The organism is Paraliobacillus sp. JSM ZJ581 (assembly GCF_044383835.1).
Classification (GTDB): domain Bacteria; phylum Bacillota; class Bacilli; order Bacillales; family Amphibacillaceae; genus Paraliobacillus.
On sequence record NZ_JBISEP010000006.1, the window covers coordinates 1 to 57,225 of the forward strand.

65 protein-coding genes, 1 tRNA gene, 2 pseudogenes and 1 riboswitch (1 of these 69 only partly in view) are annotated in these 57,225 nt (G+C 33.8%); of the genes and pseudogenes, 50 read left to right on the plus strand and 18 right to left on the minus strand.

Features of this window, described 5'->3' with window-relative positions; genetic code table 11:
* Positions 1-141: 141 nt before the first annotated feature.
* Positions 142-1,005, minus strand: a pseudogene (locus ACH6CY_RS05205) (IS4 family transposase); the annotation flags it as partial.
* A 244-nt stretch (positions 1,006-1,249) separates the two neighbouring features.
* Between ACH6CY_RS05205 and ACH6CY_RS05210 the strand changes: the two are divergent.
* The 7 genes from ACH6CY_RS05210 (at position 1,250) to phoU (ending at position 9,321) form a co-directional block, all read left to right on the plus strand.
* Entirely contained in the window at positions 1,250-2,527 is a 1,278-nt protein-coding gene (locus ACH6CY_RS05210; protein ID WP_374066220.1) for an MFS transporter, read from the plus strand.
* Positions 2,528-2,577: 50 nt separating this feature from the next.
* On the plus strand, positions 2,578-4,695 hold the full coding sequence (locus ACH6CY_RS05215; protein ID WP_374066221.1) for a peptidoglycan D,D-transpeptidase FtsI family protein: 2,118 nt from the start codon (positions 2,578-2,580) through the stop codon (positions 4,693-4,695).
* 168 nt (positions 4,696-4,863) lie between these two features.
* Positions 4,864-5,847, plus strand: a complete 984-nt coding sequence (locus tag ACH6CY_RS05220) for a PstS family phosphate ABC transporter substrate-binding protein (RefSeq protein WP_374066222.1) — start codon at positions 4,864-4,866, stop codon at positions 5,845-5,847.
* Positions 5,848-5,925: 78 nt separating this feature from the next.
* Positions 5,926-6,882, plus strand: a complete 957-nt coding sequence (pstC, locus tag ACH6CY_RS05225) for a phosphate ABC transporter permease subunit PstC (RefSeq protein WP_374066223.1) — start codon at positions 5,926-5,928, stop codon at positions 6,880-6,882.
* Complete coding sequence (gene pstA, locus ACH6CY_RS05230) at positions 6,883-7,767, plus strand: phosphate ABC transporter permease PstA (protein WP_374066224.1); 885 nt, start codon at positions 6,883-6,885, stop codon at positions 7,765-7,767. It begins immediately after the preceding gene.
* A 15-nt stretch (positions 7,768-7,782) separates the two neighbouring features.
* A complete protein-coding gene (pstB, locus tag ACH6CY_RS05235; protein WP_374066225.1) occupies positions 7,783-8,592 on the plus strand; it encodes a phosphate ABC transporter ATP-binding protein PstB in 810 nt (269 codons plus the stop codon).
* 69 nt (positions 8,593-8,661) lie between these two features.
* A complete protein-coding gene (gene phoU, locus ACH6CY_RS05240; protein ID WP_374066226.1) occupies positions 8,662-9,321 on the plus strand; it encodes a phosphate signaling complex protein PhoU in 660 nt (219 codons plus the stop codon).
* A gap of 73 nt (positions 9,322-9,394) precedes the next feature.
* Here phoU and ACH6CY_RS05245 read toward each other — a convergent pair whose 3' ends face one another.
* A complete protein-coding gene (locus tag ACH6CY_RS05245) occupies positions 9,395-9,871 on the minus strand; it encodes an endolytic transglycosylase MltG (RefSeq protein WP_374066227.1) in 477 nt (158 codons plus the stop codon).
* Positions 9,868-10,227, minus strand: coding sequence for a hypothetical protein (locus ACH6CY_RS05250; RefSeq protein WP_374066228.1), 360 nt, complete (start codon positions 10,225-10,227; stop codon positions 9,868-9,870). The genes ACH6CY_RS05245 and ACH6CY_RS05250 overlap by 4 nt, the downstream gene beginning before the upstream one ends.
* 191 nt (positions 10,228-10,418) lie before the next feature.
* On the opposite strand from ACH6CY_RS05250, the gene rpmG reads away from it, so the two are divergent.
* From rpmG to ACH6CY_RS05270, 4 genes are all read left to right on the plus strand, one after another.
* Entirely contained in the window at positions 10,419-10,568 is a 150-nt protein-coding gene (gene rpmG / locus ACH6CY_RS05255; RefSeq protein WP_182199635.1) for a 50S ribosomal protein L33, read from the plus strand.
* A 79-nt stretch (positions 10,569-10,647) separates the two neighbouring features.
* Positions 10,648-11,199: a 5-formyltetrahydrofolate cyclo-ligase gene (locus tag ACH6CY_RS05260; RefSeq protein WP_374066229.1), complete on the plus strand. Its 552-nt coding sequence runs from the start codon at positions 10,648-10,650 to the stop codon at positions 11,197-11,199.
* Positions 11,200-11,257: 58 nt separating this feature from the next.
* Positions 11,258-11,443, plus strand: a complete 186-nt coding sequence (locus ACH6CY_RS05265) for a hypothetical protein (RefSeq protein WP_374066230.1) — start codon at positions 11,258-11,260, stop codon at positions 11,441-11,443.
* Between the two features lie 84 nt (positions 11,444-11,527).
* Positions 11,528-12,778, plus strand: a complete 1,251-nt coding sequence (locus tag ACH6CY_RS05270; RefSeq protein ID WP_374066231.1) for a rhomboid family intramembrane serine protease — start codon at positions 11,528-11,530, stop codon at positions 12,776-12,778.
* 293 nt (positions 12,779-13,071) lie between these two features.
* On the opposite strand, the gene ACH6CY_RS05275 is transcribed toward ACH6CY_RS05270, so the two are convergent.
* On the minus strand, positions 13,072-13,938 hold the full coding sequence (locus tag ACH6CY_RS05275; protein ID WP_374066232.1) for a hypothetical protein: 867 nt from the start codon (positions 13,936-13,938) through the stop codon (positions 13,072-13,074).
* Positions 13,939-14,119: 181 nt separating this feature from the next.
* Between ACH6CY_RS05275 and ACH6CY_RS05280 the strand changes: the two genes are divergently transcribed.
* From ACH6CY_RS05280 to ACH6CY_RS05295, 4 genes are all read left to right on the plus strand, one after another.
* Positions 14,120-15,571, plus strand: a complete 1,452-nt coding sequence (locus tag ACH6CY_RS05280; protein WP_374066233.1) for a spore germination protein — start codon at positions 14,120-14,122, stop codon at positions 15,569-15,571.
* A 141-nt stretch (positions 15,572-15,712) separates the two neighbouring features.
* Positions 15,713-15,919, plus strand: coding sequence for a YqgQ family protein (locus tag ACH6CY_RS05285; RefSeq protein ID WP_374066370.1), 207 nt, complete (start codon positions 15,713-15,715; stop codon positions 15,917-15,919).
* A gap of 1 nt (position 15,920) precedes the next feature.
* On the plus strand, positions 15,921-16,883 hold the full coding sequence (locus ACH6CY_RS05290; RefSeq protein WP_374066234.1) for an ROK family glucokinase: 963 nt from the start codon (positions 15,921-15,923) through the stop codon (positions 16,881-16,883).
* Between the two features lie 239 nt (positions 16,884-17,122).
* Positions 17,123-19,057, plus strand: coding sequence for an LTA synthase family protein (locus ACH6CY_RS05295; protein ID WP_374066235.1), 1,935 nt, complete (start codon positions 17,123-17,125; stop codon positions 19,055-19,057).
* 83 nt (positions 19,058-19,140) lie between these two features.
* Here ACH6CY_RS05295 and ACH6CY_RS05300 read toward each other — a convergent pair whose 3' ends face one another.
* The gene (locus tag ACH6CY_RS05300; protein WP_374066236.1) at positions 19,141-19,302 is read right to left on the minus strand and encodes a DUF2759 family protein; all 162 of its coding nucleotides are present in this window, start codon (positions 19,300-19,302) and stop codon (positions 19,141-19,143) included.
* Positions 19,303-19,442: 140 nt separating this feature from the next.
* Between ACH6CY_RS05300 and ACH6CY_RS05305 the strand changes: the two genes are divergently transcribed.
* Positions 19,443-20,060 carry an MBL fold metallo-hydrolase gene (locus ACH6CY_RS05305; RefSeq protein WP_374066237.1) on the plus strand — a complete coding sequence of 206 codons (618 nt, stop codon included), beginning with the start codon at positions 19,443-19,445 and terminating at the stop codon, positions 20,058-20,060.
* A 40-nt stretch (positions 20,061-20,100) separates the two neighbouring features.
* Here the strand turns inward: ACH6CY_RS05305 and ACH6CY_RS05310 are convergent.
* The 7 genes from ACH6CY_RS05310 to comGA form a co-directional block, all read right to left on the minus strand.
* Positions 20,101-20,172 (minus strand) — tRNA-Gln (locus ACH6CY_RS05310).
* An 84-nt stretch (positions 20,173-20,256) separates the two neighbouring features.
* Positions 20,257-20,658: a hypothetical protein gene (locus ACH6CY_RS05315; RefSeq protein ID WP_374066238.1), complete on the minus strand. Its 402-nt coding sequence runs from the start codon at positions 20,656-20,658 to the stop codon at positions 20,257-20,259.
* Positions 20,633-21,079, minus strand: a complete 447-nt coding sequence (locus ACH6CY_RS05320; protein ID WP_374066239.1) for a competence type IV pilus minor pilin ComGF — start codon at positions 21,077-21,079, stop codon at positions 20,633-20,635. Before ACH6CY_RS05320 ends, ACH6CY_RS05315 begins: the two co-directional genes overlap by 26 nt.
* 281 nt (positions 21,080-21,360) lie before the next feature.
* Entirely contained in the window at positions 21,361-21,798 is a 438-nt protein-coding gene (comGD, locus tag ACH6CY_RS05325; RefSeq protein WP_374066240.1) for a competence type IV pilus minor pilin ComGD, read from the minus strand.
* Positions 21,795-22,112, minus strand: coding sequence for a competence type IV pilus major pilin ComGC (gene comGC / locus ACH6CY_RS05330; RefSeq protein ID WP_374066241.1), 318 nt, complete (start codon positions 22,110-22,112; stop codon positions 21,795-21,797). Before comGC ends, comGD begins: the two co-directional genes overlap by 4 nt.
* Before the next feature lie 11 nt (positions 22,113-22,123).
* Positions 22,124-23,164: a competence type IV pilus assembly protein ComGB gene (gene comGB, locus ACH6CY_RS05335; protein ID WP_374066242.1), complete on the minus strand. Its 1,041-nt coding sequence runs from the start codon at positions 23,162-23,164 to the stop codon at positions 22,124-22,126.
* The gene (gene comGA, locus ACH6CY_RS05340) at positions 23,142-24,131 is read right to left on the minus strand and encodes a competence type IV pilus ATPase ComGA (RefSeq protein ID WP_374066243.1); all 990 of its coding nucleotides are present in this window, start codon (positions 24,129-24,131) and stop codon (positions 23,142-23,144) included. The genes comGB and comGA overlap by 23 nt, the downstream gene beginning before the upstream one ends.
* Positions 24,132-24,447: 316 nt before the next feature.
* On the opposite strand from comGA, the gene ACH6CY_RS05345 reads away from it, so the two are divergent.
* A complete protein-coding gene (locus tag ACH6CY_RS05345) occupies positions 24,448-24,948 on the plus strand; it encodes a shikimate kinase (protein WP_374066244.1) in 501 nt (166 codons plus the stop codon).
* Between the two features lie 30 nt (positions 24,949-24,978).
* The gene (locus tag ACH6CY_RS05350; protein WP_374066245.1) at positions 24,979-25,179 is read left to right on the plus strand and encodes a YqzE family protein; all 201 of its coding nucleotides are present in this window, start codon (positions 24,979-24,981) and stop codon (positions 25,177-25,179) included.
* 16 nt (positions 25,180-25,195) lie between these two features.
* On the opposite strand, the gene ACH6CY_RS05355 is transcribed toward ACH6CY_RS05350, so the two are convergent.
* Positions 25,196-26,011 (minus strand): YqhG family protein, encoded by an 816-nt coding sequence (locus ACH6CY_RS05355; RefSeq protein WP_374066246.1) that lies wholly within the window; start codon positions 26,009-26,011, stop codon positions 25,196-25,198.
* On the minus strand, positions 25,989-27,653 hold the full coding sequence (locus ACH6CY_RS05360) for a DEAD/DEAH box helicase (protein ID WP_374066247.1): 1,665 nt from the start codon (positions 27,651-27,653) through the stop codon (positions 25,989-25,991). Before ACH6CY_RS05360 ends, ACH6CY_RS05355 begins: the two co-directional genes overlap by 23 nt.
* Positions 27,654-27,810: 157 nt before the next feature.
* Positions 27,811-27,902, plus strand: a riboswitch (glycine riboswitch).
* Between the two features lie 220 nt (positions 27,903-28,122).
* Between ACH6CY_RS05360 and gcvT the strand changes: the two genes are divergently transcribed.
* From gcvT to gcvPB, 3 genes are read left to right on the plus strand one after another with little or no spacing between them, the layout of a single operon-like run.
* Positions 28,123-29,226 (plus strand): glycine cleavage system aminomethyltransferase GcvT, encoded by a 1,104-nt coding sequence (gene gcvT / locus ACH6CY_RS05365; protein ID WP_374066248.1) that lies wholly within the window; start codon positions 28,123-28,125, stop codon positions 29,224-29,226.
* Between the two features lie 17 nt (positions 29,227-29,243).
* Complete coding sequence (gene gcvPA, locus ACH6CY_RS05370) at positions 29,244-30,596, plus strand: aminomethyl-transferring glycine dehydrogenase subunit GcvPA (protein ID WP_374066371.1); 1,353 nt, start codon at positions 29,244-29,246, stop codon at positions 30,594-30,596.
* Positions 30,583-32,046 carry an aminomethyl-transferring glycine dehydrogenase subunit GcvPB gene (gene gcvPB, locus ACH6CY_RS05375; RefSeq protein WP_374066249.1) on the plus strand — a complete coding sequence of 488 codons (1,464 nt, stop codon included), beginning with the start codon at positions 30,583-30,585 and terminating at the stop codon, positions 32,044-32,046. The genes gcvPA and gcvPB overlap by 14 nt, the downstream gene beginning before the upstream one ends.
* A 47-nt stretch (positions 32,047-32,093) precedes the next feature.
* Here the strand turns inward: gcvPB and ACH6CY_RS05380 are convergent, their stop codons facing one another.
* Positions 32,094-32,489, minus strand: coding sequence for a rhodanese-like domain-containing protein (locus tag ACH6CY_RS05380; RefSeq protein ID WP_374066250.1), 396 nt, complete (start codon positions 32,487-32,489; stop codon positions 32,094-32,096).
* Between the two features lie 377 nt (positions 32,490-32,866).
* Between ACH6CY_RS05380 and mntR the strand changes: the two genes are divergently transcribed.
* The 4 genes and pseudogenes from mntR to ACH6CY_RS05400 all read left to right on the plus strand — a co-directional run.
* The gene (gene mntR, locus ACH6CY_RS05385; protein WP_374066251.1) at positions 32,867-33,289 is read left to right on the plus strand and encodes a transcriptional regulator MntR; all 423 of its coding nucleotides are present in this window, start codon (positions 32,867-32,869) and stop codon (positions 33,287-33,289) included.
* 121 nt (positions 33,290-33,410) lie between these two features.
* Entirely contained in the window at positions 33,411-35,120 is a 1,710-nt protein-coding gene (locus ACH6CY_RS05390; protein ID WP_374066252.1) for a DNA-binding protein, read from the plus strand.
* A 158-nt stretch (positions 35,121-35,278) separates the two neighbouring features.
* A complete protein-coding gene (locus tag ACH6CY_RS05395; protein ID WP_374066253.1) occupies positions 35,279-35,800 on the plus strand; it encodes a GrpB family protein in 522 nt (173 codons plus the stop codon).
* 77 nt (positions 35,801-35,877) lie between these two features.
* Positions 35,878-36,503: pseudogene (locus tag ACH6CY_RS05400) on the plus strand (IS3 family transposase); the annotation flags it as partial.
* A gap of 55 nt (positions 36,504-36,558) precedes the next feature.
* Here ACH6CY_RS05400 and ACH6CY_RS05405 read toward each other — a convergent pair.
* On the minus strand, positions 36,559-36,954 hold the full coding sequence (locus ACH6CY_RS05405) for a helix-turn-helix domain-containing protein (protein WP_374066254.1): 396 nt from the start codon (positions 36,952-36,954) through the stop codon (positions 36,559-36,561).
* Positions 36,955-37,264: 310 nt separating this feature from the next.
* Between ACH6CY_RS05405 and ACH6CY_RS05410 the strand changes: the two genes are divergently transcribed.
* From ACH6CY_RS05410 to ACH6CY_RS05425, 4 genes are all read left to right on the plus strand, one after another.
* Positions 37,265-37,732 (plus strand): GNAT family N-acetyltransferase, encoded by a 468-nt coding sequence (locus ACH6CY_RS05410; RefSeq protein ID WP_374066255.1) that lies wholly within the window; start codon positions 37,265-37,267, stop codon positions 37,730-37,732.
* Between the two features lie 88 nt (positions 37,733-37,820).
* A complete protein-coding gene (locus tag ACH6CY_RS05415) occupies positions 37,821-37,994 on the plus strand; it encodes a Fe3+ hydroxamate ABC transporter substrate-binding protein (protein WP_374066256.1) in 174 nt (57 codons plus the stop codon).
* 403 nt (positions 37,995-38,397) lie between these two features.
* A complete protein-coding gene (locus ACH6CY_RS05420) occupies positions 38,398-38,895 on the plus strand; it encodes an LURP-one-related/scramblase family protein (RefSeq protein ID WP_374066257.1) in 498 nt (165 codons plus the stop codon).
* A 268-nt stretch (positions 38,896-39,163) separates the two neighbouring features.
* On the plus strand, positions 39,164-40,054 hold the full coding sequence (locus ACH6CY_RS05425; RefSeq protein WP_374066258.1) for a patatin-like phospholipase family protein: 891 nt from the start codon (positions 39,164-39,166) through the stop codon (positions 40,052-40,054).
* 23 nt (positions 40,055-40,077) lie between these two features.
* Here ACH6CY_RS05425 and ACH6CY_RS05430 read toward each other — a convergent pair whose 3' ends face one another.
* Positions 40,078-40,449, minus strand: coding sequence for an SA1362 family protein (locus ACH6CY_RS05430; protein ID WP_374066259.1), 372 nt, complete (start codon positions 40,447-40,449; stop codon positions 40,078-40,080).
* A 201-nt stretch (positions 40,450-40,650) separates the two neighbouring features.
* Here ACH6CY_RS05430 and ACH6CY_RS05435 point away from each other — a divergent pair, with 201 nt between their 5' ends.
* The 3 genes from ACH6CY_RS05435 (at position 40,651) to efp (ending at position 42,932) form a co-directional block, all read left to right on the plus strand.
* Positions 40,651-41,148 carry a YqhR family membrane protein gene (locus tag ACH6CY_RS05435; protein ID WP_374066260.1) on the plus strand — a complete coding sequence of 166 codons (498 nt, stop codon included), beginning with the start codon at positions 40,651-40,653 and terminating at the stop codon, positions 41,146-41,148.
* Between the two features lie 113 nt (positions 41,149-41,261).
* Positions 41,262-42,323, plus strand: a complete 1,062-nt coding sequence (locus tag ACH6CY_RS05440) for a M24 family metallopeptidase (RefSeq protein WP_374066261.1) — start codon at positions 41,262-41,264, stop codon at positions 42,321-42,323.
* 51 nt (positions 42,324-42,374) lie between these two features.
* Positions 42,375-42,932, plus strand: coding sequence for an elongation factor P (gene efp, locus ACH6CY_RS05445; protein ID WP_374066262.1), 558 nt, complete (start codon positions 42,375-42,377; stop codon positions 42,930-42,932).
* Between the two features lie 55 nt (positions 42,933-42,987).
* Here efp and ACH6CY_RS05450 read toward each other — a convergent pair whose 3' ends face one another.
* Positions 42,988-43,674, minus strand: a complete 687-nt coding sequence (locus tag ACH6CY_RS05450; protein WP_374066263.1) for a CPBP family intramembrane glutamic endopeptidase — start codon at positions 43,672-43,674, stop codon at positions 42,988-42,990.
* A gap of 497 nt (positions 43,675-44,171) precedes the next feature.
* On the opposite strand from ACH6CY_RS05450, the gene spoIIIAA reads away from it, so the two are divergent.
* The 18 genes from spoIIIAA to ACH6CY_RS05540 form a co-directional block, all read left to right on the plus strand.
* The gene (gene spoIIIAA, locus ACH6CY_RS05455; RefSeq protein WP_374066372.1) at positions 44,172-45,146 is read left to right on the plus strand and encodes a stage III sporulation protein AA; all 975 of its coding nucleotides are present in this window, start codon (positions 44,172-44,174) and stop codon (positions 45,144-45,146) included.
* The gene (gene spoIIIAB, locus ACH6CY_RS05460) at positions 45,091-45,603 is read left to right on the plus strand and encodes a stage III sporulation protein SpoIIIAB (protein ID WP_374066264.1); all 513 of its coding nucleotides are present in this window, start codon (positions 45,091-45,093) and stop codon (positions 45,601-45,603) included. Before spoIIIAA ends, spoIIIAB begins: the two co-directional genes overlap by 56 nt.
* Positions 45,604-45,617: 14 nt before the next feature.
* Positions 45,618-45,824 carry a stage III sporulation protein AC gene (gene spoIIIAC, locus ACH6CY_RS05465; protein ID WP_374066265.1) on the plus strand — a complete coding sequence of 69 codons (207 nt, stop codon included), beginning with the start codon at positions 45,618-45,620 and terminating at the stop codon, positions 45,822-45,824.
* A gap of 7 nt (positions 45,825-45,831) precedes the next feature.
* Complete coding sequence (gene spoIIIAD, locus ACH6CY_RS05470) at positions 45,832-46,221, plus strand: stage III sporulation protein AD (protein WP_374066266.1); 390 nt, start codon at positions 45,832-45,834, stop codon at positions 46,219-46,221.
* An 80-nt stretch (positions 46,222-46,301) separates the two neighbouring features.
* The gene (spoIIIAE, locus tag ACH6CY_RS05475) at positions 46,302-47,441 is read left to right on the plus strand and encodes a stage III sporulation protein AE (RefSeq protein ID WP_374066267.1); all 1,140 of its coding nucleotides are present in this window, start codon (positions 46,302-46,304) and stop codon (positions 47,439-47,441) included.
* 17 nt (positions 47,442-47,458) lie between these two features.
* Positions 47,459-48,073, plus strand: coding sequence for a stage III sporulation protein AF (spoIIIAF, locus tag ACH6CY_RS05480; RefSeq protein WP_374066268.1), 615 nt, complete (start codon positions 47,459-47,461; stop codon positions 48,071-48,073).
* Positions 48,066-48,722 (plus strand): stage III sporulation protein AG, encoded by a 657-nt coding sequence (spoIIIAG, locus tag ACH6CY_RS05485; RefSeq protein WP_374066269.1) that lies wholly within the window; start codon positions 48,066-48,068, stop codon positions 48,720-48,722. Before spoIIIAF ends, spoIIIAG begins: the two co-directional genes overlap by 8 nt.
* The gene (locus ACH6CY_RS05490; RefSeq protein WP_374066270.1) at positions 48,722-49,282 is read left to right on the plus strand and encodes a SpoIIIAH-like family protein; all 561 of its coding nucleotides are present in this window, start codon (positions 48,722-48,724) and stop codon (positions 49,280-49,282) included. Before spoIIIAG ends, ACH6CY_RS05490 begins: the two co-directional genes overlap by 1 nt.
* Positions 49,283-49,533: 251 nt before the next feature.
* A complete protein-coding gene (accB, locus tag ACH6CY_RS05495; RefSeq protein WP_374066271.1) occupies positions 49,534-50,013 on the plus strand; it encodes an acetyl-CoA carboxylase biotin carboxyl carrier protein in 480 nt (159 codons plus the stop codon).
* Between the two features lie 11 nt (positions 50,014-50,024).
* Positions 50,025-51,380, plus strand: coding sequence for an acetyl-CoA carboxylase biotin carboxylase subunit (accC, locus tag ACH6CY_RS05500; RefSeq protein WP_374066272.1), 1,356 nt, complete (start codon positions 50,025-50,027; stop codon positions 51,378-51,380).
* 45 nt (positions 51,381-51,425) lie between these two features.
* A complete protein-coding gene (locus ACH6CY_RS05505) occupies positions 51,426-51,815 on the plus strand; it encodes an Asp23/Gls24 family envelope stress response protein (protein ID WP_374066273.1) in 390 nt (129 codons plus the stop codon).
* Positions 51,816-52,051: 236 nt separating this feature from the next.
* Positions 52,052-52,432 (plus strand): transcription antitermination factor NusB, encoded by a 381-nt coding sequence (gene nusB, locus ACH6CY_RS05510; protein ID WP_374066274.1) that lies wholly within the window; start codon positions 52,052-52,054, stop codon positions 52,430-52,432.
* A gap of 12 nt (positions 52,433-52,444) precedes the next feature.
* Positions 52,445-53,302, plus strand: a complete 858-nt coding sequence (gene folD, locus ACH6CY_RS05515; RefSeq protein ID WP_374066275.1) for a bifunctional methylenetetrahydrofolate dehydrogenase/methenyltetrahydrofolate cyclohydrolase FolD — start codon at positions 52,445-52,447, stop codon at positions 53,300-53,302.
* Positions 53,303-53,311: 9 nt separating this feature from the next.
* The gene (xseA, locus tag ACH6CY_RS05520) at positions 53,312-54,670 is read left to right on the plus strand and encodes an exodeoxyribonuclease VII large subunit (protein ID WP_374066373.1); all 1,359 of its coding nucleotides are present in this window, start codon (positions 53,312-53,314) and stop codon (positions 54,668-54,670) included.
* Positions 54,660-54,890, plus strand: a complete 231-nt coding sequence (locus ACH6CY_RS05525; protein ID WP_374066276.1) for an exodeoxyribonuclease VII small subunit — start codon at positions 54,660-54,662, stop codon at positions 54,888-54,890. Before xseA ends, ACH6CY_RS05525 begins: the two co-directional genes overlap by 11 nt.
* A complete protein-coding gene (locus ACH6CY_RS05530) occupies positions 54,891-55,775 on the plus strand; it encodes a polyprenyl synthetase family protein (RefSeq protein ID WP_374066277.1) in 885 nt (294 codons plus the stop codon).
* 682 nt (positions 55,776-56,457) lie between these two features.
* Complete coding sequence (locus tag ACH6CY_RS05535) at positions 56,458-57,042, plus strand: hypothetical protein (protein ID WP_374066278.1); 585 nt, start codon at positions 56,458-56,460, stop codon at positions 57,040-57,042.
* Positions 57,043-57,161: 119 nt separating this feature from the next.
* A protein-coding gene (locus ACH6CY_RS05540; RefSeq protein WP_374066279.1) for a TlyA family RNA methyltransferase crosses the window boundary here: on the plus strand, positions 57,162-57,225 show its 5' end (the start). It continues 761 nt past the right edge of the window; only the first 64 of its 825 coding nucleotides appear in the window; the start codon lies at positions 57,162-57,164; the stop codon falls past the right edge of the window.

Sequence of the window (57,225 nt, forward strand, 5' to 3'; positions counted from 1 at the left end):
TTTCCTACATGTCGGCGCGATTTCTGTTGAGGTACGAACTGGAGCCAATATGAGTCTATTATCGGATGTTGTTCGTGCGCTACAGAGCCAATGCTGATCAATAATCAGTTTGATCGTGTCTACCTAGCTCGTGGAAATACGGATATCGGCTATTTCATCAGCGTCTAAATCAAAGCGATTGGTGAGTAAAGTTAGCTCATTTCCTATTGTATCTAATAGTTTCAATCTGCGAAATACGTTTTCTGAACGATTTTGCGATGTTCCGATGACAACCATTTCGTCTGATAATACGTTAGATACTGATGGAAGTCGAGAAGTCTCAAGCACTCTTACTACCTCGTTCTTTCGCAAGCGTGAAACAAAAAAGCAACCATCATCTGTCATACGATCGAATCGTTCATAATCCAGATAGCCCCGATCAAAAACATACATGCAGGCTTTGTCGTCGATCAAAACCTCTAGTTGTCCACGGTCATGTTCAATTGCATTGGTAAGAATCGCTTGATCTGGATAGGAAAGGCGCCTTTCCATAAACACAAGTCGTCAATGTAGCTTTACACCTGACTTTGTTTTACGAAATTCATCCCATTTATGGTTCGTTAAATTTAATGACAATGTACTAGAGTCAATGATCTTTAAGGGTGTTGTTCCTTTTCTTCGTTTTTGAAAATTTGTTTTTTCATGGATCTTAGCAACTAAATCCAGAAAAATCGTTTGAAAGAAAGCAGTTGGCATCTGATTTAGCTTTCTTCCTAGCTGTGAAAAACTAATGGATTCTAACCCAATTGCTTGTTGTAAATCATCTGAGAAAACAGCATCACTGAGTGCTCGTAAGCTTTCAGTTTCATGAAGTGGAGCATAAAGCAGTAATGACATAAATGAATCCATATGTAGCTTTTTTGTATAGTGATTCAGTTGATATGTTTTCACCTGTTCTTCAAATAAAGTTTGATTAATAGGCGTTAACCATTGTGTAAATGATGTTTTTCGTGTAGACTTATCCATGACTTTTGTCCTTTATATTGGATTTGGATAGGTTACTACCACCAACCATTATAAAGGATTTTTTTATGGGAATATACTAAATACAGAAAATTCTGTATTTAGTATCACACGAAAATATTTTAATGCGACGCTAGTGAATTAACATGAGTAACAAATCTTTAAAAGTTGATGCTTATATAAACTGTCGTTGTATATCTTGTTTGCTTTTGTTCAAAATAACAGTAGAACATAAAGGAGATAGGATATGAAGAAAAAATATATAACTATTTTGCTTGGAGATATGGAAGTGAATAGAGATCTAAAGCTATTACTTACAATTGGCGGTCTTTATGCACTTGCAATTTTTTTATCTAATACATTTGTAAATATATATTTGTGGAAACAGTCTAATGATTATGTTTCTATTGCGATTTATAATATGTTTGTTTATATTCTACAGCCCATTACCTTTATTGTTGCAGGGAAAATGGCAAAAAAAATAGACCGTGTATTAGTATTGCGAATCGGCGTTAGCACACTAGCTATATTTTTTTTAACGGTACTTTTTGTAGGGGAGAAGGCTGCAACTTACAATATGTTACTTGGAAGCTTGCTAGGTATTGGCTATGGATTTTATTGGTTAGCATTTAATGTACTTACTTTTGAAATTACAGAACCGGAAACAAGGGATTTTTTTAACGGGTTCTTAGGTTTAATGCAATCTTTCGGTGGAATGATTGGTCCAGTTCTGGCTGGGTATATTATTTCGCAATGGGACAACAGTCAAGGTTACACCGTGATATTCACTATTTCTTTTTTGTTATTCATCGGAGCCGTAACATGTAGCTTCTTTATTCAGCGTCGATCGGCAGAGGGAAAATTTAATTTTCTGAGGATAATAAAAGAAAGAAGGTATAATCAAGATTGGTCTAAAATTTTATATGCACACATATTACAGGGACTTAGAGAAGGGATTTTTGTTTTTGTTATTTCTATATGGGTATTTATTTCAACAAATAGTGAGTTAGCGTTAGGTACATTTAATTTGGTTTTTTCTGGCTGCTCGTTTTTATGTTATTATGCAGCTACTCGTTTCGTTAAACCGCATATGAGAAAACGCTCTATTTTTTTTGGAGGTATGACATTATTTTTGGCAATCTTTTTAATTATTTTTAAGTTGAATTATACAATTTTATTGCTGTATGGCGCTATTATTGGTATTGCCTATCCTTTATTTACTGTTCCATATGTTTCTCTTACCTATGATGTGATCGGCAAGGGTTGGAGAGCCGGAGAAATGCGGATTGAATATATTGTTGTTAGGGAGGTTTTTCTTAATATAGGGAGAGTGAGTTCAATAATCATTTTTCTAATAAGTATTCAACTTGTAACACCTGTAACAAGTATTCCTATTGTATTACTTATATTAGGTTGTGGGCATTTTCTCGTCTATTTTCTAATTAAAGATATTACATTGCCACTTTTACCTGAAAACGAATTGACAAGGGTGAAAGAAGATATAATAAATCATGAAAATAGATGAGTGACATGTTATACTATTTCTAGTGAAAAATGATTAGGGGGAAGTATGTAATGGGGAAAAGTAACAAAAAAAAGAACAAGTCACAAATTCCCTTTCGCTTAAATATATTATTTGTTTTTATTTTTGGTTTGTTTTCGGTATTAATTTTACAATTAGGGGTTGTTCAGATCTTAAACGGGGAAGAAGCCCAAAAGAAAATTGATGAAACGGAGAGTACAAAAGCATATCTTTCTGTTCCAAGAGGTCTGATGTATGATCGATATCATAACCTGATGTTAGAAAATGAATCTACACTTTCAATTACTTATACGCCACCAAAAAATGGCCATAAACCTGAAAAACGTTTAACATTAGCCAAAAAGCTAGCTCAATATATTACAATGGCGAAGGATAAAGAAGATTTATCATCAATTGTTAGGGAAAGAGACAAGAAAGAATATTGGTATCTCTTTCATGCTAAAGAAGCAGAAGATCGTTTGACAGAAAAAGAAAATGAAATGAATGCTAGTGACAAATATCAAGCTATGTTAGATAAAATAACCGAAGAGGATTATAACAAGTATGATTGGTCAGATTCTAACCTGTTAAATGTGGTTGCAATTAAAAAAGAATTAGATGCAGCTAAAGAGTTTACACCTCATATTATAAAAAATGAAAATGTAACAGAGAAAGAATACGCCTTAGTATCTGAGCATTTATATGAATTAGAAGGTATTGACGCGAAGATTGATTGGAATAGAGTGTCAAAAGTGGAAGATACCTTTTCAACGTTTATAGGGAATATTACGACAACAGATCAAGGGATCCCACAAGAAAATGAAGCATATTATTTAGCTCGGGGCTATAGTCGAAATGATCGCGTAGGAACAAGTGGTTTGGAAAAAGAATATGAAAGTGTGTTACGTGGGCAAAAAGAAGTCATTGAATTCACTACAAACAATAATGATGAAATTGTTGGTCAAAAGACAGTTGTCGAAGGAAAAAGTGGAGACGATTTAGTTTTAACAGTTGATATTGAATTACAACAAGCTGTTGATAAGATCACACAAGAAGAGTTACAGCGTTTTATTAAATCCAATCCTTCTGAAAATCGCTACATGGAAGATGCACTCGTTGTAATGATGGATCCACAAACAGGAGAAGTCTTGGCAATGTCAGGTGCGCATCGAGATAGGAAAACAAATGAATATCGTGATGAAGGCCATCGAACAATTTATAATAATAATATGCCGGGGTCAACGATTAAAGGCGCAACAGTTTTAGCTGGATTAGATTCTGGTGTCATTCGCCCAGGAGAAAGAATTTATGATAAGCCAATGAAAATAGCAGGAACACCATTAATGAGTTCTTGGAAGAATATGCAGTCTATTAATGACATTCAAGCGATTGAAGATTCTTCCAACATTTATATGGCTGAAATAGCAGTAAGATTAGCAGGTGCGAACTATCAATACAATCAGCCACTACGTAGTTTTAATTATGAAGCATTTCAAACTTTACGTAATTATTATAGTCAGTTTGGTTTAGGAGTAGAAACAGGAATAGATTTACCGTATGAAGCGCCAGGTATTATTGGGAAAGATCCAGAAGCGGGTAATTTGCTGTATTTATCTTTTGGACAGTATGATGCCTATACAACATTGCAATTAGCGCAATATGTATCGACAATAGCTAACGATGGTTATCGTGTTCAACCACATTTAGTGAAAGAAATTCATCAAGCGAATGGATCAAAAGAGTCGTTGGGCCCTGTAGCTGAATCATTTGATACAAATGTGTTAAATAGAGTATCTATGAAACAAGATTATATTGATCGTGTTAAAGAAGGTTTTAGGCGTGTAGTAACTCACGGAACCGCTAGAAGACATTGGAGTAATAATCCTTATAAAGTAGCGACTAAGACTGGTACAGCACAAAATGATGTATATGAGGATGATGTATTAAAAGAACAAACCTACAATTTAACATTAGTAGGATATGCACCGTATGACGAGCCAGAAATCGCTTTTTCTATTGTCGTTCCTAGAGCTGGGACGGGAAATGACCAAAATGGTATTCATCATAATATTGGTAATCGAATTATTAATAAATATTTCGAATTAAAAGAACAACGTGCAATAGAGGGTAAAACAGAAACTGAAAAAGATATAGAAGGCGTAAATGAATAACGATGTGAAGAGAGGGAAAGCTGATAAGGCTTTTCCTCTTTTTTTGACAAAATGATTATTTACAGATTCTTTACACTCAATTAACTATAGCTTAAAAATTAATCGTTATGATAAGAATATAGCAAAAAAATAGATTTTGCTTTCAAAAAACTAAGGGGGACTATTAATATGAAACAAATTAAAATGATCGGATTTGTACTGTTAACTATACTGACAATTGGATTCCTTGCTGCGTGTGGATCAGGTGATAGTAAAAATTCAGAAGACACAAAAAATACAGATGAAAAAGCTTCGTCAGAAAAATTAGAAGGCAGTGTTGTTGTCGATGGATCAGGTACTGTATATCCTTTAATGGCGCGCGTTGCTGAAGAATATATGCTCACAGAGCAAGATAATGTTTCAGTAGAAGTAGGACGTTCAGGAACAAGTGCAGGTTTTGAAAAATTTTTAGCGGAAGATGGTACAGATTTCAATGATGCTTCTAGACAAATCAAAGATAAAGAGACAAAGACAGCAGAAGAACTAGGAATTGAGGTAGAGGAATTAAAAGTGGCACTTGATGGGTTAACCATTGTTACGCATCCTGATAATGATTGGGCTACTGAAATGACTGCCGAAGAAGTAATGAACATTTTTAAAGCTGACGCTGGCGTAACTAATTGGTCTGATATTAACCCTGAATGGCCTAGTGAAAAGATAAATACCTATGGACCAAATGAAAATCATGGAACATATGAGTTTTTCTATGAAAGCATTTTAGAAGAACAAGATCTAGTGTCGGATATCGATTTGCAACAAGAGTATTCTACGTTAGTTACATTAATATCTCAAGACCCAAATGCAATTGGATTCTTTGGATTTGGCTACTATGTGAATAATCAAGATAGCTTACAAGCTGTAAGTATTGATTTCGGTGAAGGAGCCGTTGAACCATCTTTAGAAACGATTGATGAAAACGGACCATATAAAGCATTTACTCGACCAGTATTCACTTACTTAAATGTAAATAATGCGAAGGAAAAGCCGCAAGTATTAGATTATGCATTATTTGTTATGAACAATGTAAATACATTTGCAGGTGAAACAGGATTTGCTCCTATACCAGAAGAAGAGGTACAAGCACATTTAGATTTCTTAGAAGGGTTACAATAAAAAAAGCGTAAGGTACTAGTGAGAGAAGAAGAGAGTGTTAGCTCTCTTCTTATTGCTAGTGTTGAAAGGGTGTAAGACATGAAAGCTAATAACCAAACAAATATAGAAAATTCAGTTCAAGTAAGAAAATTATTAGCGAAAAATAAAAACGCAAAAAATTTATTTGCAATTGGTGAAAAGGTCATACCTAAATTGCTATTGCTAATCGCGCTACTATCTGTCTTGACTACAATTGGAATCATTGTAACTTTAGTAACTGAGACAGTTGAATTTTTTCAACGTATTTCCATTATTGAATTTTTTACTGGAACAATACTGAAACCTTTAAGTCAAAATCCCGAGTTTGGTATTTTACCACTCATAAACGGAACGATCATTTCTTCTATTATCGCAATGTTAGTTGCTGGACCAATCGGGATCATGACAGCCATTTATTTAAGCGAGTATGCAACAGATCGCGTGCGAAGAATGTTGAAGCCAATGTTGGAGTTATTAGCAGGTATACCTACGATTGTATATGGTTTCTTTGCGTTTACGTTTGTTACACCACTGTTACGACAAATCATTCCTGGATTAGAAGCTACCAATATCTTAAGCCCAGGAATTGTAATGGGTATTATGATTATTCCAATGATTGCATCATTGTCGGAAGATGCGATGAGTTCTGTTCCTAATGCAATGAGAGAAGGGGCATTAGCATTAGGGGCAACCAAATTAGAAGTAACTTTTCGGGTTATTATTCCAGCTGCTTTGTCGGGGATTATATCTTCATTTGTACTTGGGATATCACGAGCTATTGGCGAAACGATGATTGTAACGATAGCAAGTGGTAGTTCAAAAAACTTTACTTTTGACATTACCGAATCCATGCAAACAATGACTGCTTATATTGTTGAAGTATCAGGTGGAGATGCGCCAGCAGGTTCAACGATTTACTACAGTCTGTATGCAGTGGCAATGACGCTATTTGTCTTTACTTTAATTATGAACATTATCGCTCGATATATCTCCAAGCGTTTCAAGGAGGAATATTAGATGAAATATATAGATGCAGAAAAAGTGAAAAACAACATGGGGACAAGATTAATTCTAAATAAAACATTAAAGTCGATATTCCTTTTAGCTACATTGTTCGGACTTATTGTTCTTGCCGTTTTAATTATCCGTGTACTAACAGAAGGGTTGAGTTATATTGACTTACATTTTTTAAGCAGTAAACTTTCTACCAATCCAGAGAGAGCAGGGATTATGGGAGCAATATTAGGAACATTATGGTTAATGGCTGTTGTTGTACCTGTTACTATGTTTCTTGGTATAGGTACAGCTATTTACAATGAGTTATATGCATCAAAAGGTCGTTTTCAACAGCTTATTCAAACAAATATAGCTAATTTGGCGGGTGTTCCTTCTATTGTTTATGGCATTTTGGGCATGACGATTTTCGTTCGTGCACTGGACTTTGGAAATATTGTATTAGCTGGTGGATTAACGATGTCATTGTTAATATTACCAATTGTAATTGTTTCAAGTCAGGAAGCTATTCGTTCAGTACCACAACATTTAAGTGAAGCTTCCTATGGTTTAGGAGCTACAAAATGGCAAACGGTTAAAAACATTATTTTACCAGCTGCTTTACCCGGTATATTAACTGGAACCATTCTTGCACTATCCCGTGCTATCGGTGAAACAGCACCTCTGGTTGTGCTAGGAATTCCTGCACTACTTTTACCATTTCCGGGGGGGATCTTTGATAAATTTACTGTTTTGCCAATGCAAATATATTACTGGACAATTGATTCTTCTTTAGTTGATGAATATGCTTATTTGGCTTCAGCGACAATAATTGTCTTACTTATTATGCTGTTTCTACTAAATTCAGTAGCAATCATCATTCGTAATAAATTTCAACACAGATATTAATAGAAGGGTGAGGGAATGAACGTGCTAATAGAGAAAACGCAACATTCGAATGAAATAAAAAAAGAATGCGACAATGTAGTGTTTCATACGAAAGATTTAAATTTATGGTATAACACATCCCATGCACTTAAAAGTATAAATTTACCAATATATGAAAAGAAAGTAACAGCGATTATTGGACCTTCCGGTTGTGGAAAATCAACCTATTTGAAGACATTAAATCGTATGGTTGAATTAGTGCAAGGGGTTAGAACTTCAGGAACCATTACGTATCGTGACCAAAATATATTAGATCGATCATTTAAAGTGGAAGAGTTAAGAACAAATGTAGGAATGGTCTTTCAAAAGCCAAATCCCTTTCCGAAATCGATTTATGAAAATATTGCTTATGGACCGAAAATTCACGGTATTAAAAACAAGAAAATATTGGACCAAATTGTAGAGAAAAGTTTACGTGGTGCATATATCTGGGATGAAGTAAAGGATCGTTTAAAAGAAAATGCGTATGGATTATCAGGAGGGCAACAACAACGATTATGTATCGCCAGGTCTCTTGCTATTGAACCAGATGTATTATTGATGGACGAACCAACTTCTGCGCTTGATCCAAAATCAACATTGAAAGTGGAAGAGTTAATTCAAGAATTGAAAAAAGACTATTCTATTGTCATTGTTACACATAACATGCAACAAGCAGCTCGTATATCTGATCATACAGCATTTCTGTTGAATGGAGAGCTTGTTGAATTTTCAGATACCGATACGTTATTTTCAACACCAAAGGATAAACGAACAGAAGATTATATTACTGGTCGTTTTGGTTAATAGGAGTATAGCCTTTGAGTTTGTGAATCGAGTTGAATGACAATGTAATAAAAGGAGGAGCATGATCCAATGGTCGTTCGAGAACAATTTGAAATAGAATTAAAAGAGGTAAAGGATAAAGTTATTTTGTTAGCTGAAAAGGCAAAAAAGCAACTGAATGAATCTGTGACTGCTTTATATCAGGCAGATATCAAAGCTGCTGAACGTGTCATTGATGCAGATGCAGCATTAGATAAGATGGACTTAGATATTAATGAAACGTCAATTCTTTTAATTGCGCGCCAGCAGCCAGTTGCGTCTGATTTGCGTAAATTAATTGTAGCTATTCGTACGGCCTCTGATTTAGAAAGGATGGCTGACAACGCGAAAAACATTGCACGGTCTACGTTGCATTTAGGTGAGAATCATGAATTAACCATTCACCCGGCATTAGATGACATGCGCGAAGTAGCTATTCGTATGATAGACTTAGCGATATTATCTTATCGTGAAGAGGATATTACCTTAGCAAAAAAATTGTCTGAATTAGATGATTTGATTGATGGGATGTATGCAAATGTATTAAAGGAATTATTAGAAGAAACTGCAACTAACCCACAAAAAATTCAGTTGATTATGCAAATGGCGTTTAGTGGACGATACATTGAGCGATTTGGAGATCATTTAACAAATATTGCAGAAAATATTATGTATTTAGTAAAAGGCCAATCGTTAGATTTAAATGAATAAGAAAACAGAACGATAGAAAATGAGCTACCCGCTGTCTACTTGAAAGGGGTGACTTCATTTCTAACGTTCTGTTTTAATTTTTGTTTGCAATAGTACGGGATATCTGTTCTAAAGTCATTTGATCCGTTAACTCAAATTGACCGACTTGGATATTTGTTCCGTATTCATGATCTTGCAAATAGGATATGAATGAACGAGTGCTTTTTATAATTTTTGCATCAGCTAGTATCTCGGCTATTTCTGAAATAGTCATACCTGATTCAATGGTAAGTGTATAAATACGGACTTCTTTTGGTTTACTATTTTGTTCATTTGGCTGATCCGCTTGATTTGAATCGTTTGGCTCAGGGGTTACTTGTTCCTGTTCATCTTTATTTGTTTCCAAGGAGATGGTATAACCTTGAGATTCTAGGGCTTGTTTCATTTGCTTTGTTGTTAAATTAACCGCTTTATTATCTTCTGTATCATCTTTTTCGATAAAGTAAATTACAGCTATAATAAGCGTTGCTGTAAGTAATCCGGTTGCGAAGGCGCGTAATGTTTGTTTCATTGTTTAACGCCTCTATCTTTAGAATATTGTTTAACTAACGAATAAACATCATACTCACTTAAATTAGTGGTTTTAGCGATAGTTGGTATGGAGTTACCAGATTCGTACATTTGTGTTACTTTTTTCATTGTCGGTGTTAACTTTGGTTTTTGAAAATCTATACTGGTTAGTTCATCTGTCAAAAGTTCTTCTTCTAAAATTTTAATTTTCTTTTTTATTTGATAAGTATCTTGTAATGTAGCTATTGAAAGTTGTTCTACTTGATTTTCTATTTGTTTCAATCGATCATTAGCAAAAAAAGATAAAATAAATAAAACAATAGCAATGATGCCAATACTAATTAATGTTAATAACACAAATATTCCCCTCCTGCTTCTGTACAATCATAGTTATAACACATTTTGGTCGATTAGAACAATATCTGATAAAAAAATATTTGAATACATGACAGATTTACTTGAATTATATGAATAGATTTGATAATATAAATAAGTCTGAAGATGATAGTTTAACATTGAAGATAGTTGAACAGTTTGGAGGGATAATGATGCGCGTAAATATTACACTTGCTTGCACTGAAACTGGTGAACGCAATTATATTACTACAAAAAATAAACGTACAAACCCGGAACGTTTGGAATTAAAAAAATATTGTCCACGTTTGAAAAAACATACGCTTCATCGTGAAACAAAATAGTACGATAACAAAACTCTTACCAATCCAGGTGAGGGTTTTTTGCTTATTATTTAACATACGTGGGGAAAGGGTGGGATAAGTGGACAATCAGAAGACTTTATTACGTAATGAAATAAAGCAAAAACTTATAAAATTAACTGACGAGCAGCGAAAAAATATACAAACAGCGCTTCAAGATGAATTATGGAAGTCACCAGCTTGGAATCAAGCTACAGTAATCGGCACAACTATTTCTCAACGTTATGAATGGAATACCAAACCCATTATAAGAGAAGCCTGGAACCAAGGTAAAACGGTAGTTGTTCCAAAATGTAACCCAAAACAAAAAAGCCTTACTTTTTATCAATTAGAAGATTTTGAGCAGCTTGAAACCGTGTATTACCAATTGCAAGAACCAAAACCTGATAAAACAAAAGAAGTTACTTCAGATACAATTGATTTGTTAATAGTGCCAGGTCTTGTCTTTGATCTTGAGCATTATCGAATTGGGCACGGTGGAGGTTATTATGATCGCTTTCTAAGCAATTTTAACGGAACAACACTTTCAATAGCTTGGTCTGGTCAAGTTGTGCATTCCATTCCTATTGAACCATTTGATATTCCTGTAACTGATTTAATCGTTTGCTCATAATTTGATTGAATCGTGGAAAGATATATATGAATAACATATATGGAAGGAAGCGATTAGTATGCGTAATGTTTGGTTAGTTATTGGTCTAGTTATTGGTGGCTCATTAATTATTAAGAAAAGGTACAAAATCATTAATTCACTGTTAGCCATCACCCTTATCCGAAAAATGATCGTAACCATTGGTATGCGATTACCTTTAGTACGTAATCAAATCGTTGATGACCTTTTTCAATCAACAAAATAAAGCGAGTTGGAGGAGGTGTGTTCATGCATTTCCTTCTTTAATTAACTTCTTTGATGGTACAATAGTGACAAAGGGGGGGAATAGATGCAAATAGATACGATGTTGTATTTTTATAAACTAATTAATTATTTGATTGATCATGAAAAATTTGAACTAGTGTTTATACATAAAAGTCAATCTGAAGTTTGGTTACAACGAAAAAACAAATACAATAATCAAGTGCTTCGCTTGGCACAGTCTGGATTTGACTGGAGAAATCAATTAGAGGCAGATTATAAGCAGACTATTTATCAAAGTGAAAAACTGGCTCAACTTTTTTTAGGGCGCAAGATTGACCTATTTAATATCTATATTTCTGAATATGCACCTGTAGATGATTGGGAAAGATTTAAACAACGACTAAAATTGAAGCACCATAAATTTGAGCAAATGGAAACATTCTATATCGATAAAGAAAATCGCCAACTTGAGCAGAGTAGATTATTTAATGCACTAAATTCAGAACAAGTACAAATGGAATTACCAGAAAGTATATGGGAGAAAGAACAATTAACACAGCAGTTACGCACCCAAATCATAACGAAATATAATAGACAGCAGAGAGATAGGCAGAAGGTGTTTCAATACGGAAAACCTTTTTTCATCTATGTTATTCTGGGGATAAATGTACTCATGTTCTTATGGCTAGAGCTTCAGGGTGGCAGTACAGAGACAGAAATATTAATAGAATATGGTGCGAAATATAATCCTGCTATTATAAATGGAGAATGGTGGCGAATTATCTCTTCCATGTTTCTTCATATTGGCATGTTGCATGTTTTTATGAACATGTTGGCACTTCATGTTGTCGGTAACGTAGTTGAACGCATTTATGGTAATATGCGTTTCTTAATTATATACTTTGTCTCCGGTATAATTGGAGGAGTGACGAGTTTTGCACTTAGTCCACAAGTAGCAGCAGGTGCTTCTGGAGCAATATTTGGTTTGTTTGGTGCTTTATTGTATTTTGGAATGAACCATAAAAGAATATTCTTCCAAACAATGGGTTGGAATGTTATTGGTGTAATTGGGTTTAATATCGTATTTGGACTTGCTGTTCCACAAATTGATAATGGTGCACATATCGGTGGTTTATTAGGTGGCTTTCTTGCTGCTGCTATGGTGTATTTTCCAAAAAAGAAACAACTACTGAAGCAAATCGGTGCAAGTATTGTTGTTATAATTGTAGCAATTTTGATTATTTTTTATGGTTTATCTAATGAAGCTGTGCAACAAGAGGCAAATCAATACGAACTCTACCGCCAACTACAGTATATTAATGAATCAGTGAACTAAGAAGATTGTAAGTTAATCATTGATACAACTACAACCGTTTTAGATCAACAACCTAGTCACTATCGCCCAGCATTATTATTTTATCGATCGTATGCTCACCTTTACTTAAGCCCAAGCTCGAAAGCGTTAATTGATTTACAAGAATTAGTGAAAATTGTTCCAAATAAAATTCCTGAAACGAATTATAATATAACGCTGATTTACCTTGATAGAAACGAAAGGACAAAAGCCAAAGCTTCCTTAGAAAAAGCGATTAAATTAAACCCAAATAATAAAATTTTTTCTTCGTTGTATCAGGACACATTTAAATTATCATAATTTTGAATCAATTGTTTTTTTTCTCCAGTTTGATCTTGATATAGCACCCGCAATTGTTTACCTTGTTTATCAAACAAGACTAATGGAACAAAACTATTCACTGTTGATTTATTTTGATTGAAAGGAAGGATGTAGTTACTATACAGTCCTTCCCACAGCTGTGCGATTACTTTCTGGGTTTGTTCCATCGTTAAGTTAGGAAGAGGCTTTGTTTCATATTGGCTAATAGCAGTAAGTGGAACATAATGATAGGCATTCATTGGTATGTGATAATAGTCAATTAATTCTTTCCAGTGTAGATGCAATTGTTGTGTAGTTGCATGATCTAAGGCTTCTTTCCATTCTTTTTGTTTTTTATTTTCTGGGATACGAAATGATTCTAATGCCGTATACGCAGAGTCGATTACATATAATTCATCTGCTGACATGGTTTGCACGCTTTTAATTACATCTTCAGGATAATGTACCTCTGCATGATGATAGGAAATCGCTTGGTAATGACTACTTCCTTCCCCGTCTATTTTTGTTCGTAATTTTATCTGTGGCATTTCTTCTTGCCATTTACTTTTCATCCCTTTCAAAACGCCATCAACATATAACAGTGACACATCTTGTCTTAAATAAACAGGTTGATCTACTTCAGACGTTGCTTCCCAATCTATTTGATATACATGCTCCTTCGACTCAGTCAAAAAATGGAGTTTCGTTTCTGCTTGAATAAATTTCACCTTTGAATCAAAAGGAAAATACTTCAATGTTGTATCGATTTGCTCTTTATGAATTATCCAATAAGTAAATGCTATAGCGATGCATGATGTTACTATGATTGAAAGATATCGCATTTTATCACCCTCAGCTCGTTAAATAGTATATATATATGACCGAGCTATCTTACTTATGAAGTATGGATTTAATTAATATGTACATGCTATGGATAGACTTACAATTGAGCTTAATCCCTTTAGCTTATAATTGCTGGATGATAAGAGGAAAATATTGTGAACAAAAAGGGGTTGTCTGTTAATGGTGACAAATAAGTTAAATAAATCCTATGATAAAAATGTGGCTTTTCTGAATGATTATTTAGGCGTAGACCAAAGCTTTGATATCATTCAATTGGATCTACACTATGCAGGTAGAAATATGTCAATGTTCTTAATTGATGGGTTTGCTAAAGATGATATATTACACTATCTTATGCGATTTTTAGCAGAACTAAAAGAAGAGCAGCTCGAACCAGATACATTGATCAAATTATTACGAACCTATATTCCTTATGTTGAATTAGATACGGTCGATGATTTGATTGAAGCAGGTGATAACATATTAGCTGGTCCTACTGCTTTAGTTGTTGAAGGTTTAGATAAGATCATTATGATTGATGCACGTACATACCCTGTTCGCGGTCCAGAAGAACCAGATCTAGAAAGGGTAGTAAGAGGATCCAGAGATGGTTATGTGGAAACGATTATTTTTAATACAGCACTAACAAGAAGACGAATAAGAGATCGATCTTTAAGAATGGAGTATACTAGCATTGGAAGAAGATCGAAGTCAGATATTTGCATTTGTTATATTGAGGATATTGCCGATACGGGTAAAGTAAAATTGTTAAGAGATCATCTAAAAAAGATTGATACAGATGGGCTACCAATGGCAGAAAAAACTATTGAAGAATATTTAAGTGGGAGACATTGGAATCCCTATCCGACCATTCGGTATACAGAAAGGCCAGATACGGCTGCAGCCCATTTGTATGAAGGACACATTATTTTAATTATTGATGGCTCTCCTAGCGTGATGATCCTGCCAGCTACATTTTGGCACCATCTGCAGCATGCAGAAGAATATAGACAAAAGCCGTTAGTTGGTGCATATTTAAGATTAGTCAGGTTTATAGCAGTCATTGCTTCCATTTTTATTTTGCCATTTTACTTTTTGATGTCTTCACAACCGAATTTATTACCTGATACTTTGGCGTTTTTAGGCCCTGAGGAATTAGGAGTGATTCCGTTGTTAATGCAATTCTTAATCGCCGAAGTTGGAATAGATATGTTACGAATGGCTGCGATTCATACACCAACAGCACTTGCTACTGCCTTAGGTCTAGTTGCTGCTATAATGATAGGTCAAGTTGCGGTAGAAGTAGGGTTATTCTCAAATGAAGTAGTGCTTTATTTATCTGTTGCAGCCATGGGCACATTTGCAACTCCGAGTTATGAATTAAGTTTAGCTAATCGGATTGTTCGAATCATATTATTGTGTTCGACAGCAATTTTTGGTGTAAAAGGTTACGTTATTGGGATAACTGGCTGGTTAATATACCTCATACAAATGAATACATTTAAAACAGGCTATTTCTGGCCATTCATTCCTTTTTCAGGAAAGGCTTTGTTTGATGTGATGATTCGAACGCCTATTCCTTTGAAAAGCAAGCGCCCCGCGTTTTTAGATCCTAAAGATCCTGATCGTTAACTCGATATAGGATTTTTTTTTGACACTTTTAATGATTACTCGAAAGTGCATGAATAAAAATGAAAAACAATCAAAAAATGCTATTGTATAAAAAATGTTATTATTCCCATATAAATTTGATATAATGGAGTAGGTGATATGATGAAAACAATTTATGATGTACAACAGTTATTGAAAAAGTTTGGGACTATTATTTACATAGGAGAACGTTTAGCTGACCTTCAACTGATGGAAGCAGAAATAAAAGAGTTATATCAATCACAATGTTTGTCAGTAGAAGAGTACCAAATGGCTATCTTATTATTAAGGCAAGAAATGTCTCAAGTTGAAAATAAGGAAGGGGAATAAAATGAACAAAAATCTAGTTGGAGTAGACATTGGTGGCACCACAATTAAAATAGGATTGTTTAAAAATGAAGGTGAAGTTATTGATAAGTGGGAAATACCAACAGATAAAACAAGTAAGGGAGATCAAATCCCAATTGACATATGGAAATCAATAGAACAAAAAATGATTGATTATGACTTGGATATTTCAACTATAGCTGGTATTGGTGTTGGTGCACCTGGCTTTATAGATGCTAAAAAAGGAGTTATATTAATCGGGGTTAATATTGGTTGGAATGATTTTGAATTAGGTAAAAAGTTATCTGACTTATCTAGTTTGCCAGTATATATGGACAATGATGCTAATGTAGCGGCGATAGGAGAAAACTGGAGAGGTTCTGGCGATTTAGTAGATAATTTAATAGTAGTTACTTTAGGTACTGGTGTTGGTGGTGGAATTATCGCTAATGGAAAGATAGTCAGTGGATCAAATGGAACAGCTGGCGAGATCGGTCATATTACAGTAGAAAAAGAAGGAGGAGCACCATGTAATTGCGGTCGTTCTGGATGTTTAGAAACTGTTACATCCGCTACAGGTATAGCGCGTCAAGCATTGGAAGCTGTTAATGAAGGGAAAGATACGAAATTAGCAGAACGCTATAAAATGAAGAACAAGTTAACAGCAAAGGATGTATTTGATTTAGCTAATGAAGGAGATCTAGTTTCTCAAGAAATTGTTAACCATGTAACCGATGTATTGGGATATAGTATTGCAAGCGTAGCGACAGTAATTAACCCATCTAAAATCATTATAGGCGGGGGTGTTTCAAAAGCAGGAGAAAATTTATTACGCCCTTTACGTCGTGCATTTGAACAATATGCTTTACCTAGAATAATAGAAGGTAGTGAGTTTGAAGTGGCTACATTAGGTAACGATGCAGGAATATACGGAGGAGCTTATTTGGTAAAACAAAATATAGGATAAAATAACTATCTTTTAGTTGCGTAGAATGGTATATCCATAATTTAAAATGACCCTTTTTTATAAAAAGGGTTTATTTTTTTGGAAACTTTGAATAAAATAGAGTATTATTAAAATAAAGTAAAAAAAGGTGAAACTTTTTTACAATTCAATCCGTCTAATAGAATAGATCGATAGATTACACCAAAATCAACATAAATGTAAAAAAAGTTAACATTTAAAACTAGGAGGAAATAGCTTTTATGTTTCAGAGAGTAAATAAAGTTCCCTTATATGTGGTAGCTAGCTTATTATTTGGGATCAAAACATATATTGTTTATCGATTTTTGTTTAATATTGAATTAGATAATATGATGCAAGAAATAATTTTGTTTATTAATCCATTCGTTTCTGCTTTTTTAGTATTTGCAATTAGTGTGTGGTTAAAAGAAGAAAGACAAATGAAATTTATCCGATATGCAACTTTATTGGGTTCTTTCATTATATATTTTAATCTAATATTCTATCGTAACTTCACTGATTTTCTTACAATACCAGTACTGTTTCAAGGTAGTAATGCTGCTGACTTAGGTTCTAGTATACTAGCACTGATTTACCCTGGTGATATTCTATTGTTCTTAGACGTAGTTATTATTTGGTATCTAAGTAAAAAATATAAAAATACATTTATTGTTTCTTATCAAAAACGAAAAAAAGCCTTGGCTTTTAGCTTATCTATTGCGTTTTTATTAGGGAACTATATCTTAGCTGAAATTGAACGTCCACAATTATTACAGCGTACATTTGACCGTGAATATTTGGTGAAGAATATAGGTATCTTTAATTACCATGTTTATGATGTTGTGCAACAATCAAAATCAAAAGCACAACGTGTATTTGCAGATGGAAATGAGTTAACAGAAATTAAAGCGTATATGAAGGATAATACAACCGATCAATCGGAAACAGATTTGGCTGGAGTGGCTAAGGATAAAAATTTAATATTTATTTCATTGGAATCGTTGCAAAGTTTTGTAATTAATAATACATTGCATGACGAGGAAGTTACACCATTTTTGAATGACTTAATTGATGAAAGTTATTATTTTGAAAACTTTTATCATCAAACAGAGCAAGGAAAAACTTCTGATTCTGAATTCTTAGTAGAAACAGGATTATATCCTTTACCTAGTGGTGCAGTGTTCTTTACTCATGGACAAAACGAGTACAATTCGACTTCTGAGCTGTTAAAAGATAACGGATATACCTCGTCTGTCTTACATGCGAATAACAAAAGTTTTTGGAATAGAGACGTTATGTACGATAATTTAGGTATCGATCAATTTTATGATATTGATGCTTATGAAGTAACAGATGAAAACTCAATTGGCTGGGGCTTAAAAGACAAACCATTCTTTGAGCAGTCGATAAAATATTTACAGTCACTACCTGAACCTTATTATAGTCGTTTCATTACGTTGACGAATCATTATCCATTTGACCTAGCGGAAGAAGATGCAACGATTGATAAATTTGATTCAAATTCAAAAACATTAAATCAATATTTCCAAACAGTAAGATACATGGATGAATCGATTAAAGACTTTTTTGATCAATTAAAAGAATCAGGTGAATATGAAAATTCAATTATTGTGATGATGGGTGACCACTATGGTATTAGTGATTTTCATGACAAAGCGATGGCACAATATTTAGATAAAGAAAAAATTACACCTTATGATCATATTCAACTTCAACGCGTACCGTTTATCGTCCACATACCTGGGGAAAAAGGAAAAACAATTTCTGAAATTGGTGGACAAATTGATGTGAAGCCAACATTAATGCACATACTAGGAATAGACGACAGCAATGATTTAAGTTTTGGTACCAATCTATTCAGTGAAAAGCGTAAAGAGTTTGTAGCATTAAGAGATGGAAGCTTTATAAGTAATGACTATATTTATACAAAAGATCAGTGCTTTAATCGAGAAACAGGAGAATTGATTGTTTCAGATCAAGAAGACTCTGAAGATAATGGTGAGAAAACAATAGACAGTCATTGTGAACCAATAAAAGAAAAAGTACAACAAGAGCTTACCTATTCTGACCAAATTATTTATGGCGATTTATTTAGATTCCATGATTTTCAAAATAAAAATCTTGAAAGTGAAGAAAATGAGAAAGAACAACAATAACAAAATGAGGACCATTTAGGGGGTCCTCATTTTCTTTTTAATATATTGAACCAATACAAATGATTTCTATAGTAGTGATGTGTTTAGAAAAAAGAAGTCATAATTGTTGAAATAGAGAAGAAACCAAATATCAATACGGAAGAGCCAGTAACTAACAGTGCAGTTAAATTTTTAGATTTCATTTCTTTACAGAACGCTGCACTAGATAGACAAGTAATCATCATTAATGTAAGTGCTAATGGCATGTGAAAACCTCAATTCTCATTAATAATAAGTATAATATAAAAAATAATATGATATAATTGCGAAATATCACATCACATTTTAAAATAAAAGTTAGTCATTGTCGAGCTATTTTTAAAAAATAAAAAAGGATGAGCAAATTTTGAACATTAAAGGATTGACTTTAGGTCGGATGGGAACAAATGGATATGTCGTTTATAAAAACGGTAAAGGTTTGATGATTGATCCTGGTGGCGATGTAGAAATTATCGTTCACTGGTTAGAAAAAAATCAAGTGGCACTGTTAGCTATTTTATTAACACACGCTCACTTTGATCATATTGGTGCTGTGGATGTGCTTAGAGATAAATACAACATACCAGTTTATGTTCATGAACAGGAAAAAAACTGGTTAGGTTCACCAGAATGGAATGGATCAGGACTGTTTCCTGTGGATAATATAAGCTGTCGACCAGCAGATCATTTTATTAGTGAAGGAACGATGGAAATAGGTGAATTCAGTTTTGATGTGTTACATACTCCAGGACATTCTCCAGGTGGAGTTAGTTTTATATTCAATAATGAGAAATATGTGATTTCAGGTGATTGTTTGTTTCAAAATGGAATAGGTAGAACAGATTTACCTGGTGGAGACCATGCTACTTTGATCGATAGTATTAGAGAAAAACTGTTCACATTAGCAGGTGACTTTACTATTTTTCCTGGGCATGGGCCAACAACTACCATTGAGCAGGAGAAGAAATCAAACCCATTTCTATAATGATAAGGAGCCGCAGACTTGTGTTGCAGCTCCTTTTTTACTGGGCTAGCTGGATTCGAACCAACGAATAACGGAATCAAAATCCGCTGCCTTACCACTTGGCTATAGCCCATTATGATAATTGTAGTTTATGCAAACTGTTAGATTATATACACGTCACTAATCACGCCTCATGTTGACTCAACATGGTCACGCTTTAGTTTGGAGTTGTATTAGGGATTAGTGGAATACTAATTGACCATAATTGCTCTGAATCATTTGTAGTAATCGTTTTAATTGTAATGTACAACATCTCCTCAGTATGTGATTTATAATAAATGATCGCTTCTCCATTTGGAAGTAGATAGCTTTGTGATAAGAACGGTAAAGTCATTGCTTGATTTTTTAAATCTTTTTGAAGCGAGGAGCTAGCCATTTGTCGCAAAGTTTCCATCTCAATCTGCTCTATTTGGTAATCAGTCATTTTTCGATTATTTTCTAATAGCGTAATCGATGTGACAGTTGCTAATAACAAAAGGGTTGCGATAAAAGCAATGTAAGGGAATAAAAAACCTTTCTCATTAAAATTTTTTTTACTGAAATAATATTGTTTTTGCATAGTGATCTCCAGATAGTGAAGTGATTGTTACATGAATGCCGTTTTTTACTGTCTTTATTGAAAATTTCTTAATATCTCTTACAAGTATTTCATGCCCTTTTCGATTAACTTGTCTTCGTACAACACTTCCATACAAAGATATAGTCACATTCTCCTCTTTATTATTTATTAGATGAACTGTATGTTCTGTATGATAGTCAAAAGTTTGTGTTTGTATTTCGTTATTTAATATATGAAAAAATTGCCTAATTGAAAATTCACTTGTATAACTGCTTGTATGAAATAGTTGATAGATAGAAGGAATAAACAATAAAATTGAACTAATGATTAATAACGAAAACAAAGTATTTACTAGAGAAAAGCCATTCTTAGTCTGGTGGATAATAAAACAAACAGATTTTTTCACTTTTGTTCTTCGCATTGATCCAATCTGCACATCCTTTCCAATAAGGTGTATCTAACGAATACTGAATGTTCACTTTTGTTTGCTTGACGGTTATGGTCTCGTTGTTTGGAATTATATTATTACTCGAGCGGGTTATTAATTGATCGTGGAGATAAGAGTGGATTTCTCTTTTGTAATATAAATTTATTTGTTCAGTTGTTAATTGGTAAAATATAGGTATAACTGTAAAGGATATTATAATAATTAAACTGAATGACACGATTACTTCTGTAAGAACAAATCCATTATGAGTGTTGTTATCGTTCATTTACATAACTTCTTCCTTTTCCAAGCGGAAAAACAATTTCCCACTTGGTGTATTTAGAAATAATTTTAAATCTGCCAGGTCTTTTAATTGTGCCGTGTTTGGAAAAAGATAATGGATTATCGAGAGAATAGAGTTTAACCTGCCACTTCTTCGGGATCGAACGTTTAATAATAGGTTTTTCAAATGTACCTTTACGAATTTCGTAGCTGTTACTGTTAGGTTTAATTAATAAATATAAACTATTTTTTGTAGTCATCGTATCTTGTTGCATTCGCAGTAAGTCATTTTCAAATAAAGCGTACCATTGCTTAAATTGATACGTATCATACGTCCGAAGTTGGATTGATCCTCCTATAACTAAAAGTGTTGATAATAGACTTAGCACGATTAACAATTCCACTAATGAATAGCCATTCTTTTTTATCATCCGTCATTATCTACAATAATAATTTCGTTATTTCCGGCTTGATCAAAAGCAAGTCTTTTTTTACCGTTAGAACAAGTATCTGATTGAATATACTGCTTTTCTACTAAAGTGCTCACTTTGTTAGGATACGTTCCATAATCCATAACATAAGCTTGTAATTGATTTTCCGTTAATTTCTTTAATGCATTACAACCTTTTGATTGAACTTCCTGATTTTTGCTAGCTAAGTTTGGGATTAACAAAATTAATAATGTTGTTATGATTGCTAATACGATTAGCATTTCAATTAAAGTAAATCCTTTTTGATTTTTCATCTTATCATCTCCTAAATAGTTTGTATAAGTTGGAACATTGGATACAAAAGCGAAATGTATATAAAAATGATGCTGACACCGATAATAATAAAAAAGACTGGTTGAATCCATGCAATCGTTTTTTTAACCTTATTTTCTAGACGCTCTAATAGAAAATCAGCATAACCATGCAAATCTACAGCAACATCTTCTGTATTACTATTTTTTTGAAAAACTATATCGATATCTTTATGAAGTAAATGGAGCGTAGGTAAAATAGTTGCCATTTGTTGACCTGTGGCATAATGATTAAGAATTTGTTGGCAATAATAGCTTACTATTTGATGATGCATTTGTTTTGCTAGTATGTGGAAGCTGTCTTTAAGCGATAATCCAGCGTGTAGCAATGAACTTAAATGAAGGGAAAATAGAAATGTGTTGTACAGTTGAATCATTGTTTTAATGAAAGGAACATGTTGGTAAATCGTTATCTTTGTTTTTATGGTACACTTTGTTTGAATTATGAACCAGCAGATAGAAGCAATGATACATAGTAATATCACAAAAATAAGCGTGTTGAAAAAGAAATGAATAGATTTTAAAGAGCTCATTGTGAAAGTTGAGACATACGTGGTAGATTGAAACAATTGGATAAAAGCAGGATATACCGATGTCTTAATAAAATATAATAAACAAATAAACATTAAGAATAGTGCGATGGGATAACGTATAGCTTGTTTGAATTTTAAAAATAACAAGCTGTTTTTTTCTAATAACAATACACTTTGTTTTAAAGCCTTTGTCATATCTCCATGTGCACTTGCAAAATAAAGAAATGAAATGATTTTCGTATCAAAATTTGCCTCTTCTAAGGCTGTATCTAATGTTTTTCCATCTTTCAAAGTATGAATCATCTGGGTAATCGGTTGCTTCCATTTATGGTTCCATTGCATTGCATACAATGCGTCTATGAGAGGATAATCTTGTTCTAATAGCCTTGTAAGTCGAATCAAAAAATGGTTCTGTTCAGACGATGTTAATCTCTTTTGTTTATGTTTTATTAGTAAATCCATACGCGTAAGCTTTCCTCCTTAATTGCTTAAAAGTATGAAACGTGTGATCGGCTGTTTTTTGACTACCAATCGCTTCATGAAGTAAGTTCCCTTCCAGTAACTCCGATATAGCTGCGCGTGAAGGTGTGTTGTTGATTAAAATAGGTAGTAACTCTAAGGATGCTACAGCAATTAAACTTTGTCTAAGGTCTGTTTGACTAATGCCCATTTCTTTTAATCGGTAGATTGTGCCAAAAGCATCTTTAGCATGTAAAGTTGATAAAACTAAATGGCCAGTATATGCAGCGTGAAAAACAAATTGTGCTGTTTTTTCATCCCTTATTTCACCTACCATAATAATATCAGGGTCATGTCTAAGTGCTGCTTTAAGACCAACGTGGTAACTCACACCACTTTTTTCGTTAACTTGAACTTGTAATAAATTTTCTATTTCTTTTTCGATTGGATCTTCTAATGTAATCGTTTGGTAGGAATGTTCTTTTAACAGTGTTTGAAGTAGGGCATATAACGTTGTTGTTTTTCCGCTTCCTGTTGGTCCAGTAAATAAAATAACTCCTGAACGGTGGCTGACCCATTTTTTGATTTGTTTTAATTGATACGGGAATAGAAACAGTTGATTTAGTGAGGTAGCTTCATTTTGTGGCAATAAACGAATGGCAAGACTTTCAGATTGATGGACTGGTAATGAAGAAATGCGTAATGCTATTGATCTTTTTTGGTAGTTTATAATGATTGCCCCGTTTTGAGGTTTTCTTTTTTCACCAATATCCATACCGGCTGTGAATTTAAAATAACTTATCAATCTATTATACTGGTTTAAACTTATTTCATTATGGAGCACTCTTTCACCATGAATTCTAAGATAGATTTTGACCATCGATGAGAATGGACAAAAATGTATGTCGGATGCGTCGTTGTCTAGTGCATCATACAAAATTTTTTTTGAAAAAACAGAAGTCGTACTCATAGCTTTTCCTCCCTTGTAAACTATACTATACAAACAGGAATTTTAAAAAGCAACTTACAATATCATTATCTAATTGGAGCTAATCTGTTTTTATAGGTGAACTTCATAACCAGTTATGAAGTTTCACTAGATTAATACTTGATTTCGCAGAAAAAAACAGTGTAGTAAAAATATTTTAAACTTTCGAAGGAATAAAAGATTCATGCTATAATAAATAAAATTATCAATCATTATTTAACAATCGTGAGATAATGCGTTGCTTAGATACATCAAGTATAATAATCAATTATGTAGAATGATATTGGGGTGAAAGACATTGAAAAGTATTTATTTAATAGGATTTATGGGTAGTGGAAAAACAACTGTTGCTAAACTGCTCGCCCAAAAACTTGAGTTAGCTGTTCAAGATACAGATCAAATGGTAGAAAATTATTATCAATTGCCGATCAAGAAGGTGTTTGCTAATTATGGTGAAGAAGTATTTCGAAAGTATGAACATCACATGTTAACAAAGACCAATCAAAATAATACTATAATAGCTACTGGTGGTGGCATAATAGAATTATCTGCTAATATCGAGTGGTTATCAAATAAAGAAGTAATTTATTTGAAGACTAGCTGGGCTGAAATTGTTAATCGATTAAAATTTGATCGAAATCGACCGATTTGGAATGATCAATCTAGGGATAAAGAAAACTTATTAACTCGTAGAGATAGCAAATACAAACAGGCAAGTAAACATGTCGTATATACAGATGATAAGGACACGAATGAAATCGCGGAAGAAATTATCACACTTATAAAAGAGGTAGGTTAGGGCATCCTAGACATAAAGGAGATGGTCTTTATGTCTGGGAATGATATAGTAAAATATGTTACAACAGAAATTGTAAAATATGCTGGAATGTCAAAAGAAAAAAGGGAACAATACAAGCAAGAAAAGAAAGATAAAAAGAAAGAATCACAATTTTTTCTATCAAGTAATTGGTTTGGTTTGGTCCCTTTTTCTTTACATGTTTGGTTAAAAAGAAACAAAAATCGTCGATAACAGCCGAATCATGATTTTAACTATGCAGTAATTTGAAACTAGTTTGTTGCGTGATGAAAAATAAACCACCATTTACAGCAGAAACATCAATCTTAGGTTGATACATCGCTTCAATGGCCGCTAATTCCTCTTGATAATGATTTTGGTAACTATCGTCTTCAGATTGGTAAAATTGCTTTAATAAGTTTTTTTCTTTCTCCATTTGATTCCATGAGATAGTTGCCCATTCATGCTCTTCTTGCTGCAACATTTGTTCCACTAATTGCATAATCCTTTGGTAACTATGTTTTACTTGAATTAGTGGAGTTACTGTATAGCAAAAATCAGCACTTTTCACATCCCACTCTATATGTTTTATAGCGTGAATAAATTGATTTATTATTGCTCCGTTAACCATATTAATACCAATTGATTTTAATACTTCTTTCTTATCCTTCCCTATATAACTAATTTTCAGATTTAACACAAGCCATGGAATGAGTGGTGTGTGTTCCGTTGTCGCAATTGATTGATATAATTTAACGTATTTCCCCTTTGATGAGAGTATTTGAAATATTTGCTGCAAACGAGGACTACCGAAATGAACGAATTCATAGTTGTTTTTATCCTCTTCCTCCTTATTGTTAGGATCAACCGTAAGATAAAGACTAGAAGGCTCTCCCTTTAGGCCCATCTTTTTAACATATTGCCAGTAGAATGGTCGATTCATTAACTGTTCATCTAGCTCATTTGAAAGTTGAATAATCAAATCTTGATCGTTTTGGTGCACAATCTCACATTCATTTTCCGTGAAGAAAGTGTATAAAAAATTATGAAGATTCTTGATTCCCATATTGATTCTCCTGTTCTATTTGCGGTAAATGATTTGTTATAATCGCAGATAAATTATCTAGTTTAATTTTTGCTTCACCTTCAGATTGTGATTGAAGAAATATTTGTTCTAGTTCTTTATCTATATTGGTTAGTTCAAGATCTGCTAAAATTGCATCTAAGTTCCCTATTATCCGTTCAAATAGACCGATTTTATCGTATAGTAACTGTAAAACGTGAGATTCAATGGTATTTCTTAAAGCAAAATTATATATATGGACATCTTTCTTTTGTCCATAGCGATGAATTCGACCGATTCGTTGCTCTAAACGCATCGGGTTCCAAGGTAGATCATAATTAATCATATAATTACAAAACTGAAGGTTTATTCCTTCCCCACCAGCTTCTGTTGCTATTAAAACTTGTGCTTTATGCTCAAAGAGTTGTTTCATCCAATCTTTTTTTCCGCGTTTAAATCCTCCTCGAAAAGGAACAGATGTAATGCCATGCTGTTGAAGAACCCATTGTAAATATACTTGAGTTGCGCGATATTCTGTGAATATAATACATTTATCATTAATGGATTGCACTAATTCAACCACTTTATTCGCTTTTGCGTGTTGAGGAAGCATTTCAATCTTTTCCAATAATGCAGTATATTCTTGATAACCTTTGCTGTCTTGACTTGTATTCTTTTTAATGGATAAATAGCAAGCTTCACGAGATGAGCATAACTCACGTAAATAGGTAATCTTGGCAAAAGAAGCTTTTTCAGAAGTAAGTTCTTTTAATGTTTCATAGGTTTCCATTTCTTCCTTTGTGAAATCAATCCAAATTGTTTCAACATGACGCTTTGTCCATTCTAATCCAGTATCTGTTCTGCGATTACGTACCATTACCTGCTTGATAAGCTGCTTTAAATGAATATCGCTTTCAAGTGCTTTGTTGTTCTTCCCAAATTTCTCTGAGAAGGTTTTGAAATCTCCTAAATAACCTGGCTTTAATATAGAAACTAAATTAAAAATATCACTTAATTTATTTTGAATAGGTGTAGCTGTCAACAACAAACAGTATTTTTTCTTTATTGCTCGAATAAATTGATGACTCTTAGTTTGATGATTTTTCAATTTATGTGCTTCATCGACTAAAACAAAATCATACTGTTGTTCTAGAATCGTGCTATTATGTGGTTCACGTTTCGCTAAATCAATGGAAGTAATCATAATATTGTTTTGATCCCACACGGGGCGTTTCCTTGATGTCACGACCGGAATATAAAACTTTTGTGTTAATTCTGTTGCCCATTGATTGACTAAGGAAGCAGGAACTAAAATTAACGCTTTCTTAACTAATCCACGTATCATGTATTCCTTTAATAATAAGCCAGCTTCAATTGTTTTTCCTAAGCCAACCTCATCTGCTAAAATTGCACGCCCATTCATTTGTTCAATAACCTGTTTCACACAATCTAATTGATGCGTTAAAAATGTCATGTGAGGTAATAAATCAGGTGTTATTAGTTTATTAGTATGCTTAATTTGATTTGTTTCTGCCGCTTGATAAGATAATAAAAAAAGCTCCCAACTTGAAAGAGATTGTTCTTTTGCTAAATTATTTTCAAATGTTTTTAAAAACATTTGATCCTGCTGTAATTGGATATTCATTCAGTCAACTCCCGAACTTTATGTTCTGATTTTAAAAAAGTTCATCTGTATTTTTCGATATATATGTTATAATATTCTGTATAATATAGATAATTTTACACTGTATAGATTAGTCGTTATTAGATAGTGTTCCCAATTCAACAAAATTTACAAGCGGATGATGATAAAAGGAGAGAGCACATTAGTGTGCCGCCGAAGGAGCAAGCAATATATTGCGAATCTCTCAGGCAAACAGACTTTTATTTGACGCAACTCTGGAGAATGTTTATAGCAACTATAAACTACCCAAGAAGCATGCCTGCTAGATACAGGGGCGAAACTTTCTGGTAAAAGGACAGAGAAATCATTTGGATCAGATGATTTCTCTGTCCTTTTTAGTAAATAGCTATGTATGGTTATGAACAGAAAGGGGATAGATTCTAATATAAAGGGAAACTACAAAAAAATAATTTGGGAGGGGCGTGATAGTATGAAAGAATTAAAACAAACACCGTTATATCCGTTGTATCAAAAATATCAAGCAAAAGTCATTGATTTTGGTGGTTGGGCATTGCCAGTTCAATTTGACGGTATTAAAAAGGAACATGATGTGACTCGAAATGCTGTTGGATTGTTCGATGTATCTCACATGGGAGAAATTATTGTCTCAGGTGAGGGAAGCCTTGCGTTTTTGCAACAAATGTGTACCAATGATTTATCTCTGATTAAGCCAAACAAAGCGCAGTATACGTTTATGTGTTACCCAAACGGGGGCACGGTAGATGACTTAATTGTTTACCAATTAGAAGAACAGAAATATTTATTAGTCGTAAATGCTGCCAATCATGAAAAAGATCTAAATTGGTTATTAGAGCACAAGTCTGATGATTTAGAAATCATTGATAAGTCTCAGGATTATGTCCAACTGGCTATTCAAGGACCTAGAGCAGAGAAAGTACTGCAGAAAATAACGGAAGAAGATTTGTCTACTATTCGTTTCTTTTCATTTAAGCAAGATGTTGCTTTTGAAGGTATTGAAGATCAAGCGTTAGTCGCTAGAACTGGTTATACCGGTGAAGATGGGTTTGAAATTTATATTCCGACAACGAGTGGAACATCTTTATGGGAAAGGCTATTAGCTATAGGGGAAGAAGATGGCATTTTTCCAATCGGTTTAGGCGCAAGAGATACATTACGCTTTGAAGCCTGTTTTCCGTTATATGGGAATGAATTATCTGAAGCAATTACTCCGATTGAAGCGGGGTTAGGCTTTGCTGTAAAAACAAATAAATCAAGTGACTTTATTGGGAAGGAAGTATTACACAAGCAAAAAGAACAAGGTGTAGGCCGTACCTTAGTTGGTATTGAAATGATTGATAAAGGAATTCCACGCCATGAGTATCCCGTTTATGATAATGATACATGTATTGGTTTTGTTACAAGTGGAACGAATGCACCGACACTTGGTAAAAATCTCGGATTGGCATTGATTGATAAAGACTTTTCAGAAGAGGGAACTGTAGTAACTGTAAAAATAAGAAATAAATATTTGCGAGCGCAAGTAATAAAAAAACCTTTTTATAAAAGAGGTTAGGAGAAGGGGAGATGGGGATGAACTTTCGTTATTTACCAATGACAAAACAAGATGAGGACGACATGTTACAAACTATAGGAGTAACGGGCATAGAGGATTTATTCTCTGACATTCCAAAAGAAATTAGATTAACAAGAGAATTAAATCTTACTCCACCTTATAGTGAGACGAAATTATTGAAAGAAATAACACAATTAGCAAACAAAAATGTAACAAGCAAATCACATACCTCTTTTTTAGGTGCAGGTGTATATGATCACTACATTCCATCTGTTGTAGATCATATTATTTCAAGGTCAGAATTTTTCACAGCCTACACCCCATATCAACCAGAAATATCTCAAGGGGAATTACAAGCGATTTTTGAATTTCAGACAATGATTTGTGAATTAACAGCAATGGATATAGCAAATTCATCGATGTATGATGGAGCGACGGCATTGGCTGAAGCAATGACAATCAGTGCAGCGCAAACAAAAAGAAAGAAAGTACTCGTGTCAAAAGCCATTCATCCTGAATCATTGGAAGTAATGTATACGTATGCAAAAGGTCATGATTTAGAGGTCATTGAGATTCCAGAAAAAAACGGAATGACTGATCTTGATCAAATGACTAGCTTACTAGATGAAACAGTATCAAGTGTTATCGTACAATATCCTAATTTTTACGGACAAATCGAACCATTGGCTGAAGTTAATGGAATGATAAAAGATACAAAAACAATGTTCGTTGTGTCAAGTAATCCATTGTCATTAGGTATGCTTACACCTCCTGGTGATTTAGGTGCGGATTTTGTGGTAGGCGATACCCAAGTATTTGGTATCCCAGCTCAATATGGTGGACCACATTGTGGTTACTTTGCAACGAAGAAAAAATGGATGCGAAAAGTGCCAGGTAGACTAGTTGGTGAGACAGTTGATGAAGAGGGAAAACGTGGCTTTGTTCTAACGCTTCAAGCAAGAGAACAACACATTAGACGAGAGAAAGCAACATCAAATATTTGTTCCAATCAGGCATTGAATGCATTAGCGTCTTCCGTAGCTATGAGTGCATTAGGGAAAAAGGGATTAAAAGAAATGGCCTATCAAAATATGCAAAAAGCTCAATTTGCAAAACGTGCTTTTCAAAAAAGACACATCCCTATTCTTTTTGAAGGACCAATATTTAACGAATTTGTTATTCAGTTAAATGATTCAGTTTCTAACATAAACAAACGACTACTTGAAAAAGGCATGTTAGGTGGATTTGACTTAGGGAAAATAGATGCAAAATATGAAAAATGTATGTTAGTTGCAGTTACCGAAATGAGAACAAAAGAAGAAATCGATAGCTTTGTCAAGGAAGTAGGTGAAGCAAATGACAATCAATAATCATCCTTTACTATTCGAATTAAGCAAACAAGGTCGAGTTAGCTATTCTTTGCCTGAATTAGATGTGGAAGAGACAGATTTAGAATCAATTGTAGATTCATCTTACTTAAGAAAAGAACCACCTAGGCTACCAGAAATCAGTGAATTGCAGTTGATTCGACATTATACGAATCTTTCTAAACAAAATTATGGTGTTGATTCTGGTTTTTATCCATTAGGCTCTTGTACAATGAAATACAATCCTAAGTTAAACGAGGATGTAGCGAGGTTAGAAGGATTAAGCTATATTCATCCTTATCAACCATCTGAAACCGTTCAAGGAGCACTAGCAATTATGTATGACTTACAGACTGCGTTAGAAGAAATTACTGGAATGCATCGATTCACACTTCAAACGGCAGCTGGTGCCCATGGGGAATGGGCTGGTTTAATGATGATTCGAGCTTTTCATGAGGAAAATGGTGACTATCAACGAACGAAAGTTATTATTCCTGATTCAGCGCATGGCACAAACCCAGCTTCAGCAGCAGTTGCAGGATTCGATCCAGTCACAGTACAAACAAATGAGCAAGGGTTAGTAGATTTAGATGACTTACGACGGGTTGTAGGTAATGATACAGCAGCACTAATGCTTACTAATCCAAATACGCTAGGCTTGTTTGAAAAAGAAATTACTGAGATTGCAAAGGTTGTACATGAGTCAGGCGGTAAACTTTATTATGATGGTGCCAATCTAAATGCGATCATGGGCTACACAAGACCTGGTGATATGGGGTTTGATGTTGTGCATTTGAACTTGCATAAAACATTTACTGGACCGCATGGTGGAGGTGGACCAGGCTCCGGACCGGTTGGGGTATCAGAAGAAATGGAAAAGTTCTTACCTAAGCCGATCATTATGAAGCGAGAAGATTTGTATGTTTTTGAGCATGAGCGCCCAGATTCAATCGGAAGAGTTAAATCTTATTTTGGGAACTTCGGTATAAATGTTCGTGCTTATACGTATATTCGTTCTATGGGAGCCGAAGGATTGAAAAAAGCAAGCACGTATGCAGTGTTAAATGCGAATTACCTTATGAGGAGATTAGAATCTACTTTTGATCTACCATTTACACAACATTGTAAGCATGAATTTGTTTTATCAGGCAAAAAACAAAAGAAATTAGGGGTTCGTACGTTAGATATTGCTAAGCGCTTATTAGATTATGGTTATCATCCACCAACCATCTATTTCCCGTTAAATGTAGCTGAAGCAATGATGATTGAGCCCACAGAAACAGAAACTAAAGAAACGCTAGATGCTTTTGTTGAGGCGTTATTAGCTATTAATCAAGAAGCGAGTACCCAGCCAGAGTTAGTGCAAGAAGCGCCACATACGACAGTGGTAAAACGAATGGATGAGACATTAGCAGCGAGAAAACCAATTGTAAAATATGCATTCGATAATTAAATAATAAATGAAACAGGTGTTTCTAGTGAAGAAACACCTGTTTCACATTAATAATTAGCTTTTTTTGTTTTTTTAATTTTACCTGTCCATTTTTTGTAGCCACCTTGTAAATCAAACAAATCATTGTATCCTTTTTTGTTTAATATCATCGCAGCTCGAGCAGATCTTGAGCCACTTTGACAATATAAATAGATGGGTTGATCTTTTCTTAATTCTTTCATGCGTTGTTTTAATTGTGTTAATGGAATATTTCGAGCGCCTAAAATATGACCGCCATCGAACTCTTTAGGTTCACGAACATCAATTAATTGAGCTTTTCGATATCCTTGACGAAATTCTTCTTCTGAAAGTGTTTTTAAGATCCGTCTTTGCTTTAAATACCTGTACACCGTAAACAAGATAAACGCAACTAAGAGACCTATTATTATATACCAATCCTTCATAACTACTTCCCCTTTTTTAATAAAACTATATATATTATATGATGATTATAACATTTTTTAAATGAATTTCACTATATATAACAAAATTATGATTGTATTCTTGTATATTATCGACTCTATCCTTAAATTTATGTCTAATAATATGATTACTTCGAGTAAATGTAAATGATAACACGTAACTAGATGAATGGTATGAACTACATAATAGATAATAAATAGTCATATTCCTTCCATCATACGAAGCGTATTTACCTAGTGTGATCGATGTCATCATTTATGTTAAAAACACGAACTGATTTTAAATCGCTTGTGCCACAAGAGAAACTGTTGTATCCTTTTTATTAGGAGCATTGATGATTAAGAATTGGAGGATTACTATGCCAACACCAAGTATGGAAGATTATATAGAACAAATTTATATGTTAATTGAATCAAAAGGATATGCTAGAGTGTCTGATATTGCAGAAGCACTTGACGTTCATCCATCCTCCGTTACAAAAATGGTTCAAAAGCTTGATAAAGATGAATATTTAAATTATGAGAAATATAGAGGATTGATTTTAACTTCTCAAGGAAAAAAAATTGGTAAACGTTTAGTTTATCGTCATGAATTACTTGAACAATTTTTAGAGTTAATAGGGGTTGAGCAAGAAAATATTTATCAAGATGTTGAGGGGATTGAACATCATTTAAGTTGGAATTCAATTGATCGAATAGGGGATCTTGTTCAATATTTAGATAGTAATCCAAAAGCGATCGAAGCACTTAAACAACTACATAAAGAAGCAGAAGAATCATAGTTTAAAGATGCAAAATGTTTTTCAAAAAAATTACCGAGTAACTACTCGGTAATTTTTGTTTGAAACTTTTTAAAAGCAAAAACGTATAAGTAATATAGAACAAAATAAAGGGGACATGGAAATGATTGGCGCGTTAATAACAACAGGATTATCTTTTATACTGGCATTATGTTTTATTATTATTACTTTTTTGAAACAGAAGCCAAACAAGAAAAAAGTTAAACAAATTTTTATTTCGTTTTTAATTATCTTTATTTTATTTTTGATCGGTATTTATTTCATTATGCCGAGTATTATTGTTCCTAACATGTTGATATTAAATTTATTAGTAGCAATAATAACTGTACCATTAGTTTATCTTTTATTAATGGGTGGAAACATTACGATAAAAAAACGTCATACGAGTGTTTTTATCATTACTGGACTACTCATTCTATCTATTCCTGCAATCTATGTATATGGATTGTTTAGTTTGGATAATGTACATGATTCAATCCAAACGGAAGAGAAAGAACAAGCAAAACCATTAAATAAGGATGATACACCGATAGCTGTTTCTCCAGAATCTGCTCGAAATAAAATGCAAAAATCGATGAGTGTTGTACCAAATCCTCAATTTTACGATTTAGGTAAACTTCAAGTGCAAAAAATGAATGATGATATCGTTTATGTTGCACCATTAGAGTTTACAGGACTTTGGAAATTCATTCGTGGTCAAGAAACAGAAGGCTTTTTTACGATATCAGCTACGAATGTAAATGCACAGCCAGAATTTATTTCTAGTAAAATGCAGTATACTAACTCTAGTTATTTTCATAAAAATGTACAACGAGTCATTTACGATAAGTTTCCACATTATGTACAAAGTGGAGAAGCTCAAATAGAAGTTGATGAAGCGGGAAAGCCATGGTATGTACAAACTTTATACCAAACGATGACAATTACAGATAAGCCGGATTTAAATGATTTAAAAGTAGCTGTGGTAGATCCAACTAGTGGAGAAGTCGCATTGTATGATACAGAAGAAGCACCAGCATTTATTGAAGGTTCAGTTAGCTCAGAAATAGCTTCATTACAAAATGAATACTATGGAAAGTATGTACATGGTTGGTTCAATAGTAAATTTGGTAAAAAAGATGTGCGCATACCGAATGAATCTGGAACAGAAAAAAGTGTAACTCCTGTATTCGATGAAAATGGTGAAATGTACTATTTCACAGATATGACATCTCCTAAAGAAAACATTGACTCAGCGTTAGGCTATACAATGATCCACGCAAGAACTGGTGAACTTACTTATTTTAATGGTGAAATGAATAATGGAATCATGGATAGTGAAGGTGCTAAGCAAATTGTGAACAAAGAATTTCCTGAGAAAAATTGGGAAGGTTCGATGCCGATTCTATATAATATTGACGGGCATGCAACATGGGTAGTTAATGTACTAGACCCAAATGGTTTGTTTAAAAAATATGCCTACATTAATGCAGCTGATTCTGATTTCGTTGTGTTTGGTGAAACAGCCAATCAGGCGTTAGAAAGTTATCGGATTGCCCTTCAACAGAATCCTAGCTTTGTTCAGTCTAGTGATGGTGCAGATATAGAAAATGTTGAAGGAGCAATAACTCGGGTATTAGTTTCGACAAAGGATAATATTCAAATTGTACAATTTTTATTACAAAATGATCCTATTATCTATACAGTGAATACAACGATTGAACCTAAGGCGATCTTCTTAACTGAAGGAGATACAGTCAATATGGAAGTGAAGGTTAGAGATGGAGCCACAGGATCAGTTGAAAGCATTGTAATTAAAGGCTTGACCGATTAAATTAATACAAAGAATAACAGTTATCCGTTGTGGAATCCAAGTCTGGTTCTACAACGGATTGATGTGCATCATAAACTTAGATAATCTAAGAAGTAACATGAATTGAGCACGTTACGTGCCAGATATTTGAATAAGGTCATGGTAAGGAGGGCAATACAATGCTTGGATTACCAAGAGGTGAGGTATTTCTAGTGCCTTGGACTGAAGATTGGTTAAAGGAGTTTTTACTAGAAAAAGAGAGAATTCAACATAAAATAGAAAAATCTGTTGTGAATATTCATCATATCGGTAGCACAGCTGTGAAAGGATTAAGTGCCAAGCCAATTATTGATATTGCTATAGAGATTAAAGCGTTTGATGATGGTGAGTTTTGCGTTAATCCTTTAGAATGTTTAGGCTACGCTTACAAAGGAATTAACATCCTACCAGATAGACATTATTTTATTAAAGGAGAACCCAGGACACATCAAATTCATATGTACCAAGTTGGAAATAAGTACTTATTGGAGCAATTAAATTTTATAGATTATTTACGTAGAAATGATAGTACAAGAAAGGAATATCAAAAACTAAAAATCGAACTGTCAAAAGCAAATAAGCATGATAAATACAGATATGCAGACGCAAAAACAGATTTTGTTCAATCTGTTTTAACAAAAATATATAAATCAAAGACTTAGGATATTCTGCTGTCATTTAAAGAATATATAGGTGAATAGGTTGTTGGAAATGGACTTAATAGCAGCTCTGTATCTAACGAATACTCCGCATTATGAAGAAATTTAATATTGTTTGCCCAATTCACAAGGCGAACCCTTATCGACGTATGGCGAAAGCAACAAAAGAACATCGCGCGTGTTCGAATGAATTACACCGTAACTTTAAGCAAGGTGTGGCAGGGGAAGTACTATTAACCGATATTACGTGTTTAACGTACGGAGGAGGTAAATGTGCTTATTTATCAACAGTCAAGGACGCAGAAACGAATGAGATTTTAGCGTATGAAGTATCCTCTTCATTACATTTAGAGATTGCGCTCAATACGCTACATAAACTGAAGAAACAGCGCCATTTAACAGAAGATGCCTTTATTCATTCGGATCAATGTTTCCATTACACGAGTCCACAATTTCAAAAGCTCGTGAAGAAAATGGGGTTAGGTCAATCGATGTCACGTCGGGAAGTTGTTGGGATAATGCTCCCAAAAAATCATTCTTTAAAGATTTTAGGGATGAAACGAATATAAAAGAATGTGAAACGTTAGAAGAAGTATAACGAGAAGTTAAGAGTTATATGGCGTATTACAATAATTATCGTGACCAGTGGAATTTAAAAAAGCTGCCGCCTGTAAAATACAGACAGCAGATTCAACAAGTTGCCTAGCCTCTTTCAAAATGTCCTTTACAAAGGGTACACTTTAAATAGTATAGTGCTTTTATTATCTACCAAGCCTTATTTTATTATCCTCTATTTTCTTAAAGGTTGAATCAGGTAATCCTTTATTACGGTAATAATCTGATTCCATTGTGTATCTTTCACTGTCCTTATTTTCTTCAAAATAAATTTCAAATAATTCATCAAATGATTTCAACCTTAATGCAACCATAATAGCCAGTATATGTTGCAGATTTAAAGTAACTTTCTTACTGTTTGCCAATTCATTCACTGATGCGTACCTAATACCAGTTAAATTTGATAATTCCATTAAATTAATACCTACTTCTTCACATCTTTCGTTTAGCAAACACCTGAATTGTATAGATGGAAATTGAAAAATTGTTTCATTTACCACTTCGTTTATATTTTTTCTATTTGTGATACGTTCCATAACCATTTTTAAAACCACCTTAATTAATTAATAAGTTCATTGTACATTTAATCGTATAATAAAGCAAGTCAGTTATCTATAAACAACTTGTTTAAGGGTTGTAAGTATTTGTTTCTTAATCAGAAAGGGAGGTTTTATGAGGTGATGAAAGTAGCTATAACTGGGAAATTAAGAAGTGGTAAAGATACTGTGGCTGATTATTTATTAAATAGAATCTCTTTCAGTGAAAAATTATATTTTCCTAAATTGCAATATTAAGTGCAACACTAGTGAAATTTAACAGATAATTTTAAGAGATATAATCGGGGGGATGTACATGAATTATCAGTTTAATAAATTATCACAGGAGCAAGCAGAACATATTGCTTTCAACTGGAAATATGAAAGAGCATACTCCTTTTATAATATGACAGCTGATGAGGAGGATCTGACTGAATTCTTAAATCCTTTACAACGTGGAGATAAATATTTTATAGTCACGAAGGGCAACGAAGAAGTTGGGTTCTTTTGTTTTGAAAATGAAGGCGAGTCCATTGATATTGGATTAGGATTGAAACCTGAATTAACCGGACGTGGAATAGGTCTAGAATTCTTAAAAGTTGGATTAGATTATGCAATGTCCAAATATAATCCGATAGAAATAACTCTTTCGGTTGCCACTTTTAATGAAAGAGCCATTAAGGTATACAAAAAAGCAGGCTTTGAATCTACTGAGAACTTTATGCAAGATACAAATGGTAGTTGTTTTGAATTTTTAAAAATGAAGTATAAATGTGCAAAGTAAACAATTAAAAGTTGTTAATGGGACTAGGATGAATTAATATTTGTTTTGAACGAAAGAATGACAGGGTTACTTTTAGGAGGGGGATTTAGTGTTTTTTGAAAAACCTACATGTATGATTTGTGATAAAGAAATTGAGGAAGATAAAATGGTATTTGTGCAATTGCGTTATCCAAAGAGTAGAGGTTTTACTGAAATCAAAGCATACTTAAAAAGCGAAGGTAAGTTTATTTGTGAAAACTGTTTTAATCAAAAATCCAATTAGAAAATCAAATGGTTATCAAAAGGAAGGCTGTATTTTATAATATATGCAATAGTCTTTATCGAAGATGTGGATGAGATGAAAAAAATGAGGAAGTATTTTAATTGCATTGAATTAATAGCGCTAATAGCCGTTTTATTTGGTAGTTCTGCCGAAAAATAGTAATTTAATGTTAAAGCTATTATTTTCAATGTGATTAATATGGAAACAACGAATGTGATTGATTCTTATACGATAGAAATAATAAATGAGATCTATTTGATTCACTAGAGGTTAGAAAATAATCTTCCTTAATGTCGTCGTACCTTGCTAGCTGATATTTTTGAACGATCTTTTGGAATCATTTATGCAGGAGGAGTTAAAATTGATTTGACTGGAATTGATAAAAAGATAAGGGAGCATGTATATGAATAAGCTATATGTAAAACAGAAAGTGTTTAGCTTGGGTGGGAAGTTTACAGTAAAGGATCAAAGTGACCAGGATAAATATGTGATTGAGGGAAGTTTGTTTTCTGTTCCAAAAACTTTTACGATTAAAGATACCACTGAAAATGTAATTGGAAAAATAACAAAGAAGGCCTTTAGTTTTTTACCGAAATTCTTCGTTGAAGTAGATGGAGAAGAAATGATTACGATTCAAAAAGAGTTTTCTTTCTTTAAATCACGCTACCGAATAGATGCTCGAGAAATTAAAGTACAAGGTGACTGGTGGGACAAAAAATTTGAAGTGATAAGTCGTGGTGAAGTAGTAGCTCAGGTGAATGAAAAGTGGTTTACATGGGGAGATACTTATGAAGTAACTGTGATTGATGAAGCACTTGAGCATATTATTATCTCTTTAGTCATCGCAATTGATTTTGTTAAACAACAAGAAAACACTGCAGCTGCAAATGCTGGGAATTAGGGTGTATTATAAGAGTAGCATTTAATTGAAGTACTAACATATCTATGTTAGAAAAATTCTCAAGGAAATGAGTATGTTGATCGAATAAAATGGCAGTAAAGGGACTTATTATGTAATAAGACTACTCCTTCGTGTGTAATGTTTTCAAACAATCATTTGACGCAATTATTGAGAATTACAGATAGAAAGTGATTAAACTTTCTAAAGCACAACATATCAGTTCTAAATAATCCTATCTCCTTCTATATATAAATAGAGGGGCGATGACATGAAAATTGATGGGGTTTTTTCTGGTGGTGGTGTAAAGGCGTTTGCTTACATCGGTGCGTTGGAAGTATTAGAGGAAAAAAATTTTTCTTTTGTTCGTGTTGCTGGTTCATCAGCAGGTGCTATTGTCTCAGGAATGATTGCAGCTGGTTATACTGTGAAAGAAATGAAGCAACTATTTATCAATCTTGATTTAAATCATTTTATGGATACTTCGATGTTAGAAAAGTATGTACCGTTTTGGAAGTGGTTTTCATTATATTTTTCGATGGGGTTGTATAAAGGTAATCGATTTGAAAACTGGCTCTATCAAGTTTTAGCACGAAAAAATGTTTATACCTTTCATGATTTACCGAAGGATAGCTTGCGCGTAGTTGTTGCCGATTTAACTTTGGGAAAAATAGTAGTCATACCAGACGATTTACAGCGTTTGTATAACCTTAGACCGGAGAGTTTTTTAGTAGCTAAAGCGATTAGAATGAGTGCAAGTTTGCCTTATTTTTTCAGACCGGAGAAAATAATCAATACCAACCGAGAAAAAAGCGTTGTGGTGGATGGTGCTGTATTAAGTACTCTACCTATCTGGATTTTTGATCAAGAAAAAGAAAAGAAGCAAAGACCTGTATTAGGTATGAAACTAACGGCTTCGTATGATCAACTACCTGCAAAGAAAATAACTAATGCTTTAGATTTAACAAAAGATTTAATTGATACGATGCGAATTGCACATGATGCAAGGTATATTTCTAGGAAACACCAAGATAATATTCTGTTTTTGCCAGTTACTGATGTGCCGGTTGCTGAATTGGGTCTTTCAACAGAAGATAAACAGAGACTAATTAAGTTTGGTAAAGTCCGAGCCAGCTCATTCTTAAAACATTGGCCAAATTGAATAGAGAAAATAAAGATCGGCTACTAGAATGTAGCGCGATCTTTTCTTTTGGATTTTTTTCCATCAATCACTCGTAAATGAGGTGCGTGTTTGTGATTACGGGCTTGTTTGGATCGATTAATTTTCTTCCCTTTCACCTGTTTCAGCGCAGTAATTTTCGTTTTGTTTTTTTTCGATTGTTTCACAGCTTTTTTATATTTTTTCAATTCTGATGTATTTCTTTTTCTGAAAAAGAGAAGATAAACTACTCCGTAAATAAGTACCGCTGTTCCAATTATCATTAAAATGGATGAAAAAAAGTTGGCTGTATTAGTTAATAATTGACTTATTAATCCGATTGCGGCTAGGGCAATGAGAAGGTAGAACCAAATCGTTTTTTTATTGTGTCGAAACATATGCTTCACCCTTTCTATTTACTAGCTAGAGTAAAAATCCTTAACTCTAGTAAATTTAACTGAAAATAGTTTAATTTACTCATTAGTATAGCGTACACTATGAATAATATACCAAATAATCTAGTTGCTTTACTGCAACTTTTTATTTCAAGCATATTTTTTTGATTTTTTGTTCATTCTATATGATAGAGGTGATAGACTATGGGAGCAAAAAAACAATTAGAGCAAAACAAACGAGAACAGCCTGTCTCTATTATATCAAGAACATTGACAACGGGTTTTTTTGGTGGGTTATTTTGGAGCTTTATCGCATGGATGGCCAGCTATTTTCATTTCACAACCGTTTCACCTGCTACTTTTGTCATTCGGGCTTGGTTAGATGCGGATTGGACTAATACTTGGCTAGCGGATGTCCTTTCTATACTGACGATCAGTGTAATCTCAATCTTAGTAGCTCTTGTTTATTATATTCTTCTAAGAAAGACAAGAGGATTGTTACCTAGTATTCTGTTTGGTTTACTATTATGGGGTGTTGTTTTTTATGCGCTACTACCTATCTTTCCTAATATCAAGCCTTTATCACAATTAGATAGTGATACGATCGTTACAACAATTTGTTTATTTTTATTATATGGTATATTTATTGGATATTCCATCTCATATGATTATTTAGATACTATTACCAAAAAAAACATTTAGCATAGTTAAGATTAAAAAAAGGTAAAATAAACAAATCTCGTTATTTGTGATAAACTTAAACAAACATATATTGATAGAAGAAATCAACTTAATTATCATGGAGGGGAAAAGAGATGGGTAAAATTGAAAAACTTAGAGTTATGTTAAATGAAAATAATCTGGATGCATTATTGATTACCAATCCATTCAATCGCAAATATATATCAGGTTTTACTGGAACTGCTGGAGTTGTCTTGATTACTGGAGGGAAAGCATTATTAATTACGGACTTTCGTTATACAGAACAAGCCAATGAACAGGCTCAATCATTCGACATTATTGAACATAAGCAGCCTATTGTTAAAGAGGTTGCTAGTCAATTAAAAGCACTAGGAATTAAGCGTATTGGATTTGAAAAAACAGACATTACATATGCGATGTATGAGCAATATGCAAAGAAAGCAGAAGTAGAATGGATTCCAACAGAAGGGTTGGTCGAAAAAATTCGTCTCATTAAGACAGAAGGTGAGATTAGTGTATTAAAAGAAGCTGCTAGAATAGCGGATCATGCATTTGAACATATTCTTACAGTGGTTAAAGCAGGGGTTACTGAAATAGAAATATCTAATGAGTTAGAATTTTTTATGCGTAAGCAAGGGGCAACATCATCAAGTTTTGATATTATTGTTGCATCTGGCTACCGTTCGGCATTACCACATGGTGTTGCATCGGACAAAAAAATTGAAAATGGAGAGCTAGTAACAATGGATTTCGGTGCATTGTATAATGGTTACTGTTCAGATATAACACGCACGGTAGCGGTAGGAGAAATATCAGATCAATTAAAAGAAATCTATGATACGGTACTGCAAGCTCAATTAAAGGGTGTTAATGGGATTAAAGCTGGAATGACTGGTAAAGAAGCTGATGCGCTAACAAGAGACTATATTACAGAAAAGGGATATGGTGCATATTTTGGACATTCAACTGGTCATGGTCTTGGGATGGAAGTGCACGAACAACCTGCACTTTCATTTAAATCAGATCAATCGCTTAAAGAGGGAATGGTTGTCACAGTTGAACCCGGTATATATGTTCCGAATATTGGTGGATGCAGAATAGAAGATGACATTATTGTCAAGAAAGATGGGAATGAGAGGTTGAATGATTCGCCAAAAGAACTTATTATATTATAAGGAATAGGTAATGAATCTTATTAGAAAAAAGAAAAACAGGGAGGAAATAATATGATTTCAGTTAACGATTTTAAAACTGGCCTGACTATAGAATTCGACAATTCCATTTGGCAAGTAATGGAATTCCAACACGTAAAACCAGGAAAAGGTGCTGCTTTTGTTCGGTCTAAATTACGTAATCTTCGTAATGGCAATATTCTAGATAAAACATTCCGTGCAGGAGAAAAAGTAAATAAAGCACATATAGATAATCGCAAAATGGACTATTTATATGCTGCTGGTGATGTACATACATTTATGGACAACGAAACGTATGAGCAATTAGAATTACAAGCAAATCAAATTGAATATGAATTGAAATTTTTAAAAGAAAATATGCAAGTTCATATCATGACTTATCAAGGAGAAACTATTGGTGTAGACTTACCAAATAATGTGGAATTAAAAGTAACAGAAACAGAACCGGGTATTAAAGGAGATACTGCAAGTGGTGGTTCAAAACCAGCTACGTTAGAAACAGGTCTAATTGTGCAAGTTCCTTTCTTCATTAACGAAGGAGATGTATTACAAATCAGTACCAGTGAAGGTAAGTATGTTTCTCGAGCATAAGTAAAATTTAAACGGAAAAACTCAGAGTTATATAACTCTGAGTTTTTAATATATGTTAGAATATCCAGCCATTAAAAACCATTCCTAAATTAATAATAAAATGAAATAATACAGCTGGGTATATGCTATTGGTCTTTAAAACTAAAAATGCGTAGAAGATTCCTCCTAACGAAAAAAGTAAACTCATTATCATAGGAATTCCTATCGATATATGAATAAGGCCAAATCCAATGCTGGTAGTGATGACGGCAAAAGAAGTTGATACATTTATTTTTAAACTAGATAACATGATACCTCTCCAAAGAAATTCTTCCAAAAAAGCGTTTATGATCGAGAAAAATAAACCATACACCACAAAAGATTTTGTATAACTTATATCTTCAAGGAACAACAAAGGTATAAAGATTGTAGTTGATCCAATCAGTCCTAACAGTAAAAAAAAAGGCATCTTAATTGAATGTAATGGAAGTGTTACGCGTTTATGCCAATCTGGTAAGGTGGTAGAAAGAAACACTTTTTGCTTGGATAACAAAATTGAAAGCAATGATCCACATATTATAAGTAGGAGTAAACTTCTGTTTATAATAATCTTCATCTTTTTGGATATATCCCAGTCAGTATAATAATCAGTTGCTATTTGAAACATTAACATTCCTATTAAAAAGAAAATGAACAAAGAAACCGTTGGACGATATTTAGGGATTAAAAACGAGGTTAAAGCAAAGATTACGATTGTTAACATTCCCCAAATAAACAACCTGTACGAAAAAAGAATAATTCCTGAGAAAAATAAACTTGCCAAAAATATAAGTAATCTATCTATTCTAAATCCGTGTATATTGACCCCCTCCAATTATCGACTGTTATCTTTTTTTAGAAATAGTCCTTTGACGGAACATTTACAATTCTTCTGAAATAATTATAACATAAACAATTATTGTCTTAATTTTCCCCATATCAAATAATAGCAACAACAGCTATTGTTATTCTGTTAATTGTAGGGGTGAAAACAGTAATGACTCTTACATATCAATAAAAATCGAGTATAAAACTTTTTGTCATCTCATACTCGATTAATTCTATTGTTTCTCCATGTTATCTGAACCACTTGATATAATAGGAAACTTTTTTCTTTTTCTTCTTTCATTATAGAGCTGCTTTGTTAATTTAAGTCATAATGCATGGAGACAAGCATACAATGAACAATAAAGAACTACTAGAAAAGGAAGCGTTCAAATGATAGAAGAAATCATGTCATTATTTACAGGATCATTAAGAAATGAAATATTTCAAAAAACTGATAACAGATGGAGTATGTTACAAGAAATACGTATTCGTATGAATCAACCAGTTGAAATAATATTTGATAGTCATACGGAACGGCTCACTGATTTATATGCTAACAAACAAGATATCACCTATTTAATAAATCAAATTTCCCAATTTTCTTTATACCGATTGGAAGAAGAATTAAAGAAAGGTTATGTAACGATTCGAGGAGGACATCGAATTGGTTTAGCAGGTAAAGTGAATACAACGAACGGCAATGTAAAAGCAATAAAAGATATCACGTTTTTTAATATACGGATTGCAAAAGAAAAGATAGGAGCAGCTTTACCTTATATGAAAGAGCTATTCGATAAGGATTATTGTAGCACGCTAATCATTGGTCCTCCGCAGACAGGAAAAACGACATTGCTTCGTGATATTTCCAGATTAATTGGTTCTGGGTGGAAACATGCTTCTCCTGTAAAAGTTGGAATTGTAGACGAACGCTCTGAAATTTCGGGTTGTTTAGATGGTGTACCACAACATGATGTTGGAGCTCGTACCGATGTTTTAGATGCTTGTCCAAAAGCTGAAGGAGTAATGATGCTTATTCGTTCCATGTCTCCTGATGTCATTGTTGTTGATGAGATCGGGAGTGAGGAAGATGTTTTTGCTATACAAGAAGCATTGCACGCTGGTGTCAAACTAATGTGTAGTGCACATGGTAGCTCATTAGATGATATAAAGAAAAGAATATCATTTACGCCACTATTTAAGTCAAACATGTTTGATCGTTTCATTATATTACGCAAATCAGATAAGCCGGGAACTGTCTTTCAAATTCTAGATGGCAAAGGAAATAACCTGATGAAAAAAAGGAATGAAAATAATGAAATGGTTAGGAGCTCTTCTATTATTAATAGCAACCACCTGGATAGGGTTTGAAATAGCATCTTATTTAAATAATCGACCAAAACAAATTAGACAGCTAAAAAGTGCACTACAAACAATGGAAGCGGAAATTGTATATAGTCATGCTCCATTAATTGATGCATTTTGGCACGTAGCTAACCAAAGTCCAGAACCAATTGCCGGTTTTTTTCAAATGCTACATCAACAACTAAAGGAAGGAACAAACGAGTTAATTCTCGCATGGTCAAAAGCCGTAGGTAATTTAATGAACAACAGCGCTTTAAGTTTTGACGAGAAGGAAATATTAATTCAATTTGGACAAACGTTAGGTCAGCACGATATTTCACAACAAAAGAAATACATTCAACTAGCATTAACACATCTAGATCGAGTTCTAGAAGATGCTGTAGATGATCAACATCGTTACAGTAAGATGGTAAAAAGTCTAGGCTTTTTAACAGGATTGTTTATTATCTTACTTCTAATTTAGAAGGGGGTATAACGATGTACCAAGATGCTTCTATTTTATTTCAAATTGCAGGAATTGGGATTATTGTTGCAATGATTCACACGATTTTAAAACAAATGGGAAAAGAGGAATATGCACAATTTGCAAGTATTGTAGGTTTTATTATTGTGCTTATTTTTGTTATAAATGGAATTTCTGATTTATTTCAAGAGATCAAGTCCGTATTTTTATATCAAGGATAGTTAAATCATGATGATTATTCAAATCGTATCGATAGGAATTGTAGCTAGTTTATTAGTGCTTTTAATAAAAGAGCAGAAGCCAACATATGCACTATTTATTATAATTTTCACTTCTATTATTATTTTTTTTATTGTTATGGATTACGTTTCTACTGTTTTTGGCCTAATCCAATTGATTAGTAGTCGTGCGAACATAAATGATACGTATCTTCATACAATTTTACAAATTATCGGTATATCTTATATAGCAGAATTCGGAGCACATATTACTAGAGATGCAGGTTTAGAATCAGTCGCTGCAAAAATTGAATTAGCAGGTAAACTATTTATTATTGTACTAGCTGTACCGATCATATCAGCAGTTATTGAAACAATAATAGGATTTTTACCGCAATAAGCAAAAAAAAGCGGGGAAGACGGATGAACAGTTGGTTCAGGAAAATACTACTTCTAATTGTGATATGTGGCATGTATTTTATGACAGATCAACTAGTGTTTGGCGTTTCAGATGATTCGTCTAATGCGAATTCAAGTATATCAAGTGGTCAATTATTAGAAAATGTCTCTTTGCAAGATACAAGTAGTTTTTGGGAAAACATAAAAATGGAATATGGAGCATACTTACCTAATATACAAGATGTTACATTTAGAGAATTTTTACAAAACCAGAACATACTTTCTATAAAGGATTGGTTAAGTGCAGTTTTTACTTATATTGGGTATGAGATAGTAGCCAGTGGTCAATTATTAGGAACCCTCATTGTGCTTTCTCTATGTTCTGTTGTATTACAAATGATAAAAAATTCGTTTGAGTCTAGCACAGTTAGTAAGGTATCGGATTTAGTTGTTATCTTAGTGCTATTTGTACTAGCTATGCAAAGTTTCCAAGTTGCATCTTCTTATGTAACAGAAACAGTCATGCACATGCGAGATTTTATGGTTGCTTTGTTACCGTTGATGTTAGGTTTGATGGCATCATTCGGTAGTCTGACAGCTGTATCGTTTTTTCACCCAATTATTGTTGCTTGTATGCAACTTACTGTTACACTCATCAATTACTTCATTATCCCGCTTTTTTTTATCTCAGCTATATTACAGATGGTAAGTGTACTTAATGAATCATTTCAAGTTACAAAGCTAGCACAGTTATTAAAAAACATAGGGTTAGGTCTGTTAGGAATATTAATGACGGTTTTTTTAAGTGTCGTTTCTGTTCAAGGTGCTACAACTGCGATACAAGATGGTGTTGCGATGAAGACAACCAAATTTGTTACAGGTAATTTTATTCCTGTAGTAGGAAGGTTGTTTACAGATGCTGCGGACACAGTGTTGAGTGCCTCGTTACTATTAAAAAATGCTGTTGGAATCGTTGGTGTCATTATCTTAATTGTTATTGTACTTTTTCCTGCAATAAAAATCTTTGTTATTTCATTTATTTATAAAATTTCAATTGCTATTATACAACCCCTAGGAAATGGACCTGTTATAAAATGTTTAGATATTTTAAGTAAACATATTATATATTTGTTTGCTGCACTATTAACTGTATCACTAATGTTTTTTTTAACCATCGTCATCATCGTAATTGCTAGTAATATAACATTAATGCTTCGTTAATGGAGAGGACAATGACAATGATGGAGTATTTTATCACGTGGATAACAAGACTTGTATTATTTTTATTTTTAGTATTGATTGTTGAAATGTTATTGCCGCAAACAATGATGCGAAAATATGTACATCTTGTTTTGTCATTTTTATTTTTACTCATGTTTTTACATCCGATTTTTCAACTTTTTAACATAGACATTAATCAAGCTATTTCACATTCTATCAATACTTTTGACCAGTCTTTAAACAAAAATCAATTAAAAAATGAGATTGAAAATAAAAAAATAGAAATACAAGCCTCCCAAGCTGCATATGTTGAAGAAGAGCTGATTGTCCAAATGATAAATCAAGTGAAAGAGGGGTTGATAGAAAATTATGATATGGAAATATCGAACGTACAATTTCGTTCCGATGAGAAGATAAGAACAGACACGTTGAAAGAAGCTTCTATATACGTAGAAGTACAAGAAAATACCCAAAAAACTGAAGTGAAAGAAATCGTTATTGGTAACGAACAAGTTCAAAAAAAAGAAACGAAAGAAGCAGCGATGCGTGAAGTAAGTGAGTATTTAGCAGAACAATGGGAAGTGAACTTAGAGCAACTGGATGTTGTTAAGAAGGGAGAAAAAAATGAATAATCCTTTCAAAAAAATATTATCAAATTTAAAGCTAAAAACTGAAGACGGATTTAAACCAACGAAGGCAGGTTATATGTTAATCATTGGATTAATTGGTGTGCTTGTCTTATTAGTAGGAAATATGTTTCAGAATCAAAGTGATACCAAGCAGGATGATTTAAGTCAAAAACAACGGTTAATAGAAAGTTCAAATGAGGAAGAGACTTTTTCTCAAAAAAAATCAAAAACTTCAAATGTAAATGAAATAGAAAAGGAATATGAAACAGAACTCCAAGCATTGCTTGAAAAAATAGATGGCGTTTCAGGTGTAGAAGTAATGGTTACCCTTGAGGCTACGCAAGAACAAGTTTATGAGAAAAATTTAATTGTTGGTACACAAACAACAGAAGAAACAGATCAAAATGGAGGAGAAAGGCATATTGAAGATGCAACAGAAGAACAGCAAATCGTAATTGTCAGGCAAGGTGAACAAGAAGTACCTTTATTAATCCAAACCAAGCGCCCAGAAGTTAGAGGAGTTTTGGTAGTTGCGAAAGGTGTAGAACATATGGAGATTAAACAGTGGGTATCAGAATCTGTATCACGAGTGCTAGGCGTCCCGATTCATCGAATTTCAATTATGCCAAAAAATAATGGGGAGGAATCATAATGTTAAAAAAACAGACAGTATGGTTGTTAACAATGTTAAGTCTAATGATTGTATTAAGTGTGTACTATATGAATTCTAATGCTGATGGAGATTTTGCCTTTATTAATGATGATATAATAAATGAAGAAGAAACAACAACTGGTAATGTTGATGAAGGTAATACAAAAAATGAATCAGAAGAAACGGTCAATGAGAGTACAAATGAATCAAATGAATTGTTTACTATGATTCGTATGGATGTTTCAGAGACGCGAAGTAATCGGATTGAGCAATTAAAAGATATTATTGCTTCTAGTTCTTCTTCAACAGAAGAGAAAAATAAAGCTTATGATGAAATGGAGGAAATAGATCATATTTCCTCAAAAGAATTAATAATAGAAGAAACATTAAAATCTGAAAATGGTTATAGTGATGTGCTCGTAAGAACAAAAGAGAACAGTGTCATCGTAACAGTAAAAGCGGAAGAACTATCGAACGTGGAAGCAAACAAGATTATGCAAATGGTCTATGATGAATTCGGTAGAGTAAATGTAGAGGTAAAGTTTAAACCAAAAGGTTAGTAAAAAATTGGATTGCTTTAAAATAGGCTTTTCGCTAGAGCGATTAGCCTGTTTTTTTTATGTTGATTAGATTTGATATTTTCTTACAATAATCTTTTTGTGGTATGATTGGTATACTTAATATGTAAACTTCTAAAATGAATAGTTGCAGTTTTAAGTTTGATTTCGTAAAATGTTAAGAGGAGTTATTAGTACCTGTTCTTAAATTTATATGGAATGAATGTTATATTTAATAAAAAGAGGTGTATGTTATGTTAAAAATAGAAGAAATTCAATCGTTAATACAAACTATTGATGCATCGTCAATTAATGAATTTACATATGAAACAGATGGTGCAAAGCTAAAATTAAAAAAGCAAGTAGAGCAACAAGTGATTCAATCATCACAGCCAATGCCTATACAGAAACCTGTAGCTACTCAACATCAAGAAATTGCTACGGATACTGCTGAAGTGAAAGAAGAAATGCTGACAGCGCAAGCAACTGCTGGTGACTATGAAATTACATCACCGATGGTAGGTACTTTTTATAGTTCTTCTTCACCTGATCAAGACGCATTTGTTTCTGTGGGGGACAAAATAACCCAAGATACAGTAGTCTGTATTGTAGAGGCGATGAAGCTATTTAATGAGATTGAGGCAGAAGTATCAGGTGAAATTGTTGAAACACTTGTTGATAATGGAGAACTTGTTGAGTACGGTCAACCATTATTCCGAGTGAAGACGAAGTAAGGGGAGAGAGCATGATTAACAAACTTTTAATTGCTAATCGTGGGGAAATTGCTGTTCGGATTATTCGTGCATGCAAAGAGCTAGGGATTGAGACGGTTGCAATTTTCTCTGAAGCAGATCAAGAAGCTTTGCATGTCCAAATGGCAGATGAATCTTATTGTGTTGGTCCGCGCTTTAGTAAAGATAGTTATTTGAACTTTACCAATATTATGAGTGTCGCTACGTTAACTGAGGTAGACGCGATTCATCCGGGCTATGGTTTCTTATCAGAAAATGCCGATTTTGCTGAAATATGTGCGAAGTGTAATATAACCTTTGTCGGTCCTAGTGCATATGCTATTCAGAAAATGGGTACCAAAGATGTTGCAAGAGAAACAATGAGACAGGCTGGTGTGCCAATTGTTCCAGGCTCCGATGGAATAATAGAAAGTGAAGAACAAGCAATTCAAATTGCTCGAAAAATTGGTTATCCGATGATCATTAAAGCGACTGCTGGAGGTGGAGGTAAAGGAATTCGAATTGCACGTAATGAACAAGATTTGATCAAAGGCTTACGTGTTACACAGCAAGAAGCAGAAAAATCTTTTGGTAATCCTGGTGTATATCTTGAAAAATTTATTGAAGATTTTTCACATGTGGAAATCCAAGTGCTAGCAGATAACTATGGAAATGTGATACATTTAGGTGAGAGAGATTGCTCTATTCAAAGACGCTTGCAAAAACTGATCGAAGAAACCCCTTCGCCGGCTATTACTGACTCTGTACGTATTCAAATGGGTGAGGCGGCAGTTAAAGCGGCTAAAGCTGTTAATTATTCAGGAGCAGGAACAGTTGAATTTATTTTTGATAAAGCAGAACAGCGTTTTTATTTCATGGAAATGAACACGCGTATTCAGGTGGAACATCCTATTACTGAAATGGTTACTGGTGTGGATTTGATTAAAGAGCAAATTAATATTGCAAACGATGAACGATTATCTTTATCACAAGAAGATGTGACGTTTCAAGGTTGGGCAATAGAATGCCGTATTAACGCTGAAGATCCTTGGAAGGACTTTATACCATCACCCGGAACAATACAAATGTATTTACCACCAGGTGGCTTAGGTGTACGTGTGGACTCAGCTGCGTATCCAGGCTATACGATTACTCCATACTATGATTCAATGATTGCTAAATTGATTACATATGGAGCGACAAGAGAAGAAGCAATTGACCGCATGAAACGAGCGCTTAGTGAATTTGTAATAGAAGGCATTTCAACGACAATACCCTTTCATTATAAGATGATGCAACATCCAGTGTTTAATCATGGTGAGTTTAATACGAAATTTCTTGAAAAATATACTATAATAGAAGATGAGTAAAATTTATTATTAATTTTATCAATAACTCAAAAGGAGTGTGCCTTAATGAGCGAAAATTCAGTATTGAATGTAAGTGAAGATGGGCGTTTAGGAAAAATTGAAATTGCTCCAGTAGTAATTGAAGTGATTGCAGGGATAGCGACGAATGAAGTGGAAGGTGTTTCCTCTACTCGTGGAAATTTTGCAACAGATGTTGTGGAGAAATTCGGAAAAAAATCTCATGGCAAAGGAATTAAAGTCGAATTAACAGATGTGGGTGTAATGATCGATGTATTTGTTGTATTAGATTATGGGAAAGCAATTCCTGTTGTAGCAAAAAAAATTCAAGGGAATATTAGGCAGGCATTAAAAAATATGACTGCTCTTGAAATTGAGGAAATAAATGTACACGTTGTTGGCGTACAGATGGAAATGAAAGAAAAAGAAGAAGAGTGATTCTATTATTGAGGAGACCTTGAAAGAGAATAATTCTCTTTCAAGGTCTTTTCATGTTTGTTTGAATTGTCATAAATACAACAACTGGTTTTTATGCATCTATGGAATGTTAAAATTGATACTGATTGAAACAGTGTTTTTATCTAACAATCTATGGCTTTTTATGTTTGGATTCGTTATGATGTAGTTAAAATATTAATAGCATGGATGTTTGAATGTTAGCAAGGAGAATGGAAATGAAACGAAGAAATGCAAGAGAAAAAGCTTTTCAAATAATTTTTTCAATAGATAATGAAAATTTTGATCCGAATGAATCGCTAAAACAATTATTACAAAAGGAAGTACCATCTGATTTTTTAAACGCAATTGTTCATGGAGTATTTCAACATAAACAAGACATTGATGAGAAAATAACCAAACATCTTGAAAAATGGAGCTTAAATCGTTTAGCAACCGTAGAAAAAACATTATTACGCATTGCCACATACGAAATGTTCTATGACATAGATACACCACATGGAGTAGCGATTAATGAAGCTATAGAATTAGCACATGTTTATGGGGATGAAAAATCAGGTAAGTTTATTAATGGTGTGTTATCAAAAATGATTAAATAGGGGGAATGAGTTTTGGGTGCAGAAATCATTTATGGTAAAGAATTAGCACAGGAATTACGATTAAAGATGAAGCAAGAGGTTAGTGAATTAAAGAATCATGGGATTACACCAAAATTAACTGTTGTCTTAATTGGAGAAGATCCTGCTTCCAAGTCATATGTGAAAGGTAAACAAAAAGCATCCGAGTATGTTGGTGTTGATTCCGATTTGATTGAACTTCCTACAGAAACGTCAGAACAATCATTGTTGGAATTGATAGATAAGCTGAATCAAGACAAAGCGGTAAACGGTATCTTAGTTCAACTACCGTTACCTAATCATATTGATGAGCAGAAAATTATTGAAGCAATAGATCCAAGCAAAGATGTCGATGGTTTTCACCCGGTTAGTGTCGGGAGGATGCTTACAGGCAAAGAAACTTTCTTACCGTGTACGCCTCTTGGAATTATTACGATGTTAAAATCTAAACATATTTCAATGGAAGGTAAACATGCAGTTGTTATAGGTAGAAGTAATCTCGTAGGTAAGCCTGTAGGTCAATTACTTTTAAATGAAAATGCAACGGTAACATATTGTCATTCCAGAACAACTAACATGAACGAAGTAATTAAAATGGCAGATATATTAATTGTAGCAGTGGGTAAAGAAACATTTATTCATGGTGATCAAATTAAAAAAGGTGCAGTTGTTGTGGATGTTGGAGTAAACAGAAGCGAAAATGGCAAATTAGTTGGAGATGTTGATTTTGATTCAGCTAAAGACAAAGCATCTTATATTACTCCTGTCCCTGGTGGGGTTGGTCCAATGACAATTACAATGCTAATGCATAATACGATTCAATCTGCAAAATTAGCCCATGCTAAAAGGTAGTGAACAATGATGCAAGATAATTATTTAACGGTTACGGCCTTAACTAAGTATATAAAACGTAAATTTGAATTGGACAAACATCTTACAGATATATGGTTGAAAGGTGAAATATCAAACTTTAAGCATCATAGTAGAGGACATATGTACTTAACGATAAAAGATGATTACTCTCGTGTAAATGCTGTGATGTTTGCTGGAAATAACCGGTCGCTGAAATTTATACCTGAGAACGGGATGCAAGTTTTAATTAAAGGCCAGATTAGTGTATACGAACCTCAAGGACAATACCAATTGTATATTCAGCAAATGGAGCCAGATGGAGTTGGCGCATTGCACGTTGCTTTTGAACAGTTAAAAGAAAAATTAAATACTGAAGGGTTATTTGACAAAGCTTTAAAAAAGTCGTTACCTTTATATCCACAACACATTGGGATTGTAACTTCTCCAACAGGAGCGGCGATCAGAGATATTTTGTCTACGATTAATCGACGTTATCCAATAGCTACTGTTACTATTTTTCCGGCTCTTGTTCAAGGAGAACAAGCTCCGACTACTATCGTAACATCGATTAAACAAGCAAATGAGTCCACTGTTCCGTTAGACTTATTAATTGTCGGTCGTGGTGGAGGATCGATTGAAGAGTTGTGGGCTTTTAATGATGAACGTGTCGCAAGAGCAATTGTAAATTCTAACTTACCCATTATTTCAGGAGTAGGGCATGAAACAGATGTGACAATTGCTGATTTTGTAGCTGACGTTCGAGCAGCTACACCAACAGGGGCAGCAGAGTTAGCTGTTCCTTCAAAAGACGATGTACAGCAAAAGGTAGTCAACATGACACAATCTATTAGTCAGCTTTTAACTTACCGAATAGAAGAATCAAAAAATAAATTGGAACGATTACAAAAAAGCTACGCATTCCGTTACCCATCTCAGCTTATTAACCAAAAAGAACAAGAACTAGATAAACGGATAGATCAATTATCAAAAACAACTGTTTCAATTTATCAACATAAAATGAATCAATTTAATCAAAGCTCACTTCGGTTGAGTAATCAACACCCTGATCAGCAAATTGACTTAAATCAAAAGGATATCGTTCAATTATCTAAACGACACAAGCGAGCGATGGAAAACTTACTTGAGAAATACAAGTATGATTTTGTAACAAATCTGGATAAATTAAACTTGCTTAGTCCTCTCCATACGATGAAAAGAGGATATTCAATCGCATATACACAACAAGGTTCCATTATTCAGAAAACGGATGATGTAAAAGTTAAAGACGCTATCTCTATTGAGGTTCAAAATGGTGTGTTGAGCTGTTATGTAAGTGGAATAGAGGAGGGAAAAACAAATGACAAATAAGGAACTTACTTTTGAAGAAGCGATGAATCAACTTGAGGAAATTGTTGAAAAGTTAGAAGAGGGAGAAGTCCCATTAGAAAAGGCAATTCAATACTATCAAGAAGGTATGCGCTATTCAAAAATATGCAGTGATAAATTAACAAATGTAGAAAAACAAATGACACAAATAATGAATGAGCAGGGGGAAACCAAGCCATTTGAAATACAGGAGGATAAATAAATGACGCAGGATTTGGCAACATTTATCAATGAAAAAGAGCAAATGATTACTAATGAGCTGATTCATAAAGTTGCCGAGTTATCAATTCCTAATCAATTGAAGGAATCCATGCTCTATTCTATTAAAGCCGGAGGAAAAAGAGTTCGTCCTTTATTAATGCTAGCTAGCTGCGAAGCGTATGCTGGTACATATAGGAAAGTGCTGAATACGGCTTTAGCTTTAGAGATGATTCATACTTACTCATTAATACATGATGACCTTCCAGCTATGGATAATGATGACTTAAGAAGGGGTAAACCAACTAATCATCGAGTTTTTGACGAAGCGACTGCTATTTTAGCTGGAGATGCTCTATTAACTTACAGCTTTGAACTGATCGCTTCAGATGAGCAATTAACCGAAACGCAAAAAATTCATCTGATAAGACGTTTGGCTGAAGCGAGCGGTCCTAAAGGAATGGTTGCTGGTCAATCTCTAGATATGCAAGCAGAAACTAAAGCAGTCCAACTTGAAGAATTAGAAACGATTCATCATTTAAAAACAGGTCAATTATTGCATTTTGCGCTCGAAATGGGTGCCTATCTTGGTGGAGCCGACAAAAATCAACTAAGCGCAATTGGTGATTTCGCTACATATCTAGGATTAATCTTCCAAGTGCAGGATGATATATTGGATGTTACTGGTAATGCAGAGCAAATTGGAAAGCCAGTAGGTAGTGATGAAATTAATTTTAAAAGTACATATCCAAAATTATTAGGTTTAGAAGGTGCGATAAATAAAAAACAAGAATATGTAACAAAAGCAAAAAATGCTTTACATGAAGCGAAGGTTACAACTAGTTTACTTGAACAATTTTTAATGTATATTAGTGATCGAGAATCATGATTAATTTTGATTGAAACGACGTGTGAAATGTGTTAGTATAGCAATATAATGGGAATGGTGCAGTATTCTAGTCGGTTCTCCGTTTCTGAAGGCGGGCCTAAAAATCCGCTAAAGGGCACATCGATGAAGTTCCTTGTGTCGGCTTGAGGCGCCCAGCCTTGGGTTGATGCTGGGAGTTAAGGTTGCAGGGCGATCCACAAAGGCATGTGGGCGTTGACCCTGCTTCCGCGGAGGCCCATCTCTGTGGTAAGTCTAAGCCAAAGCTATTACCATGGACTGGGGTATGAACCTACGCAATAAGAGAAAGGGAAATCTTGTTCGTAGCGTAGCCTGCCTTGAGTGGTGTTCGAGGGGATTATAGTTGTAAATACAATACTGGGTGGCCACTGGTAGCTGTGTTTTTATCTATATGAAATCGGGACTGCAAAAGAGGCTAGGGAGCGGTTAAGAGCTGCTGAGGAAATCTCCTAGACTGTTCCAGAGGACGTTTAAAAGGGATTATAGTACGGACTAAGTGGCAATCCAGTCTAGCTGTTGGTAACAACGCTAAGGTTCGTTTAAAGGGGAACCGCCAGAATGGCAACATTCGGTACGAATCTGGGAAAACCTACTGGACCTAAGCCGTAGTTTTTACCTTTTAGGCGACCATTCCACATACATATTTATAATGAGGTATACATAAATGGCGAAATCAGAGTCGCAAATAAAAAACACGATAAAATTTAGTATAAGTATTGCCGTTATCACATTTGTGTTAGCGGCTATTTTTTCAGTTATCTCTTCATCCATTCTTAGTGGTGTCATCTGGCTTGTCGGCTTGTTTATTGTGTTAATTATTGTTTTGATTGGTATTGTTTTTGACATGCTAGGTATTGCTGCAACTGCCGCAGATGAAGTTCCTTTTCATGCCATGGCTGCAGAGAAAATACTTGGGGCCAAGCAGGCAATCCAAATTGTAAGAAATGCTGATAAATTTGCTAGTTTCTGTAACGATGTCATTGGAGACATTTCGGGTGTGATTAGTGGCACTGCTTCAGCAATTGTTGTTCTTCAGTTAGCAAACGGTTTCGGGTATGGTGAAGGCTCCTCCATTCAAATTATTATTTCTGTTATAATGACAAGCTTAGTTGCAGCTTTAACTGTTGGTGGTAAAGCATTGGGTAAATATTTTGGGATACACTCTTCAACAAAAATTATTTTTTTTGCAGGAAAAGTTATTGCAATAATAGAAGATAGATTTAAAATGAAGATTGTGTCCAAAAAGTAATTGTTACTTATCAAAAAGGTTTGTGCTGTTAATTTGATAGCAATACTTATTGATATATAGGAATGGAATGACCAATCGATAAATAAAACAACTTAAAGAATTAAAAAGGAATTTAAAAAATGGCAAACAAAGTGAGATTAGATACGTTATTAGTAGAGCGCGGATTAGTTGAAACAAGAGAAA

Bases quoted from the DNA above. Each gene is read 5' to 3' on its own strand.
- ACH6CY_RS05315 (WP_374066238.1), bottom strand. From the start codon at position 20,658: ATGCAAAAACAATATTATTTCAGTAAAAAAAATTTTAATGAGAAAGGT.
- ACH6CY_RS05245 (WP_374066227.1), bottom strand. From the start codon at position 9,871: ATGAAACAAACATTACGCGCCTTCGCAACCGGATTACTTACAGCAACG.
- ACH6CY_RS05380 (WP_374066250.1), bottom strand. From the start codon at position 32,489: ATGAAGGATTGGTATATAATAATAGGTCTCTTAGTTGCGTTTATCTTG.
- spoIIIAB (WP_374066264.1), top strand. From the start codon at position 45,091: ATGAAATGGTTAGGAGCTCTTCTATTATTAATAGCAACCACCTGGATA.
- ACH6CY_RS05290 (WP_374066234.1), top strand. From the start codon at position 15,921: ATGAACAAAAATCTAGTTGGAGTAGACATTGGTGGCACCACAATTAAA.
- rpmG (WP_182199635.1), top strand. From the start codon at position 10,419: ATGCGCGTAAATATTACACTTGCTTGCACTGAAACTGGTGAACGCAAT.
- spoIIIAF (WP_374066268.1), top strand. From the start codon at position 47,459: ATGATGGAGTATTTTATCACGTGGATAACAAGACTTGTATTATTTTTA.
- spoIIIAC (WP_374066265.1), top strand. From the start codon at position 45,618: ATGTACCAAGATGCTTCTATTTTATTTCAAATTGCAGGAATTGGGATT.
- ACH6CY_RS05450 (WP_374066263.1), bottom strand. From the start codon at position 43,674: ATGTTAACAATCGTAATCTTTGCTTTAACCTCGTTTTTAATCCCTAAA.
- gcvPA (WP_374066371.1), top strand. From the start codon at position 29,244: ATGAACTTTCGTTATTTACCAATGACAAAACAAGATGAGGACGACATG.
- ACH6CY_RS05285 (WP_374066370.1), top strand. From the start codon at position 15,713: ATGAAAACAATTTATGATGTACAACAGTTATTGAAAAAGTTTGGGACT.
- ACH6CY_RS05535 (WP_374066278.1), top strand. From the start codon at position 56,458: ATGGCGAAATCAGAGTCGCAAATAAAAAACACGATAAAATTTAGTATA.
- ACH6CY_RS05530 (WP_374066277.1), top strand. From the start codon at position 54,891: ATGACGCAGGATTTGGCAACATTTATCAATGAAAAAGAGCAAATGATT.
- ACH6CY_RS05420 (WP_374066257.1), top strand. From the start codon at position 38,398: ATGAATAAGCTATATGTAAAACAGAAAGTGTTTAGCTTGGGTGGGAAG.
- ACH6CY_RS05425 (WP_374066258.1), top strand. From the start codon at position 39,164: ATGAAAATTGATGGGGTTTTTTCTGGTGGTGGTGTAAAGGCGTTTGCT.
- spoIIIAD (WP_374066266.1), top strand. From the start codon at position 45,832: ATGATGATTATTCAAATCGTATCGATAGGAATTGTAGCTAGTTTATTA.
- ACH6CY_RS05405 (WP_374066254.1), bottom strand. From the start codon at position 36,954: ATGGTTATGGAACGTATCACAAATAGAAAAAATATAAACGAAGTGGTA.
- ACH6CY_RS05350 (WP_374066245.1), top strand. From the start codon at position 24,979: ATGTCTGGGAATGATATAGTAAAATATGTTACAACAGAAATTGTAAAA.
- ACH6CY_RS05435 (WP_374066260.1), top strand. From the start codon at position 40,651: ATGGGAGCAAAAAAACAATTAGAGCAAAACAAACGAGAACAGCCTGTC.
- ACH6CY_RS05360 (WP_374066247.1), bottom strand. From the start codon at position 27,653: ATGAATATCCAATTACAGCAGGATCAAATGTTTTTAAAAACATTTGAA.
- ACH6CY_RS05210 (WP_374066220.1), top strand. From the start codon at position 1,250: ATGAAGAAAAAATATATAACTATTTTGCTTGGAGATATGGAAGTGAAT.
- ACH6CY_RS05355 (WP_374066246.1), bottom strand. From the start codon at position 26,011: ATGGGAATCAAGAATCTTCATAATTTTTTATACACTTTCTTCACGGAA.
- ACH6CY_RS05525 (WP_374066276.1), top strand. From the start codon at position 54,660: ATGACAAATAAGGAACTTACTTTTGAAGAAGCGATGAATCAACTTGAG.
- spoIIIAG (WP_374066269.1), top strand. From the start codon at position 48,066: ATGAATAATCCTTTCAAAAAAATATTATCAAATTTAAAGCTAAAAACT.
- pstC (WP_374066223.1), top strand. From the start codon at position 5,926: ATGAAAGCTAATAACCAAACAAATATAGAAAATTCAGTTCAAGTAAGA.
- comGD (WP_374066240.1), bottom strand. From the start codon at position 21,798: ATGATAAAAAAGAATGGCTATTCATTAGTGGAATTGTTAATCGTGCTA.
- ACH6CY_RS05430 (WP_374066259.1), bottom strand. From the start codon at position 40,449: ATGTTTCGACACAATAAAAAAACGATTTGGTTCTACCTTCTCATTGCC.
- comGB (WP_374066242.1), bottom strand. From the start codon at position 23,164: ATGGATTTACTAATAAAACATAAACAAAAGAGATTAACATCGTCTGAA.
- ACH6CY_RS05295 (WP_374066235.1), top strand. From the start codon at position 17,123: ATGTTTCAGAGAGTAAATAAAGTTCCCTTATATGTGGTAGCTAGCTTA.
- ACH6CY_RS05215 (WP_374066221.1), top strand. From the start codon at position 2,578: ATGGGGAAAAGTAACAAAAAAAAGAACAAGTCACAAATTCCCTTTCGC.
- spoIIIAE (WP_374066267.1), top strand. From the start codon at position 46,302: ATGACAGATCAACTAGTGTTTGGCGTTTCAGATGATTCGTCTAATGCG.
- ACH6CY_RS05270 (WP_374066231.1), top strand. From the start codon at position 11,528: ATGCAAATAGATACGATGTTGTATTTTTATAAACTAATTAATTATTTG.
- ACH6CY_RS05490 (WP_374066270.1), top strand. From the start codon at position 48,722: ATGTTAAAAAAACAGACAGTATGGTTGTTAACAATGTTAAGTCTAATG.
- nusB (WP_374066274.1), top strand. From the start codon at position 52,052: ATGAAACGAAGAAATGCAAGAGAAAAAGCTTTTCAAATAATTTTTTCA.
- pstB (WP_374066225.1), top strand. From the start codon at position 7,783: ATGAACGTGCTAATAGAGAAAACGCAACATTCGAATGAAATAAAAAAA.
- ACH6CY_RS05275 (WP_374066232.1), bottom strand. From the start codon at position 13,938: ATGCGATATCTTTCAATCATAGTAACATCATGCATCGCTATAGCATTT.
- phoU (WP_374066226.1), top strand. From the start codon at position 8,662: ATGGTCGTTCGAGAACAATTTGAAATAGAATTAAAAGAGGTAAAGGAT.
- gcvT (WP_374066248.1), top strand. From the start codon at position 28,123: ATGAAAGAATTAAAACAAACACCGTTATATCCGTTGTATCAAAAATAT.
- ACH6CY_RS05390 (WP_374066252.1), top strand. From the start codon at position 33,411: ATGATTGGCGCGTTAATAACAACAGGATTATCTTTTATACTGGCATTA.
- ACH6CY_RS05300 (WP_374066236.1), bottom strand. From the start codon at position 19,302: ATGCCATTAGCACTTACATTAATGATGATTACTTGTCTATCTAGTGCA.
- ACH6CY_RS05440 (WP_374066261.1), top strand. From the start codon at position 41,262: ATGGGTAAAATTGAAAAACTTAGAGTTATGTTAAATGAAAATAATCTG.
- accB (WP_374066271.1), top strand. From the start codon at position 49,534: ATGTTAAAAATAGAAGAAATTCAATCGTTAATACAAACTATTGATGCA.
- accC (WP_374066272.1), top strand. From the start codon at position 50,025: ATGATTAACAAACTTTTAATTGCTAATCGTGGGGAAATTGCTGTTCGG.
- ACH6CY_RS05505 (WP_374066273.1), top strand. From the start codon at position 51,426: ATGAGCGAAAATTCAGTATTGAATGTAAGTGAAGATGGGCGTTTAGGA.
- pstA (WP_374066224.1), top strand. From the start codon at position 6,883: ATGAAATATATAGATGCAGAAAAAGTGAAAAACAACATGGGGACAAGA.
- comGA (WP_374066243.1), bottom strand. From the start codon at position 24,131: ATGAGTACGACTTCTGTTTTTTCAAAAAAAATTTTGTATGATGCACTA.
- efp (WP_374066262.1), top strand. From the start codon at position 42,375: ATGATTTCAGTTAACGATTTTAAAACTGGCCTGACTATAGAATTCGAC.
- ACH6CY_RS05220 (WP_374066222.1), top strand. From the start codon at position 4,864: ATGAAACAAATTAAAATGATCGGATTTGTACTGTTAACTATACTGACA.
- ACH6CY_RS05410 (WP_374066255.1), top strand. From the start codon at position 37,265: ATGAATTATCAGTTTAATAAATTATCACAGGAGCAAGCAGAACATATT.
- ACH6CY_RS05265 (WP_374066230.1), top strand. From the start codon at position 11,258: ATGCGTAATGTTTGGTTAGTTATTGGTCTAGTTATTGGTGGCTCATTA.
- ACH6CY_RS05320 (WP_374066239.1), bottom strand. From the start codon at position 21,079: ATGCGAAGAACAAAAGTGAAAAAATCTGTTTGTTTTATTATCCACCAG.
- mntR (WP_374066251.1), top strand. From the start codon at position 32,867: ATGCCAACACCAAGTATGGAAGATTATATAGAACAAATTTATATGTTA.
- xseA (WP_374066373.1), top strand. From the start codon at position 53,312: ATGCAAGATAATTATTTAACGGTTACGGCCTTAACTAAGTATATAAAA.
- ACH6CY_RS05395 (WP_374066253.1), top strand. From the start codon at position 35,279: ATGCTTGGATTACCAAGAGGTGAGGTATTTCTAGTGCCTTGGACTGAA.
- gcvPB (WP_374066249.1), top strand. From the start codon at position 30,583: ATGACAATCAATAATCATCCTTTACTATTCGAATTAAGCAAACAAGGT.
- ACH6CY_RS05280 (WP_374066233.1), top strand. From the start codon at position 14,120: ATGGTGACAAATAAGTTAAATAAATCCTATGATAAAAATGTGGCTTTT.
- comGC (WP_374066241.1), bottom strand. From the start codon at position 22,112: ATGAAAAATCAAAAAGGATTTACTTTAATTGAAATGCTAATCGTATTA.